The sequence below is a fragment of the Sphingomonas faeni genome (assembly GCF_030817315.1).
GTDB lineage: Bacteria > Pseudomonadota > Alphaproteobacteria > Sphingomonadales > Sphingomonadaceae > Sphingomonas > Sphingomonas faeni_C.
The window spans coordinates 3133066-3189821 of the sequence record NZ_JAUSZF010000001.1 but is presented as its reverse complement, the minus strand read 5'-3'; the positions used below and the strand labels follow the sequence as shown (position 1 = coordinate 3189821).

The 56756-nt window shown below is 65.9% G+C and carries 49 protein-coding genes, 2 tRNA genes and 3 pseudogenes (2 of these 54 only partly in view); 17 read left to right on the top strand and 37 right to left on the bottom strand.

Annotation, left to right across the window (positions count from 1 at the left end; translation table 11 throughout):
* The 3 genes from QFZ54_RS14960 to QFZ54_RS14950 all read left to right on the top strand — a co-directional run.
* Positions 1-1337 carry the 3' portion of a TonB-dependent receptor gene (locus QFZ54_RS14960; protein ID WP_307089491.1) on the top strand. 640 nt of this gene lie to the left of the window's left edge, so the window shows 1337 of its 1977 coding nt (coding positions 641-1977); the start codon falls outside the window, past its left edge; it ends in the stop codon at positions 1335-1337.
* A 432-nt stretch (positions 1338-1769) separates the two neighbouring features.
* Positions 1770-2996: an exonuclease SbcCD subunit D C-terminal domain-containing protein gene (locus tag QFZ54_RS14955; protein ID WP_307088364.1), complete on the top strand. Its 1227-nt coding sequence runs from the start codon at positions 1770-1772 to the stop codon at positions 2994-2996.
* Positions 2996-6700 carry an AAA family ATPase gene (locus tag QFZ54_RS14950; protein WP_307088362.1) on the top strand — a complete coding sequence of 1235 codons (3705 nt, stop codon included), beginning with the start codon at positions 2996-2998 and terminating at the stop codon, positions 6698-6700. The genes QFZ54_RS14955 and QFZ54_RS14950 overlap by 1 nt, the downstream gene beginning before the upstream one ends.
* Before the next feature lie 143 nt (positions 6701-6843).
* Here the strand turns inward: QFZ54_RS14950 and QFZ54_RS14945 are convergent, their stop codons facing one another.
* From QFZ54_RS14945 to QFZ54_RS14915, 8 genes and pseudogenes are all read right to left on the bottom strand, one after another.
* Positions 6844-8121 (bottom strand): ThiF family adenylyltransferase, encoded by a 1278-nt coding sequence (locus QFZ54_RS14945; protein WP_307088360.1) that lies wholly within the window; start codon positions 8119-8121, stop codon positions 6844-6846.
* On the bottom strand, positions 8036-9214 hold the full coding sequence (locus QFZ54_RS14940) for a hypothetical protein (protein WP_307088358.1): 1179 nt from the start codon (positions 9212-9214) through the stop codon (positions 8036-8038). The genes QFZ54_RS14945 and QFZ54_RS14940 overlap by 86 nt, the downstream gene beginning before the upstream one ends.
* Positions 9215-9593: 379 nt before the next feature.
* Positions 9594-9977, bottom strand: a pseudogene (locus QFZ54_RS20425) (TniQ family protein); the annotation flags it as partial.
* Positions 9974-10924 carry an AAA family ATPase gene (locus QFZ54_RS14935; RefSeq protein WP_307088357.1) on the bottom strand — a complete coding sequence of 317 codons (951 nt, stop codon included), beginning with the start codon at positions 10922-10924 and terminating at the stop codon, positions 9974-9976. The gene QFZ54_RS14935 and the pseudogene QFZ54_RS20425, both read right to left, overlap by 4 nt.
* Complete coding sequence (locus tag QFZ54_RS14930) at positions 10921-13110, bottom strand: integrase catalytic domain-containing protein (RefSeq protein ID WP_307088355.1); 2190 nt, start codon at positions 13108-13110, stop codon at positions 10921-10923. The genes QFZ54_RS14935 and QFZ54_RS14930 overlap by 4 nt, the downstream gene beginning before the upstream one ends.
* Positions 13111-13297: 187 nt before the next feature.
* A complete protein-coding gene (locus QFZ54_RS14925) occupies positions 13298-14092 on the bottom strand; it encodes a hypothetical protein (RefSeq protein WP_307088352.1) in 795 nt (264 codons plus the stop codon).
* Positions 14093-14199: 107 nt separating this feature from the next.
* A complete protein-coding gene (locus QFZ54_RS14920) occupies positions 14200-14514 on the bottom strand; it encodes a hypothetical protein (protein WP_307088350.1) in 315 nt (104 codons plus the stop codon).
* The gene (locus QFZ54_RS14915; RefSeq protein WP_307088349.1) at positions 14511-14741 is read right to left on the bottom strand and encodes a hypothetical protein; all 231 of its coding nucleotides are present in this window, start codon (positions 14739-14741) and stop codon (positions 14511-14513) included. The genes QFZ54_RS14920 and QFZ54_RS14915 overlap by 4 nt, the downstream gene beginning before the upstream one ends.
* Before the next feature lie 519 nt (positions 14742-15260).
* Here QFZ54_RS14915 and QFZ54_RS14910 point away from each other — a divergent pair.
* Entirely contained in the window at positions 15261-16391 is a 1131-nt protein-coding gene (locus QFZ54_RS14910; RefSeq protein ID WP_307088347.1) for a hypothetical protein, read from the top strand.
* On the opposite strand, the gene QFZ54_RS14905 is transcribed toward QFZ54_RS14910, so the two are convergent.
* The gene (locus QFZ54_RS14905) at positions 16372-17424 is read right to left on the bottom strand and encodes a hypothetical protein (RefSeq protein WP_307088345.1); all 1053 of its coding nucleotides are present in this window, start codon (positions 17422-17424) and stop codon (positions 16372-16374) included. The genes QFZ54_RS14910 and QFZ54_RS14905 overlap by 20 nt on opposite strands.
* A 486-nt stretch (positions 17425-17910) precedes the next feature.
* On the opposite strand from QFZ54_RS14905, the gene QFZ54_RS14900 reads away from it, so the two are divergent.
* From QFZ54_RS14900 to QFZ54_RS14890, 3 genes are all read left to right on the top strand, one after another.
* Entirely contained in the window at positions 17911-19551 is a 1641-nt protein-coding gene (locus QFZ54_RS14900) for a hypothetical protein (RefSeq protein WP_307088343.1), read from the top strand.
* Between the two features lie 168 nt (positions 19552-19719).
* On the top strand, positions 19720-20946 hold the full coding sequence (locus QFZ54_RS14895) for a PDDEXK-like family protein (RefSeq protein WP_307088341.1): 1227 nt from the start codon (positions 19720-19722) through the stop codon (positions 20944-20946).
* A 757-nt stretch (positions 20947-21703) separates the two neighbouring features.
* Complete coding sequence (locus QFZ54_RS14890) at positions 21704-21991, top strand: hypothetical protein (RefSeq protein ID WP_307088339.1); 288 nt, start codon at positions 21704-21706, stop codon at positions 21989-21991.
* A gap of 451 nt (positions 21992-22442) precedes the next feature.
* On the opposite strand, the gene QFZ54_RS14885 is transcribed toward QFZ54_RS14890, so the two are convergent.
* The 9 genes from QFZ54_RS14885 to QFZ54_RS14845 form a co-directional block, all read right to left on the bottom strand.
* The gene (locus tag QFZ54_RS14885) at positions 22443-23072 is read right to left on the bottom strand and encodes a hypothetical protein (protein WP_307088337.1); all 630 of its coding nucleotides are present in this window, start codon (positions 23070-23072) and stop codon (positions 22443-22445) included.
* Positions 23073-23381: 309 nt separating this feature from the next.
* A complete protein-coding gene (locus QFZ54_RS14880) occupies positions 23382-23834 on the bottom strand; it encodes a hypothetical protein (protein WP_307088336.1) in 453 nt (150 codons plus the stop codon).
* Positions 23835-24082: 248 nt separating this feature from the next.
* Positions 24083-25060 (bottom strand): hypothetical protein, encoded by a 978-nt coding sequence (locus QFZ54_RS14875; RefSeq protein ID WP_307088334.1) that lies wholly within the window; start codon positions 25058-25060, stop codon positions 24083-24085.
* 87 nt (positions 25061-25147) lie between these two features.
* Positions 25148-25954, bottom strand: a complete 807-nt coding sequence (locus QFZ54_RS14870) for a hypothetical protein (protein ID WP_307088332.1) — start codon at positions 25952-25954, stop codon at positions 25148-25150.
* Positions 25955-26070: 116 nt separating this feature from the next.
* On the bottom strand, positions 26071-27312 hold the full coding sequence (locus tag QFZ54_RS14865; RefSeq protein ID WP_307088330.1) for a ThiF family adenylyltransferase: 1242 nt from the start codon (positions 27310-27312) through the stop codon (positions 26071-26073).
* A complete protein-coding gene (locus tag QFZ54_RS14860; RefSeq protein WP_307088328.1) occupies positions 27272-27562 on the bottom strand; it encodes a multiubiquitin domain-containing protein in 291 nt (96 codons plus the stop codon). The genes QFZ54_RS14865 and QFZ54_RS14860 overlap by 41 nt, the downstream gene beginning before the upstream one ends.
* A 116-nt stretch (positions 27563-27678) precedes the next feature.
* Complete coding sequence (locus QFZ54_RS14855) at positions 27679-28596, bottom strand: hypothetical protein (RefSeq protein ID WP_307088326.1); 918 nt, start codon at positions 28594-28596, stop codon at positions 27679-27681.
* Entirely contained in the window at positions 28593-29330 is a 738-nt protein-coding gene (locus QFZ54_RS14850; RefSeq protein ID WP_307088324.1) for a hypothetical protein, read from the bottom strand. Before QFZ54_RS14850 ends, QFZ54_RS14855 begins: the two co-directional genes overlap by 4 nt.
* Positions 29331-29450: 120 nt before the next feature.
* Positions 29451-29524, bottom strand: a tRNA-Gln gene (locus tag QFZ54_RS14845).
* Positions 29525-29709: 185 nt separating this feature from the next.
* Here QFZ54_RS14845 and QFZ54_RS14840 point away from each other — a divergent pair.
* Both QFZ54_RS14840 and QFZ54_RS14835 read left to right on the top strand, forming a co-directional pair.
* A complete protein-coding gene (locus tag QFZ54_RS14840) occupies positions 29710-30753 on the top strand; it encodes a Ppx/GppA phosphatase family protein (protein WP_307088322.1) in 1044 nt (347 codons plus the stop codon).
* Positions 30750-31421 (top strand): RlmE family RNA methyltransferase, encoded by a 672-nt coding sequence (locus QFZ54_RS14835; RefSeq protein ID WP_056487962.1) that lies wholly within the window; start codon positions 30750-30752, stop codon positions 31419-31421. Before QFZ54_RS14840 ends, QFZ54_RS14835 begins: the two co-directional genes overlap by 4 nt.
* 550 nt (positions 31422-31971) lie before the next feature.
* Here QFZ54_RS14835 and rpoZ read toward each other — a convergent pair.
* Positions 31972-32316, bottom strand: coding sequence for a DNA-directed RNA polymerase subunit omega (gene rpoZ / locus QFZ54_RS14830; RefSeq protein ID WP_055882033.1), 345 nt, complete (start codon positions 32314-32316; stop codon positions 31972-31974).
* 129 nt (positions 32317-32445) lie between these two features.
* Between rpoZ and QFZ54_RS14825 the strand changes: the two genes are divergently transcribed.
* The gene (locus QFZ54_RS14825) at positions 32446-33606 is read left to right on the top strand and encodes a phospholipase D-like domain-containing protein (RefSeq protein ID WP_307088317.1); all 1161 of its coding nucleotides are present in this window, start codon (positions 32446-32448) and stop codon (positions 33604-33606) included.
* Between the two features lie 288 nt (positions 33607-33894).
* On the opposite strand, the gene QFZ54_RS14820 is transcribed toward QFZ54_RS14825, so the two are convergent.
* Positions 33895-34509, bottom strand: a complete 615-nt coding sequence (locus tag QFZ54_RS14820) for a class I SAM-dependent methyltransferase (protein WP_307088315.1) — start codon at positions 34507-34509, stop codon at positions 33895-33897.
* A gap of 192 nt (positions 34510-34701) precedes the next feature.
* On the opposite strand from QFZ54_RS14820, the gene QFZ54_RS14815 reads away from it, so the two are divergent.
* Both QFZ54_RS14815 and QFZ54_RS14810 read left to right on the top strand, forming a co-directional pair.
* The gene (locus QFZ54_RS14815) at positions 34702-35049 is read left to right on the top strand and encodes an antibiotic biosynthesis monooxygenase (protein WP_307088314.1); all 348 of its coding nucleotides are present in this window, start codon (positions 34702-34704) and stop codon (positions 35047-35049) included.
* 59 nt (positions 35050-35108) lie between these two features.
* Complete coding sequence (locus tag QFZ54_RS14810; protein ID WP_307089489.1) at positions 35109-36368, top strand: MFS transporter; 1260 nt, start codon at positions 35109-35111, stop codon at positions 36366-36368.
* A gap of 25 nt (positions 36369-36393) precedes the next feature.
* Here the strand turns inward: QFZ54_RS14810 and QFZ54_RS14805 are convergent, their stop codons facing one another.
* The 3 genes from QFZ54_RS14805 to ubiA are packed head-to-tail and all read right to left on the bottom strand — an operon-like array spanning position 36394 to position 39499.
* Entirely contained in the window at positions 36394-37158 is a 765-nt protein-coding gene (locus QFZ54_RS14805; protein WP_307088313.1) for a 3'(2'),5'-bisphosphate nucleotidase CysQ, read from the bottom strand.
* A 43-nt stretch (positions 37159-37201) separates the two neighbouring features.
* The gene (locus tag QFZ54_RS14800) at positions 37202-38548 is read right to left on the bottom strand and encodes a TldD/PmbA family protein (protein ID WP_307088312.1); all 1347 of its coding nucleotides are present in this window, start codon (positions 38546-38548) and stop codon (positions 37202-37204) included.
* Between the two features lie 9 nt (positions 38549-38557).
* A complete protein-coding gene (gene ubiA, locus QFZ54_RS14795) occupies positions 38558-39499 on the bottom strand; it encodes a 4-hydroxybenzoate octaprenyltransferase (RefSeq protein WP_307088310.1) in 942 nt (313 codons plus the stop codon).
* 83 nt (positions 39500-39582) lie between these two features.
* Between ubiA and QFZ54_RS14790 the strand changes: the two genes are divergently transcribed.
* The 3 genes from QFZ54_RS14790 to QFZ54_RS14780 all read left to right on the top strand — a co-directional run bounded on the left by QFZ54_RS14790 (position 39583) and on the right by QFZ54_RS14780 (position 42332).
* Positions 39583-39744 (top strand): hypothetical protein, encoded by a 162-nt coding sequence (locus QFZ54_RS14790; RefSeq protein WP_307088307.1) that lies wholly within the window; start codon positions 39583-39585, stop codon positions 39742-39744.
* A 364-nt stretch (positions 39745-40108) separates the two neighbouring features.
* Complete coding sequence (locus QFZ54_RS14785; protein ID WP_307088306.1) at positions 40109-40894, top strand: 16S rRNA (uracil(1498)-N(3))-methyltransferase; 786 nt, start codon at positions 40109-40111, stop codon at positions 40892-40894.
* A 64-nt stretch (positions 40895-40958) separates the two neighbouring features.
* Positions 40959-42332 (top strand): glutamate--cysteine ligase, encoded by a 1374-nt coding sequence (locus QFZ54_RS14780; protein WP_307088304.1) that lies wholly within the window; start codon positions 40959-40961, stop codon positions 42330-42332.
* Positions 42333-42476: 144 nt separating this feature from the next.
* Here the strand turns inward: QFZ54_RS14780 and QFZ54_RS14775 are convergent.
* Positions 42477-43771, bottom strand: a pseudogene (locus tag QFZ54_RS14775) (methyltransferase family protein).
* 520 nt (positions 43772-44291) lie between these two features.
* A tRNA-Ser gene (locus tag QFZ54_RS14770) sits at positions 44292-44382 on the bottom strand.
* Between the two features lie 88 nt (positions 44383-44470).
* On the opposite strand from QFZ54_RS14770, the gene QFZ54_RS14765 reads away from it, so the two are divergent.
* A complete protein-coding gene (locus QFZ54_RS14765; protein ID WP_307088302.1) occupies positions 44471-45328 on the top strand; it encodes a peptidylprolyl isomerase in 858 nt (285 codons plus the stop codon).
* Here QFZ54_RS14765 and QFZ54_RS14760 read toward each other — a convergent pair.
* The 12 genes and pseudogenes from QFZ54_RS14760 to QFZ54_RS14705 form a co-directional block, all read right to left on the bottom strand.
* On the bottom strand, positions 45325-46179 hold the full coding sequence (locus tag QFZ54_RS14760; protein ID WP_307088300.1) for a pirin family protein: 855 nt from the start codon (positions 46177-46179) through the stop codon (positions 45325-45327). The genes QFZ54_RS14765 and QFZ54_RS14760 overlap by 4 nt on opposite strands.
* 1 nt (position 46180) lies before the next feature.
* On the bottom strand, positions 46181-46753 hold the full coding sequence (locus QFZ54_RS14755; protein ID WP_307088298.1) for an NADPH-dependent FMN reductase: 573 nt from the start codon (positions 46751-46753) through the stop codon (positions 46181-46183).
* 11 nt (positions 46754-46764) lie between these two features.
* On the bottom strand, positions 46765-47559 hold the full coding sequence (locus tag QFZ54_RS14750; RefSeq protein ID WP_307088296.1) for a DODA-type extradiol aromatic ring-opening family dioxygenase: 795 nt from the start codon (positions 47557-47559) through the stop codon (positions 46765-46767).
* 76 nt (positions 47560-47635) lie between these two features.
* Complete coding sequence (locus QFZ54_RS14745) at positions 47636-48349, bottom strand: spore photoproduct lyase family protein (protein WP_307088294.1); 714 nt, start codon at positions 48347-48349, stop codon at positions 47636-47638.
* On the bottom strand, positions 48261-48704 hold the full coding sequence (locus QFZ54_RS14740; RefSeq protein ID WP_307088292.1) for a spore photoproduct lyase family protein: 444 nt from the start codon (positions 48702-48704) through the stop codon (positions 48261-48263). The genes QFZ54_RS14745 and QFZ54_RS14740 overlap by 89 nt, the downstream gene beginning before the upstream one ends.
* A gap of 36 nt (positions 48705-48740) precedes the next feature.
* On the bottom strand, positions 48741-49274 hold the full coding sequence (locus tag QFZ54_RS14735; protein ID WP_307088290.1) for a response regulator transcription factor: 534 nt from the start codon (positions 49272-49274) through the stop codon (positions 48741-48743).
* Between the two features lie 10 nt (positions 49275-49284).
* Complete coding sequence (locus QFZ54_RS14730) at positions 49285-50598, bottom strand: ATP-binding protein (protein WP_373458536.1); 1314 nt, start codon at positions 50596-50598, stop codon at positions 49285-49287.
* Positions 50595-51317: an SURF1 family protein gene (locus tag QFZ54_RS14725; RefSeq protein WP_307088288.1), complete on the bottom strand. Its 723-nt coding sequence runs from the start codon at positions 51315-51317 to the stop codon at positions 50595-50597. Before QFZ54_RS14725 ends, QFZ54_RS14730 begins: the two co-directional genes overlap by 4 nt.
* On the bottom strand, positions 51317-51700 hold the full coding sequence (gene cyoD, locus QFZ54_RS14720) for a cytochrome o ubiquinol oxidase subunit IV (RefSeq protein ID WP_307088286.1): 384 nt from the start codon (positions 51698-51700) through the stop codon (positions 51317-51319). Before cyoD ends, QFZ54_RS14725 begins: the two co-directional genes overlap by 1 nt.
* Positions 51697-52323, bottom strand: coding sequence for a cytochrome o ubiquinol oxidase subunit III (gene cyoC / locus QFZ54_RS14715; RefSeq protein ID WP_307088285.1), 627 nt, complete (start codon positions 52321-52323; stop codon positions 51697-51699). Before cyoC ends, cyoD begins: the two co-directional genes overlap by 4 nt.
* Positions 52324-52327: 4 nt before the next feature.
* Positions 52328-54328: a cytochrome o ubiquinol oxidase subunit I gene (gene cyoB / locus QFZ54_RS14710; RefSeq protein WP_307088283.1), complete on the bottom strand. Its 2001-nt coding sequence runs from the start codon at positions 54326-54328 to the stop codon at positions 52328-52330.
* Between the two features lie 9 nt (positions 54329-54337).
* A pseudogene (locus QFZ54_RS14705) lies at positions 54338-55529 on the bottom strand (COX aromatic rich motif-containing protein).
* A 234-nt stretch (positions 55530-55763) separates the two neighbouring features.
* Here QFZ54_RS14705 and QFZ54_RS14700 point away from each other — a divergent pair.
* Positions 55764-56756, top strand: the 5' portion of a protein-coding gene (locus tag QFZ54_RS14700) for an MFS transporter (RefSeq protein WP_307088281.1). It continues 339 nt past the right edge of the window; 993 of the gene's 1332 nt are visible here — the first part of the coding sequence; its start codon is at positions 55764-55766; its stop codon lies off the right edge, out of view.

Sequence of the window (56756 nt, the reverse complement as noted above, 5' to 3'; positions counted from 1 at the left end):
ACGGTCAGCCCTATTACTTCACCAACCTGCGTGACGTGTACGGCCAGTTCCGCGCGGAATACGACCTGTCGGACGATGCGATGGTCTACGCAGCATTCGGCGCGCGCGACGGAGCGGAGGACGGCTTCTACAGCACGCTGTCGCTGCTTAATGCGACGACCGGCGCAGCGTCGGTATCCGGCTCGCGCATCCCCCGCACCGACAACAACGAAGCAGCGCAGGCAGGCGTGCGGGTGAAGCTTGCCGCAGGTGGCATCACGAACGAATTCAACGTCGGCGGTTCAATGAACTGGCTGACCAACCGCAACGCGTTCGAGTTCTACGCCATCTCGTCGGGCACCACCAACATCTACGCGCCCGTCGTGGTACCCCAGCCCAGCCGCGTCACCTCGCAAGGCGGAAATCTGGCCGATCCCTTCCCGATATCGCGGACCCGCCTGACGAGCGTCTTCGCCTCGGACACGATCGGCGTATGGGAGGACCGCATCCTGCTCACCGGCGGCCTGCGGCTGCAGCAGATCGTCGTGAAGGCCTATTCGAACGTTACCGCGCTGCAGACTGGCGAGTATCGCAAGGATGCGATCACACCGGTCGTCGGTCTGGTCGTCAAGCCGATCGACCATGTCTCGCTCTATGCCAATCGTATCGAGGCGCTGGTCCAGGGTGCGACCGCCCCTGCGATCAGCGGGGGCCTGAACATCGTGAACTTGGGCGAGGTGCTGCCGCCGTTCCGGTCGACGCAGTACGAGGTCGGCGGCAAGCTCACACTCAACGCTGTGACCGCCACCCTTTCGCTCTTCACCACCGAACGGGCGACGGCGATCGCCACGGCGCTGCCCGCACCGCCCGCGAACGCCGCACGGTTCGAGGCCTCCGGGCTTCAGCGCAACAAGGGTATCGAACTGAGCATCCAGGCGGAGCCGGTCGACGGCCTGCGGATCATTGCCGGCGGGTCGGTGATCGATGCCAGGCTTCGGCGTCAGACCAACGGGCTCAACGAGGGACGTAAGGTCGCCGGTGTGCCGGACTACCTGATCAACGGCAACGTGGAATGGGATCTGCCGTTCGTGCCCGCCCTCACCGTGACCGGTCGCGTCGTGCATACCGGGCAGCAGCCGGCCAACGCGGCTAACACGCTGTCGCTGCCGAGTTGGACGCGCGTCGATCTCGGCGCCCGATACGTCGCGGTGGTGGGTGACCGGCCGCTGACCCTGCGCTTCGGCGTCGATAACGTCGCGAACAAGCGATATTGGGCGACCGCCTTCGACAGCTCGCGCCCCGACCTGCTTCAGGGCGCCCCGCGGACCTTCAAGCTGTCGGCTTCGATCGATCTTTAGGCTTGCTTGCCCGTGGTCGGTTGCGCGGAATGTTCGGCTCCAAAGGTCGGTGGTCCTTTTCACCGTTTCGCCGGACCGGGGGAGACCGGACTACCGGACCTGACGCGATGACCGCGGTGATACCGTGCGATTTCCGTCTCGCTTCGGATGTCGAACAACGCCGCGATAAATTTTGGATTTCTTTATTTCCAGAAATGTTGTAATTAATCGGTGTCCGTCCATATTCCGATTGTCCGTCACATGAAACGGCGGGTGGAAGCCTCAACGCCGCGGAGGTAGAGAACCGGTGAACGAGTCGGGACTGCTCAACGAGGGGGCTCCCCTCCGGTCAGCCAAATCGGTTGCGGATCGCCTTGTCAGGCATCGCTGCCCAGCCCGCGTCGACGCATTCCCGCCCACCATGCCATGGTACGCCAGATCGGATTTAGCGCGATGACCGATGTCCTACGTCCGTACCGCGTCCTGCACACCTCGGACTGGCACATGGGCCACGAGTTGTTCGGCCATGTCCGCGACGTCGAGCACGACATGTTCCTGGACTGGCTGCTCGACCGGTTGAAGACGGAGGACGCAGATCTCCTTCTGGTGACGGGCGACATATACGACGTCGCCAACCCGCCCATCGCCGTGATGGCCCGCTTCTACCGCTTCCTGCGCGACGCCACGACCGCTTGTCCGCAACTCACGGTAGTCATCATCGGCGGGAACCACGACAGCGCGGCGCGCATCAACCTTCCCTCGGCATTGCTCGGTCCGGGACGGGTCCATCTGGTCGGCTCGCTACCGAGGAAGGATGGCGCCACGGATTGCGATCGGCTTCTGCTGCCGCTTCCCGGAAGAGGCGGCGCGACCGCTGCCTGGCTTGCAGCCGTGCCCTATTGCCGGCCCGGGGATCTGGCGTCGCGCGGCTTGGAAGGCCTTTACGCCGAGGTCCTCGACGCGGGGAAGGAGCGTTCCGGGGCGTTGCCGCTGATCCTAACCGGTCACCTGCACGTGTGGGGCGGCGACGTGTCGGAGCAGTCCGAACGCAGGATAGCCGTAGGCGGCGAGGAGGCGGAGGCCGCGGCCCTCTTCGACGACCGTGCCGCATATGTGGCGCTCGGCCATCTTCACCGTCCTCAGGACATTCCGGGAGCGACGCCGATCCGCTACGCCGGATCGCCCTTTCCGCTTTCGGCGACGGAGCGGCTGTACCGTCATTCGGTGACCGTCGTGGACCTGGTCGACGGCGGCGCTCGGATCCGTGACGAACCGATCCCCCGCCCCGCGCCGTTCCTGGCCGTTCCCGATAGCGGACCGATGCCTTTGGCCGATGTCGAGAACGCGATCGCGGCGCTGGACCTCGATGCGGACATCGCGCGCGGACTCCAGCCGTTCGTCGAGATCTCCGTGCTCGTTGATGGACCGGAGCCTCATCTCCAGACGAGGGTTCTGGCCGCGCTGAGCGGCAAGCCGGTCCGTTTGACCCGCATAGTGCGCGTGCAGGCCAACGAGCCCGACGGCCGGGCGATCGACGCCCGCCAGGCTGATCTTTCGGAGCTGAAGCCGGAGGCGGTATTCGCCGAATTGTTCGAGCGGGAGCACGGAGGCGAGCCGCCCGCGGCCTTGATGCACGCCTTCCTGTCCCTGATGATCGACGTGCAGGGGGCTCGGGACTGATGCGGGTACTAGCCATCCGAGGGCGCAACCTGGCGAGCCTGGCCGGTGATTTCGAGGTCGACTTCGAAGCGCCGCCGCTCGCCGACGCCGGAATATTCGCGATCACCGGGCCGACGGGAGCCGGAAAGTCGACCCTGCTGGATGCCATGTGCCTCGCCCTCTTCGACGCCGTGCCCAGACTAGGCGCCGCATCGCGCGGCAGGATCGAGACCGACCAGGGCGACGAGCTCTCCGCAACCGATCCGAGGACCATCCTCCGGCACGGCGAAGGCGAAGGGTTCGCCGAGATCGACTTCGTCGGCCGCGACGCGCGTCGCTACCGTGCGAGGTGGTCGGTGCAGCGCGCTCGCCAGAAGGCGGGCGCGAAGATGCAGAAGAGTTCGCATGCTCTTTCGAGGATCGACGCCGACGAGCGATTGGGAGGTACGAAGACCGAGACATTGGTTGCGATACAGGACCTCATCGGCCTGTCGGCCGATCAGTTCCGCCGTGCGGTCCTTCTCGCGCAGGGCGACTTCGAGGCGTTCATCAAGGCCAACGACAACGATCGCGCGGTCCTTCTGGAGCGGCTCACCGGTTCGCGGATCTACACGGACCTCGGCCGGGCGGCCTACGAAAAGGCCGCCGGGTTGCGGTTGATCCAGCAGGGCCTTTCGGATCGTCTTCAGGCGCAGAACGGCTTGGACGAGGTAGCCCGCGCCGACGCCGAGGCGCGACGGGACGCGGCGATTGCCCAGGAGCGGCTCGCAGCCGCGGCGCTGGCGTCGCTCGAACTCGATGCGAAGTGGGAAGCGGATCGACACACGCTCACGACGCGTCTCGGCGCCTGCGAGACGGAGGTCGAGCGGACGGCCACGGCCTTCGCACAAGCCGGTCCTGCCCGGGACGCCCTGCGACGTCTGAAGCTCGCCTTCGCGCTCGCTCCGGACTGGACATCGGTGGTCGCGGCGAAGCGGACCGTCGAGGAGGACCGTTCGGAGGTCGTCCGACGGGCGGCCGACGCCGGCGAAGCCGTATTGGCCGTGGAGGCCGCCGAGGAGGAGGCACGGCTGTCCAACGTGGCCTCCGCAGCCTTGGCGGAACGGGCGACGATCCTCAAACCGCTGATCGACGAGGCGCGCACCACCGATAGAAGGCTCGCCGAGACCACGGCGGCGCTCGCCGAACTAGCGGAACAGCGTGCCGCACGCGCAGCCGGCCTGAAAGACTGCAGAACCGTCGAGAACGACGCGTTCGCCGCATTGCGGTCGGCGATTGCGGCACGAGGCGTTCACGGTGAATGGCTGGCCGCGAATGCGGCCGTGGGGTGGATCGAGACCAGGGAGGACGACCTTGCGCGTCACCTCGCGGAGCATGCGACCGTGGCGCTGGGCCTGGAGAGGCTCGAGGCCGATCGCATCGCCGCGCAGCGCGAACTTGAGACGGCCGACGCGGAATCCGAGAAGACCAGGCTCAGCTTGGCGGACGCCGTTGCCGGCCACGCTGCGGACCAGGCTGCGCTGGCGGCCGCCGAGGCCGCCGTGCCTCCAGACCAGATGCGCATCGCGCTGATGGCCAGACGGGACGCGATCACCGCCGTCGAGCCGCTTTTGGTCGACTGGCGCAGCAAGGTCGTGCGGACGTCGGACATCGAAGGGACGCTAGAACGTCTGCGAAGCGACCGATCCGCAGCGGTCGTCGAACTGCAGGGCCTTTTGGCCGCTCGCGCCGCCGCCGCCGCCGCCCTACCCGCCATACGGGTCCGCTTGGAGGAAGCGCGGATCGCCGGCGCATTCGCCGAAGCAGCTGCAGGCGATGCGGCGTTGCGTCTGCGCGAACTGCTAGTCGCTGGCGACCCGTGTCCGGTATGCGGGGCCACCGAGCATCGGGCCACCGAGATCGAGGCGCTCCTGGGGGAGCAGTTGAAGGGACAGCGGGCGCGAATAGCCGCGTTGGAGGCGGAAATGGTCGCGGCGACGTCCGAGGAGGTGCGTCTCGGTTCGGAGATCCGGAGCCTGACGCGGCAGAGCGAGACGCGGGATGCCGAAGTGGCTCGGCTGGAGGTGAGGCGCGGGGAACAGGTCTACATCCGCGAGAAGGCGCTGTCCTCGCTCCGCGTCTCCGCCGAGGCCGCTGGGTTCGATGCGGAAGATCCGCTCATCAGCTCGCTCCTCGCCTCCGAACTGGCCTCTATCGACGCCGAACGGCGGTCGATGGACGCAGCCGTCGAAGAATGCCGGGTCGCGCGATCGAAGGAGTCTGTCGCCCGGAAGCTCAAGGACGACACGAGGACGACCTTCGACCTGGCAGGGGACGTTCGACGCGAGGCGACGGCCCGCGCGGCTGGTGTCGCGGCGTCCATCACCCGGCAACGCGATGCGATGGACCGGCTCGCCCGTTTCCTGGACGCGGCATTCGTCGGTCCGGTCGATTGGCGATCGCTCGATGACCCGGTGGGATGGCTTGCAGGCCGGTGCGCGGCGTGGCGCCGTCGTACGGCGGAACATGCCGAAGCGTCGGCTGCCATTCCCATGCTCGAAGGCGCGTTGGCAGCCGCGAGAACCGATGCAGCTGCGGCGGCCGCGCTCGCGGAGGCGATCGAGGAGGAAGCGTCCAAGCTCGGGTCGAACATGGGCTCTCTAGCTGATGCCCGGCGGGCTATGCTGGACGCGAGATCTGTTCTGGAGGTCGAGACCGAACTTGACGCCGCGGCGTCCGCGCAAGGCCGCAGGCTCGAGGAATCCGCCAGGAGCGTGGTGCGGACCCGACTGCTCCTCTCGACGTCCAAGGCGCGCAGGGAAGGTGCCGTTGCGTCGCTAGCCAAGGCGGAAGAGAACCATCGACGGCTCGAGGCTTCGTTTGCCGACGCCTTGAGAGAACGATCCTTGGACGTAGACGCCGTATCCGCCGCCGCGGCCGGGGGCGCGGAGGTGATCGAGCTGGAGGAGAAGTGGCTTTCGGATATCGCCTCCGCGGTCCGGGACGCGCAGACGGCTCTCCTTCAGCGCCGTTCCGATCTGGAGATCCACGATGCGTCCGAAAAGCCCCGGATCGCCGACGACGATCTGATGGATGCGTTGGGTTCCGCTCGCATTGCGGTGGCTGACGCACGGGCGGCGCTCGACGACGCGCTGTTCGTCCTGCGACGGGACGACGAGGTGCGCGTCGAAACAGCCGGATTGCGCGCGGACCTGGAGCGCGAGCGCGAAGCGTCGCGCGTCTGGCTCGCTCTCAGCGACCTCATCGGCGACAAGGACGGGCGGACGTTCCGTCGTTTCGCGCAGGGCCTCACCCTCGACCGGTTGCTAGACCACGCGAACGAGCGACTGCGGGAACTGAAGCCCCGATATGCGCTCGAGCGCGGCGGCGGTGGCGACATGCTTATACAGGTAGTCGATTACGACATGGCCGGCGAGGTTCGCGGGGTGCACAACCTCTCGGGCGGCGAACGCTTCCTGATAAGCTTGGCTCTGGCGCTGGGCTTGGCGGAGATGTCCACCGGAAGGGGACTGAGAATCGAGAGTCTCTTCATCGACGAGGGATTCGGTGCGCTGGACACGTCCAGCCTCGGGCAGGCCATCGCTGTCCTCGAGCACCTTCACGCGACGGGGCGCCGGGTCGGCGTGATAAGCCATGTCGAGGAAGTGAAGGAGCGCATCCCCGTCAAGATAGAGGTCGTGCCCGTCGCGCGAGGGAGGAGCGTGCTCGCCATCTCTACGAACTGAACGGGACGCGGGTGGCGTGCCGATCGCAATGCGGACGTCCTATTCTTCCCCGATTCCGAGGCCTGCGAGCTGCCAATACTGAATGGTGCCGACGGTAACGTCTTCGCAGGGCTCTCCGCGCAACCGCCTCGTCGTTCCGGTTCTCAGGATGGGCCGCACCGGGTTCCCGCGGCGCCATCGCTGTCCGTGTTGAGGACCTGGTTGCCGTCCACGCTATACACGGCGTGGTGTTCACCGAGCGGATCGGCGTAGAAGCCGTAGAGCTTCTTCCAGCGGATGACCGCTAGCGCAGCGTTCAGCGCATTCAGTTCGGCGACCTGCAGATTGCAGGCATCGTCGTCTCCCCTACTGTCCGTCGGGAACGGGATGCGGTTCATGTCCCGGACGTGTGATCGCATCGCTGGAGTGCTGGTCGTGATCCTGACCGTTCCGGAGACGCCGGTTGGCGTCAGGCGCAGTTTCATCCCCAGATCGACGAAGCGCTTTCCGGTTCGTTCGAGATGTTCGATGACCGGACGCTTCGCCGCGGTACCGTCAATGCATAGGAATGCGAAGTCCACCTGATCCAGCATCGCGAGGGATGCGACCAACAATCCGCTCCGATGCGGCACGACGCCGCGATGCACGCGCGAATAGAGCGCTGCGTAGTGATCGACTCTGGCGGGCGCAGCTCCGATCTCGGCGAACGACGCCGCGCCCGGTGAGAGGAAGGCGTCGTGCTGGTGGAGCGTCTCGTCATCGAACAGATGGATTCGGGCGACCGGGGTCTTCGCTACGAGGTCCAGGACGTAGGCACCGGTCCCGCCGAGACCGACGATGGCGACGCTGCTGCCTTCGAGTTTCCCACTGAATGCGCCGATGCCGGTTCTCTGGCTCGCGGTGTCCGCGTAATCGAACGGGCCCTGTGGATTCTCGGTCACGACTACCCGCCGGCGGCCGCGCGCCGTGACGGTCGGATCCAGTGAGATGGCGTGCCTGCAGATCAGGCCCACGTAGCTGCTGACCAACTGGTGGTAGTCCTCGAACCCGCCGTCGTCGGGCTTCGCATGGAGAAGGTGGTTGGCGACGAGCCCGCCTCCGAAATCGCGCCGGAGCGGCGACGTGATGGGATCGTCGATCGGAACGCCGCGGTCGTCGCACGGTACGGCTCCGACCCAGAACACGTCGCGCCCGGTCGGTCGTGCGGTGGTGCCTTCGACCATGTCCAGCGGAACGATGAGGGTACCGCGCTCGATACGGCCTGGGCCGGACACGAAAGGGATGCCCGTCACGACGAGGCGCCCGCGGGCGACGGAGAGCGAGTATCCCTCGTCGCGCAGACGCCGGAGATCGGGATTACGGCCTGTCGATGCGCGTGACAATGAACGTCTCCTCTGCTGCCGGGGTGTAGTGCTGGTGGCTCGAGCGGCTACCAGCGGCATGCGCTTCTCCCGAACGAAGGACGCCGCACGAACGCAACGTCTCCTCCGCCTTGCCGCGATCGAACAGACCACCGGGAATGGACGGCACGCACCGTCTCTGGAGCAGGCGCGCCACCGCCAGGGAGGTTCCCCCAAAGCGTGCGGCAGCCTCGGCGGGACTGATGGCGGTCGACGCAAGGGTTTCTACGGCGGCGACCGGGACCGTGCGGTCGCTACCTGTCCTCACGGGCCATTCCGAAAGGATGCAGGCTCCGTGGCGAGGATGGAGCCCGAGCGCTTCCAACGCCTCCTTCTTGGACATCATGTCGGAGACGATGCCGACGCTGGCGGGGGTGGCCGCGCGGTGCTCGCATAGTCTTACGACTGCGTCTGGACGAACGGAGATCCGATCGGCCAGGGCTACGGGTGCGGAGGCGACGAAAGCCTGCAACCGTCCATCTGCGATGGCTTCGAGGACGGGCGCCCAGGGTTTCAGTCCGGGTATGCCGACCATCGCCCGGCGCAGCGGAACCGAACCCTCCGGCCGGGTAGGCGTCGACCGCGCGAGGACTGCTGACCGGAGACGTTCGACGGATACCGAACCGACCCGCCGTTCGCGTTCCAGGAAGGCGAGCGCGGGCTCTTCGATCGCTTCGAGCCGCCCCGCCCAGACGAGTTCCTCCACGCCGCGGTAGGTGATCCCCAGCTCGATGGCGGCCTTTCCCAAGGATGACGTCGATCGCAGCAGAGTTCCAAGCCTTTCGAGATCGGCCTTGCAGATGAGCGGCAGCGGTCTGTCGTCGTGGATGGCAAAGATCGTCTTGACGAACAGGCCCCGTCTCAGTCCGGTCAATTCGCGGATCCGCAGGCCGGAGAGAACGGCAGCGGCCTTGATGTCCAGCCCGTGGTCGGACCGATACAGATCAGCGCGAAGGCGTGCGACGACTTCCCTGACCGGGGCAGCGACCGACGGACTGTCGGCCAACGCCAGGAAGGCCTCGGTCGCGCCCTTGTTCCCGTCCCCGTGCCGACCGGTCCGCGTCGCCAGCCTGGTTCCCGCAAGTTCCGCGAACACGTTGGGCCAGCCCTCCAGCATCGTCCAGGCGGCGGCCATCGCCTCCGTGACGGACTTCGCGGACGCGTCGTCCGCGAACAGGCGTCGGTTGCTCCTCTGCCGTATGCTCGGGTCGTGCACCCCTGCCAAGGCGCAGCCCAATGTCGAGCAGATCTCCAGCCGACAGGTCTCGCAGACATCCGGGCAGACGTCCGGAGCTTTCGGAGCGGCGGCGCTGATCCGGATGCATGAGCCCGATCATGAGGTGGAGCGCAGACCGGAGTTCCTCGGGTACGACGGGGGCCGCCGCCCGGCTCAGGGGCTCGACGCAGCGGTCGCAGAGTTCGATGCCCATGGCGTGATGCCAGCGCTGGACCGTACGGCATTCCGGATCCGGACACGTGTCCAGCAGCATCTCCCAGCTCTCGTCGCAGAACGGGAAGGGCCGAAGCCCCCAGAGCGCGCGATGATGGGGTGACGCCGTGAGGGAGGTCGGGGAGAAGCGACGCCGGCTGTTGGCGAAGTGGCGGTGATCCAGGTCCAGGCCGAAGAAGCGGCGGTTGCGCCCACCCGGGGCGACGGGAGAAGACCGGAGGACGAGCTCCTCGTGGTCGAAACCCATGCTTTCCGCCACCGCTAGCAGCTGAGCGGACGTCGCCAGCCCTATCGCAGGTCGGTGGGCCCACCTCACGCCGGCGGCTGCGGTGATCACGAGCGTATTGGGGAGGCCCTCGACGGCGGCCCTGCGGGCGATGAAACCGTCGAGGGATTCGCCCGGAAGGGGAGACGCGCCGAGGTCGACGTTGCCATCGGTACGGGTCAATTCGACTTCTCCTCGAACGGGTTGTCCTCGATGAACCGGCGCGTGCCGGCATAGGCTGCGACCCCCTCGGCGAGATCGGCGACCGTCATGGCCGTATCGCCTCGACGCACAGCCGTGGCAGACGCGATCCTGATGATCTTCATGATCCGGCGCAGGCGGCCGTCCGACGCAATGCAGAGGTTTTCAGCCACGGTTGGATGATCGAGACCTGACGTTTCGTCGAGGATGCCCGCGTCGACGATGGCGGCGTCCAGGGCTCCCATGAAACCACAGAAGAGCGTCTGATCGTGAACCCACTCCATGGGCTCCAGGTCGATCTGGTCGTCCAGCCGCTCCATCAGACCCTTTGCCGACCTGAGCACGGATCCGGCCGCCTCCGACCCGATGATGGCGATGGGGGCGATCCCTTCGTCGACGATACGCTCCTGGATCATGTCGGCGATCGGTCCGCTCATGGTCGGCCGGCGGGCCGCCCGGTTGAACTCGTCGATGAGGGCCAACTGGACCCCGGCGTTCAACATGCCTTGGATCGCCCTGTCCCATCGGACCGATTCCTTGCCAGACCCGGGCTTGGGCTTTCCCAACGCACGCAGGATCTGCGTGGGGACGGCGTCCGTGGTGCCTGCGACGCTCAGCTTGACGTGCAGGACGGGTATGATGTCCGGTCGAACGTCCGCCGCACCGTTGACCTCTTCGCACAGGGTCTCGATCGCGCAGGTCTTTCCGGTGCCGAACGGAGCGACGAGGATGGCTCCGCCGCAGACCGCGCCGGCACGGCGGCCGATGCCCGCGCGGCGCACGTCGTCGAGCATGTCGATGGCGTTGCGCTGCGGAGCATGCTCCAGGCGTATCCGGTCGAAGCGTCGCCTCCCCTCGGCGATGCGCTCCCGGACGTCGACGATCGACGACAGCTCGACGGGAGGGGTCCCGCCTTCGACCCCGCTCACTGGTCGTCTCCCATGAGGCTGGCGCCTCGGCGGCGGCGCACCGGCGGAGCGGCCGTGCCGTCCTGATGGGACGACTCCGAACCGGCATCGCGGCGATCCTGCCTGTCTGACGCCGGTCCGTGACGGCGTCCGCCGATCTGCGGCCTTGGCGACAGGATCTCGCTGTCGAGGGACGTAAGCGCAACGCGGTCGTGGGAGATGAATTCCCCGACGGTCACAGTCGAGCGCTCGGTGTGCAGGTGGACGATATTCCCCGTGATCTGACGCAGCCTGGGAATCTCGTAGAGCTTGGCGACGGCATTGCGTTCCTTGGCCTCGTCCTTCGGCCTGACCTTGCGGATGGCCTGGATCCGCCGCGAGCGGGCGAGCGCCCGCTCCGCCGACGTGTTGAACGCCAACTTCTGGGCGGTGGCGAAATCGCGGATCATTTCATGCAGGTACAAAGGCATGCCGTCCGCATAGTCCTCATCGTCGCAGACGAGTTCCACGTAGGTACGCCGGACGCGGTTCCAGACATAGATGCGTGAGATGTCCATGGGATCGTACCGGAAGTCCACGGTCGCGGTCGCGTCGTCGCGCCGCTTGCGCCTGCATTCGCTGGGACGAAGATCGCTCAGCAGATCGGGCACACGGGCCACGTGATGGTAGCGGAGGCAGCCGAAGGCCCGGATGCCCGACGGAGAGAGTTGAGCGTCCACGTGGATCGCCATCGTATCCAGCCGAAAGGAATCCAAATCGGCGAAGTTGTCGATGCCGCGGCGGTTCGCGTCGATCTCGAACAAGAGGGCTGGCTGCCGTCCGCCGATGCCGTCGTGCGGATTGACGTTGTACTCTGCGACCGCGTGGTTCGCGATCCCTTCCAGCTCGTCCATGGTCGCCCAAGCGTCCTTTTCGGGTTTGTCATCGAGGCGCTTCGCCTCATTTAAGAGCATCACGCGTCCCGGCATGTTTTCGCAGATGAGACGGGGGACCGTGCCCATCGGGCGTTCGCCTATTGCGCGATACCTCGGCCGCCCCACCGGACAGTACCGGACGCCGAAACCCGCGGCGCGCGCCGCCGCCTCCATCGTGTGGCTTCGGAACTCGGTGGCGTTGTCGACGATGACCTCGTGCGGCTTTCCGCGGATCTGAGCTAGGATGGGGTAGCGGGTCGCCAAATCGGCCGGGGGCCTCTTCGGCAGCGCCATCCGTCGCAGAATCTCACCGACGGTCCATGCCGACGGATCTACAAACGTGATGAGGTACGCGACGACCGCTCTGGTCGCCACGTCGATGGCCAGCGTCAGCCACGGTCTGCCCAGTACGATTTCACGCGTCTCGTCGCGGACGTGGACGTCGAGACGCGTATGGTCGATTATGACCCTCTGCATCGCGAAGCTGGCCGTCAGCGGACGCCCGCCGCCCATCCAGTCCTGCTCGAGGGCTTTGGTGCCCCGCTTCACGGCATCGGACTCGGCCCGTTCCAGCGCGTTGCACCGGCGTCGGATCGTCTCCTCGGAAGCGATCATGTACGGGGCGTCCGGCCGGGCGTAGTGCTGGTGGGCCCCCTCGTTGATCAGCGTCATCTCGGCGACGTAGTTCGAGTAGGTATCCTTGACGCGGGCCTTCGTCACCCAGTGGTCGTAGGCGTGCTTCTGTGCCACCTCCGCCGGAACGCCCGCGCCATACGGTCCTCGGGGAACGCGTCCGTTCATGCGGATCATCTGGCGCGCGTGGCGCCGGCCCGCCTTGCCGCGCTTCGCGCGCCACCTCCGGAGCGTGTGCGGATTGTCGTAAGGGCCCCACTTCGCGATCTGCGCCTCCCCCCAGCTAGCCGCCATGAACTGGTCAATCGCCTTCGATCCGTTCAGGACGCCTGCGGCGTCCAGCATCTCGAGCTGCGCCAGCCTCTTGGGCGCCGCGGGATCGATCTCCGCCGCCTGGTCCAACGTCCATTGGGCGGCGTCGTTGAAGCGCCGCGTCGGGTCGGACGAGGGCTTCGACCTGATCTTGACGCGCCCCTCATCGAGCAGGCGATCGAACTGCACGTCGTCGATCAGCTGGACCGTCCCGTCGGCCTGGGGAGCCACGAACGGCGCTCCGGTAAGCGCGTTGGTCAGCTGCAGACGCCCCATGAGATGCCCTCCGTAGGCATGGACGGCGCCGTCGATCTCGACGATCAGGTTCTCGAGGTTGTTCTTGGCCATTGGACTTCTCCTTGGTTGGGAATGATGCGGAGGCCGGCCCTGACGCCGCGGCTTCAGTCGGTTGCGAGGTCTGGTCGCCCGGATCGGACGCCCCGCTCCGACGAGTCCTGCGACTCCGAGTTCTGCGTTCCACGGATGCGGGAATGGATGTTTGCGAGCCGGTCGGGGCTCGTCTGACGTCGTCGCCTCAGGCGTTCCCGGGCGTCGCCCGACGGGAGGAACGTGACGCGGCACGGGTCTTCTTGCGGAGACCGACGATGCGCACCGGGGTCGTGTCGCGGACCGGCCCGGTCAGATCAATGACTACGCGACGCCGCGCGACGAGCGCCTGGACGGTGGCACGCCCTTGGACCTGGGAAGTTGGTTCGATCGCCGCGGCGAGTTCACCGTAGGTCGAGGTCTCGTTGGCTGCGGCGTAGCGCTCGAAGCGTTTGCCGGGGGCGAGCTCGATGCTGCGGAAGCGGCGCGACGCGAAGTCCTCGACGTTGCGACGGTGCTGGCGGCTTGCGAAGATCTCGCTTCTCAGGACGATCCGGAAATCGATGTCGCATCGGCGCAGGATCTCGCGGACGTAGGCGAGTTTGAGACGATACGCCTGGTTCTCGAGATCCTTCTCGTCACGCTTGATCTCGATTGCACGGCGTCTTCCATCGGGTCCGACGGTCTCCACGTCGACCGTGTAGTGAACCATGGCGCCGTCGAGCGGGAACTCGACGCGGAGACATTCGGTGCCCACGTGAACGACGTCGTGATCGAGGTCCGCGGCCGTGATGTATTCGAGCTGCGCCTCTCCTTCCCAGTGCAGCAGGCGGCGGGCCTTGTAGGAGGGGTGCCAGCCGTTCTCATGGGTGAGCCCTCCACTGAAGGTTCGCAGCGGCCCTCCGTCCTCCTCGCGGATCAGGGTCGCCATCGCTTGCGCGTTCTCGATCGCTTCCCGGTTCAGGTCCGCGATGGGAAGGATGCGCGCGCGGGTCGGCGCCATCGCCGGATCGTAGAGGGCGTCCAGCTTGGTACCCCTCACCGCGATCTGCGATACTGGGATCCTGATCCGCCCGGGCTTCGCGTCGGCGGCCGCTTCCGGCTCCGACTTCACGACTGTCGCCCCCAGGACTGGCCGGGTCTGGGACCGCGGCGTCGGACCGTTCGGCCGAGGCGCCCCTGCTCCATGGCCCTCGCCAAGCTCTTGACTACGACCATCGGGGTACGCCCCGCCTTCTCGGTGGACCTGCCGCCCTTGATCGCGAAGGCGTGACCTCCGGTCGCCGTCCTGCCCAGGTAGATCGAGTCCGATCCGTCCAGGACGACGACGGAGCCGATGGCGACCCCGTCCTCACGGTCGGTGACGACCGTGAGGATCGGAATGTACGACGGCGCGGTCGCGACCGGCACGCGCACGCCGCTCATGCGCGGGTCAGCTTGTAGACGCAGCCGCTCGCGGCTTCCGACGCGCTCACGACGGTTTTGCCGAAGCGCAGGGTCTCACCCGGCACCATGCCGCGCAGCACGTCGTAGAAGCGCTCCGGGTTCGCCTGCGGCGCCGCACGCCAGCGCATGCGCCGGATGCGACGCCGGTTCGACGGACGCGGGGTGTGGACGGTGGTGACGGCGTGGGTCTTCCTGTTGGTCTTCATCACGGCTCGTTCTCCTGAATGTCTGGTATCGTTCACTTCGACTGACGGGGGGGAAGCCGCGCTCTGGTGCGGCTTGGCCGACGAACACGGTCCCACGTGCCGCGACGGTCTCGCGCGGCGGGGTCGTGCCAGCTGGCGACCACCTCGTCCGGTGGAGATATCCCTGCGGCGCTGCTTAAGCCGAACCGTATGGCGGAGATGGCTGGGTCCACGGCTCCGGCGAGGCCGGACCGTACGACCCAGACGGCCGCCCACGTGCTTAGAGGGTTCGACACCTCGCCGCTCACCCGGTCGGATGACGCCTCCTCCCCATCCGGTTGGACGACGCGCTGGCCCGCGCTGCCCTCCTTCGCATTCCACTTGCCTGGCGTCCTATCCATGCTAACATACCTTTCCGTTTTATATGTTCAGGATGTTCCTCACTGCCGAATGGTTGGCACCTGGTTAGGTTCCGTAAAATCTGTGCTTAATGTTTTTAATTTTCCTCGTGATTGAAATGAAAGATCGAAGGCTGTCTGAATGAACAGAAGCAAAGCGCTCACCGGCGGCGCTGATGAGATGCTCCAGTGGGCGTTTGGAGGTTCCCTGCCGGTCGAGGAGCTGGAAGCGTGGTTGGCGGCGAGCCCGGTTCGACGGGACGCGATCCTAAGGCGCCTGGGTGCCATTAAGGCGTGGACGGAACTGCCGCGCGGCGACCCGGAGGGCATCAAGGAGCGTCTCTGTGAGGACACCGGCTTGGCGCAGGGGGCGCTTCGCAACATCGTCCAGAGCTGGAAAAGGGCGGAAGCGGCTGTCTCCGAGAATGGAAGGGACGGCCGGTCGCTGTCACTGCTGCGTCTTCGGACCGAGCCGCATGCCCGTCCGGTCTGGGGAGCCAAGCAGGAAGCGCACGAGGTCGTGAAGACCATCGTACGCGGCATCGAGGGGGGTACGTCCCCGGATTCTGGGGTCGCGGTCGACGCGGTCGTCACTTCGGTCTTGCGCGATCCGCGCTTCAAGAAGGTCGACCTGGCTCAGAACGCAGTTCGCCGGATCGTGCACGAACTCCGTGCCGCCCCGCCCGCTCAACTGATTCTGGGTCGTCACATCACCTTCGACGAGGTCTCGCTGGCGCTGCGCGACGACCATGGCCGCGGTTGGCGCTGCACCATTGTCCTGGATGTTGGAAGCCGTTTGGCGCTCGGTGCCGCCGTGGTGACCGACTCACCCGGACCGCGGACGCTAGCCGTCGCAGCGCGAACGGCGGCGCGCTACCTTGACGCTACTCCTCTTCCCGGCATCGCGGCGGCGGAGGAGGAGACCACAGTCACCGTCGCGATAACGGATCAGGGTGTGATGGAGATGTTGCGCGTGTTCTCGCGGCAGGCGGGTTGGATGCAGCAGGAGGACAGTCCGGGTCGGCTGGTGCGCGCGGCCCTCGGCCCTTCTCTCGGCAGGGTGCGCATGGTGACCGGCGAAGGCGCCTCTTCCCTCGATCCCGACGACTTTCCGGTCGTGAACAGGAAGCAGGTGATCGCCCTGCTCTCCCGCGCCATGTCACGTCACAACGATAGCCTGATCGGCGACGGGCCTGAGAACGAGGCGACCACGGAAACCCGCAAGAAACTCTCGGTACTCCTGCGCAACGCCGCTAGGACCTTGTGGCAGTAGCTTCGAACGCATCCCGGAGACGCTCGATCATATTCACATCGCCAGGCGCGGCTGGGACCGGCTCAGCGTCCAGCGGTGGATGCGAAGCATTATGTTCGGCGACCGCCGCGGCGATCACGGCTTCGACTTCGCCTTCCGAGAGCGGCGATGCCGTTCGCGCGTTGAGCACGGGCTGGAGCTTCCAGTTCCGGCGTTGCTGGAATTCGCCCACACGCACGTCGCCGAGGCGTCCGCCCAACACTGCGTATACGCTGTCGTGAGGGGCGGGCGTGCCGCTGAGCCAAGTCACGCCGTCCAAGCCGGCGGCGCGCGCCGCGACCATCAGCCGGTCGCGTTCGAAACCGGGCGGCAAGGAGACCCGTATGTCTCGCTGCACGGCGACGACGGGATACTTGACGGTCTCCATGAGGACGGCGGCGACTTCAGGCGGGCGCGACGGCGAGCCGACCCCATAGGCGAGCACCCTGCGGGTGCTCGCCTGTATCGAGAGCACCAGCAGCGCCGGCTCCATGACCCCGTCGTTATGCAATACCGGAACGTCGGTCAGGGCGCGGCCGATCAGAACGGCCCGACCGTCGAGATCGGACGATGGAGCCCGACGTCGCGCCTCGTCCAGACGAGGTCGCAAGCCTTGCATGGTCGGAGGCTTCAGGCCCGCCTCCTCGCAGCGATGCCGTACGGCGTCGAGTATGACCGTGAGGCGGCCGAACGCCCCCTTCTCCTCGATCACATCGGCGATGATCTCTTCGATTGCGGGGTCCAGCCTGCGGAGTTGATGCTCGTGGAAGAGCCTCATGCGTTTTTTCGCACCCGGCATCGCGCTTGCACGGCCGTGCTCCATCCACGCGCGAACGAGCACGAGGAACTGGTTGTACCCGATGCCCAGCGATTTCGCATGCCGCTCCCCCTCGGCCTTGGTGGGACGACTGAGGGATATGAACGCCTTCACCACTTCGATCCTGCGAAGCGTCTCCGCCCTTTTGACCGGATGCACTCCGGTCAAGTCGACTTCCTTGCTCATCTTGGCTTTCATCCTGCGTCGTTTTGACGCTGCAAAACTCATCCTGCAGTCCTCATGCAGATGGTGGTCTTGGACCGCCGCAGCCAATACTTTCGAGGATCAGCCTTGTGCTTGGATCCGGAAGGGAATCCTCCCCTCCCTCTATCTCAGCCTAGATATGCCGGGGGCTACCGAAGCCGGACCGTTCGCGCTCCTGCGTCGGTGCGACAGCGAACCCGCGAGGCCGATCTCCCAACGCCGGAACCGTCGTGACCCAGGTCTCCCTGCAATAGAGGCGCCGTATGGCCCCCTCCCTCGATGCGACGGCCGCCGACGTGTGCGGACGACTTCACATGGGTCCATCCCGAGCGGAGTCCGGCTTCCCGGTCCTGTCCGTGTATGGATTGCGATCGCTGACGAGTCCCGATGGCGAGTGTAGCGGTATCGGGAACGTAGTCGAAACCGGTCGTCTATCGGAGGGCACCGGTGTATTCCACCAGCGAAGCTCGGGGGGAACGCGTGGTCGACGAACAGCATGCCGCAGCAAATGCGGAAATCTACGAAGTTCTGGCCGCGTGCCGAAATGACGAGCTCGCCCCGCTAGTGAATGCGCTTGCGGCGTCCCCGGCGAGTTTCCTGAAGATCAGCCGCTCCTTCGAGATGCACAATCCCGATCACGTCCAGTATGCGGATCGCATTGGCGACGAGATCTACCGACTGGGGGTCTTGGCGCTTTCGACGAAGGACGCCGGGCGGCCGTCCTACGACTTCATGATCAGTGGCCTGTGCAGGAAGATAGGAGTGCCCACGACGGCGGACACAGATCGGAACGAGGCCGGTCTGCTGAACATGTTCGCGGTCCAACACTTGGGCTCGTTACGTCCCGAGGATCGCCAACCCGTGGTCGACGCCGCGTGCCTTGCTGCATCCGCCGCGACGGCTGGCATCCTTAGTTCCGATGCATGGCCACCGTTCGCGGCAGCCCTGCTTCAAACGGCCCATCTCCGTCGTAAGCTCGTGGCCGAGGGACGGATGCCCGACGGGTCGGACGGTGGCCCGCCAGCGGTCCTCGCGGATCCGGAAGCCGGCTCCGACCTCTATGCGCCATTGGTCCTGCAGACCGAGGACGGCGCGCCGGTCCTCTCGGTCGCACGCCTACCGGAAGCGCGAACGGCGGGCTGGCCGGTTAACGGCGGGGGCGACGTGCTTGGTGCGCTCGCCCCGATTCTTAAGGCGTTGCAGCCCCTCGTCGCCGCCGAACAGATCCTGAAGGACGGCAATTTCGTCCGCGTTGGCATCGAAGGAGGCGCCGCGGCGCTCTCCTACAGCAAGAAGGCCGGCGCGCTGGTCGGATCGGCACAGGGCCACAAGGGCCAGATCCCCTTCTTCGCGGTTGCGGCAGGAACCATCGCCTGGCCGGCTGCGCTGCTCATGCTGACTACGGCGATGATCGAACAGCAGAAGATGGAAGCCATCGAACGGGGCCTCGACGAGATCAAGCTGTCGCTGAGGGATGTGTCGCGGTTCCAGAAGGACGAGCGCAGAGCGACTTTGACCGGCTCAATCCGCTACTTCGGGCAGGTCGCCCGACCGGTGCTCTCCGGCGAGCTTTCGACCGAGGTGCTTCACGAGATCGAGCGGCACGAAGCCGAACTGGTGCGCGTGCAGGACCATCTCGCGGGAGATCTGCAGACGCAGCTCGACGAACTCGGCGCACTGAAGAAGGGAGGATGGACGTCCTCGAAGTACGTCAAGGCGATCGAGGAGCAGATGACGGTCATCGTCCGGTCGTTCGACGAGATGTACACGTGCATCCGCGCACGTGCGTGCGGTTATCAACTGCTCGCCGCCTACCCGGGACGGGAGTTGGGCAAGGAGGCGCGCTTCGAGGACATCGGGATGGCTGCCGAACGTTACTCGCCTACCGGCGAGGTGACCGTCGCGCTCGATCGGATGTTGCGCGGGAAGCTCGAGGGCATCTCCTCCTACGAAACCAAGGCGTTAATCTTAGGTACGGAGAACGCCTTGTTCGACACGGTCGGGATCGCGAGTTCTGAGATCCTTGCCGGTCTGGCGGACGCGCGATCAGAGCGCCTCGCGCCTGTCTGGGTCGACTTCCGCCTCGAGAACGGCCAGCCCGCTGACGTCCGTCTTGGCTGATTCTCCAGCCGGGTCGTTCGTCATGACGGAATGCATGGCGGGCGAACGCAGATCCGCCGAGGTCTCGGTTCCCTTCGCGAGGCATGACAGTGGCCCCATGGGGATGCATCGTCGTACGAGCAGGATCGGGATCGACGTGGATCAAGCGATGTTTCTGAGAGGATCGGCGTGATCGATGACGGCATCAGTGCGCTGCTGGACGACGACGGCTTCTGGGAGATCCAGAAGCGGATGTCCCGGTTCAACCTGTTCGAGGCGATGGGCGCCGTCCACGGAGAACTCCGCCACTCGAACTTCCTCGCCTATCTCCTGTCCCCCAGCCGGCCGCACGGCCTCGGGCCGCGTGCGCTGCAGCTGATCCTTAGGCAGGTGCTCGACGCGATGCCGCCCGGATCCCGGCCCGTGAGCATACTGGAACTGCTCGTCGGCGACCTCGACGACGCGATCGTCCACAGGGAGCGCGACAGCATCGACCTGCTGATAGAGATCGACGCCCTGGACCTGGTCGTCGTGATCGAGAACAAGGTCCACGCGAAGGCGGGTGACGGGCAGCTCCGGCGGTACCGCGAACTCGTCGACGTCCAATATGCGAGCCGGCGGAAACTCTTCGTCTTCCTCACCCCGGACGGTCATGCGCCGGATGACGAGGCCTACCACGCCCTGAGCTACATCCAGCTGGCCGACACGTTGCAGACGCTCGCGAGTTCCGAAGCGGGGCCCGACGCGACCCAGCTCATCATTCAACACTATGTCGACATGCTCAGGAGGAACATCGTGGAGGACGAGAAGCTCAGGGGCTTGGCCGCCAAGCTGTACGAACGGCACACCGAAGCGCTCGACTTCATCTTCGCCAGCAGGCCGCGCACGGCCGGCCTGGTCGACGTCGTCGGCCAGGAGGTCAGGGCGTGCGGAGGCTTGTCGATGGACTCCGAAGGCGGATCGCTGATGCGGTTCTCCGTGGACCGGTGGGACGCATGCGACATCTTCAGGATCGATCCGAAGGAGTGGTCTAAGACCGGCCGCGGGCTGCTCTTCGAGGTCAAGAGCTACGCCGCCAAGCCGGGGCGTCTCAACATATCGCTCATCATAGGGCCCGGCGATCAGGCCTATCGCAAGGCGCTCCACGAGGCGGCCAGGGCGCGTCCCGGTCAGTTCACCGGTCTGACTAAGTCCATCGGCGCGAAATGGGTCACGATCTTCAGCCGGGACCTTCTCACGGCCGAACGCGCAGCGAGCATGTCCGCCGAAGCGCAGACGGGAAATCTCCGTCTCGCATGGTCCGATTTCCAAGCGACAACGCTGATCGGACTGATCGAAGCGGTCCTCGAGATGGATGCGGCGATAAAGCGCGGCCGTCCCTCCGAACTGCATGCTTCGCCCGCAGACCGCGGCTAGCCTAGGAGGTTCTTTCCGGGGCTAGCGACCGACCGGCTTGACGCGGGCGGTCGGGCAACAGGGGTTCGGTGAACCGCCTACATAGCTTCGACGGCGTCCGTTATCGGCGATGGCGGCGCAATTCTAGACGGTGGCGACATCCTCGAGGGATGAGCGCCTCCCGCTTGATGCAAAAAACAGTGCTGGGATGCGAAATCTACCCGGGACGGTTGGGTTTGCGCGCATATCGACGCGGCGTGGAAGATGGCACTGAACCATTAGAGCTTTTGAAGGCCAAGTTGCAGGAAAGCCTCGAGCTCGCCGATCGGCTATCCCTCTCCATCGTCGCCGCTTGGATATCGAGTGCGATGGCGGCCCTATCCGACATGGATGAGGAAGACCCGCGCCCTGGGGCGGGGAACGGACCCTAGACGAAGTGGTTTCCATACATGCTCTAAGCGTCCTGCCCTTCCGGGGGGAACGGCGGTGACGGCTCGCAATGCCCTGTAGATCTCGCGATCGGCAGGGCATTTTCGTGATCGCGGAACCGACCTGGATCCGCGCAGGTACTGTCGTCAAGGGGCGAGCACCCTACCCTTAGGCCCCACCGGCTAAAGTATTCACGTGCGCTTCGCCGCGGAGCGTCGATCATCCGCTTCCGCCCCGGCAGACCAGGTTGGAGGCACGCCTGCAGACACCTCGAACGAAACGGCATCGTTGCAATCACGTAGGGGCCTGACTAGCTCCGTCGGACGCTGCAGGTATGAGGAGTCCCGAGTTGGCCGGCATCACCATCAGGATCTACACTCGCGAGAAGGACGGCACCCTCGTCGACTACGAGCAGGACTTCGATGTCGAGACGTTCGCGGGCCAGATCCCGATGATCGGCGACATGATCGTCAACCCGGGCGTGCTGCAGGGAGTGGACCGTCACGATCCCTCCAACCGGGAGCTCTGGACCGTAGTGGGACGCGTGTTCAATCCGCGGGATCTGAACGACTACGTGGCGCTGGTGGTCGAGGAACGTGCGCCCGATCCCCGCGAGCACAGCGTCGTCGCGGGCTGACATCGTCGAGGCTGAACGCAGCGAACCCGCCCTGATCGCCGGACGAAGGATGGGATCAGCCTGCGAAGCCTTCGTCGGGAGCGGGCGGCTCGGCTGACGGGTCATGGGATCCCGCCGTTCCGAACGTACCGACGGGGTGACGACCTGTACGTCGTAGCTCGACCGTCGGCGTGAATCGACGGCGGTAGCACGCTCACCCCCCGCCCCATCGTGGACGAGGTCGGCGATATGGACCGCCGGAGTCCTTCCGATCTTTCGGCAGGATCCTCCGACCTCCCGCAACCTCCCGCCGAGCAGTTGAACGCCGAGGTGCATCGGGGGCAGGAGCGGCGGGGTCTCGGGTAGCGGAGATCTGTGCGGCCCTAGAGTTTTCCTCGTGAAAGCACGAAGATCGGGGCGGCCGGGTATTGCGCCCGCCCCGCCGTTTCCCACGGCGTCCTGCGGTGGCTGTTCAGATGGCGGTGGCCCGGGGGAGCTTGAGCGCGATGAACGCGTCCCTGTGCTCGAAGAGCGACCTTCCGAACGCGTGCATTCGGTCGATCGTCGTCGCCTCGACAGCCAGGTCGCCATATCGGTGGTTGCGCAGGAGAACTCCGGTCTCCGCGGCGATCGCGACGAGCAGCGGAGCGGCGGCGCCCCTGGCGTAGAAGCCGATCACAGGCGCGACCTCGCTGTGACGGCCGCCGAACGCTCCGGCGTTGCAGCTCATGATCGGCACGCACCGCGCGGCGGACAGGGCGGCGACCGTGCCGGCTACGCCCAGATCGAGTTGGCGGAGGCTCGAGACCAGTCGGGGCGCGCCGATGAAACGGGCCCGGTCACCCTCGTCCGTCATGACCGACAGCGCGGTCATCGCATCGGCTTCCACGGCGAGCATCTCCCCTGCCGCCTGCCAGGAGAACGAACGCAGATCGCGGTACATGTGGTTGACGACCCACTTCTTACCGTTCGCGGCCTGATCGTTGGACGGCCAGCGCAAGGCCTGCACACGCACGACGCTCGGTTCCGAGACCTCATAGACCTTCGCCGCGACGACCTCGGGCGAACCGCGCCGGCCGTCATCTTCTTCAACGAACTTCATTTCCTATCTCCCATCTGATGTGTCTTTTCGCTCCCGGGCGAACCCTTCCCACGTTGCTCGCCGATCGACGGCGCGGCGGCGAGCCTCCGCACCGCCCTCCCCTCGCTGCGATGGTCTTCAGATCCCGGGCTCCGCCCCGACCGAAGACGGTGGGACGAACGACGCCTCTTCGGCCTGCCGAGCCGTATGGAGTTCGACCATTCTCATGGTGATGCCCTTCGGTACCGGCGCGGCCTGCCGACGGCCCGTCCGACGGGTGCCCGACTTCCCGTACGCCGCCGGCTGCACCGACACGGCCCAGGCCGACCTTTAGGAGCGGTCGCCCGCTCGCGGGTCGCGATCCGGGAGCCGGCCGCCTGGCGCTTCGATCTCGTACGGCTTGAGCGCCATGACGAAGGCCTCCACATTCTGCCTGCTGATGCGGCGGAAGTCGGACGGGGTGGATGCCGGATCGGCCGCGAGCAGGTCCAGGGCGTGCTGCCGCGCCTCGTCCACCACGGTTCCGCACCCTTTACTGGAGATCTGAGTAGCGGCTTCGTAGAGCGCCTCGGCCACATGGAGCGGTAGGGACGCCGCCAGCGACCGAAACGACTGCAGACTGGCCAGCGGACCAACGCCGGCCGGGGATCCGATCGCCGGATCCGCGACGCGGATCTCCCGCGTCGGACGTCCCCCGCGCGCCTTCGGGTGCCGGTCGGGGGTGGGCCGATCGTGGAGGGCCGTGTGCGTCTCCAGGCCGATGTCGTTGAGGAGTTTGTTCATGTCGCATTGTCCTTCGAGGACCAGCTGACGTTGGCTGGCGACTAGGACATGCGCGCGATCAGGCGGGCTAATGAGGACGGTACCGGCTTTAATTGACGTCCAAACGTCCCGATTGCGTACCGATCAGCGGATTGGCGCCCGGTTCCGTCCGGGTGCACCCATCACGGCCTGCACCGACGCGATTCCGGAATGCAGAATGGGGGTTCTCGGCTCGAACGCGCCTGGCGGGGGCAGTGATATCCCGAGGATCAGCGCAGTTCAGTCGGCGCCTTGGGCTTCGGGCCCGGTATTTCGTAACGCTTGCGGAGAACGACGTCGATCATCGCCTTCGCCAGTCTCCAATACCTTTTGCGCTGTCGCTCGCTGAACTCGCAGGCGAAGTCCTTCTCGAGCGCGTCAAACAAGATGTCCTTAGAGCTTGTACGAGGATCGCTCACGGTGAGAAGATGCGCGAGGCGGGTCACGATCCGGGCTTCCGCAGGTAGATGATCATCGATCGGCCGATGCAATTGGCCGACATCGCTAAGATCGAGAGCAGAAGCGTACGTTTCACGGGCAACCGCCTGCAGCGCTACCTCCAGACCTTCTTCTTTAACGTATATCGGGTGTTCGGCCTTCAGGCTCTGGTCGAACGCCCATGCCTCGTTGTCCATGTAGATTGCGCAGGCCGCGGCCCGCCGCACCGCCATCTCGAACTCAAGCTCCCAGAGAGCGTTATCCAGACGCTTCGGTTTGCCGCCGCCAAGTCCACGATAGTACGTCTTTATCCGCCCTTCGAAAGCTGCTTGCGCGAAGGCGGGTGCGATTTTTGCCCAGACCCGTCTCGCGCCGATCCCCCATTCCCAGTCGTCTCCCCCGACGATACCGACGCTTTCCCACTCGTCACGCGTTACCGAGGACGCGGATGAGATCGGAACGGCGAGGTACTCCGCATCGGCAACCAGTGCCGGCGCGCTGCGGGCATGCACCGAGTGGTGAGGCATTCCGTCCTCGTCGAACGCCAGTTCCGCCGGTACCCAGTCGCCACGCGGTCTTAGTCCCGCGCATTTTAGGAAGTAGCGCCCGTCGTCGGACTCGGGCCAGACGTCGACCGAGTGTCGCGCCAGCCTTTCCAAGGCTGTAGCCAAGGGGATGTATCCCTTCGTCACGACGCTGCGTTCCTGCGCGGCCCCATGCTTCGACCAATCGAGCGCAGCCATCCAGTCCAGTTCGCGGTCGTCGATCACGCATCCTCCGGGTCCGTCGCCTATCCACGATGACTTAGAACGGGATGTCGATGTTGAGAAGCGGTTCGCGCCACTGGGAACAAGTGTTCACGTGATATCGGCGACGCCGGCGGGGGGCAGGTCATCGGCCGCGACATGCGCAAGTCCGAAGATCGAGGCGACGATCCTCTCGTCGATGTCGCAGCCGGCGATCGCGTTGCACGCCTCCCTGATGTGGCGCGGCCACGGCGTGCGCAGTATCACGCCGTCCTGGCTCGGCTGCACGGGGCCGATGAGGGTGTGCTCGTCTTCGACCTCGATTACGGGTTGTCCGCGGTACGTGGACGGTGGACGTAGACGCCCTTCGGCATCGAACATCTCGCTGGCGGGATCACGCTCCCCCACGACCGGTCGTTCGTCGAACTCGCCGAGGATCGACGTCTCGCCGGGAGCGATCTCGATCCGGGTCGCATCGATCCGCAGTACGCAGAGATGGGACGGCTCGGAACCTTCGGGCAGCTTGTAGACCCAGCATGCTTCTGCCGAGATCGGAAGTTGATCGTACATGTAGGGGTTCAGCGTCTCGAACGCCTGCGGCGGCGTCGCCCCCGGTATCGCGGTGCCGTCCTGATCGTACCATGTGCAGTCATGCTCGCCCCAGACCACGCACAGGTCCCTCTCGTCGCGCTTCGCGCGCGCGGCCGCGTATTCGGCGACCGCGGACCTGCCCCGGTCGGTCAGGTTGCCCGTCACGTCCAGCATTCGCGGTCCGACCAGGACATGGGGCCCTTGTGGTTTGTCCTCGTCGAGCGGGACGTTCGAGACCGTGATGTTCCAGAACGTCGGACGACGGGTACCGCGCGTGACCAGATGCGGATACATCCGCGACCGGGCCGTCTCGTACATTGATTTCATGCCTTGCTCTCCAATCGCGGATCAGCGCCCCCTCCATTCTCCCTTCCTGTGCGGCCGTCGCCCGCCGCCACCCCGGACATCCGGTTCGACGGCGCCCGGTTTGCCCGCCCCTGCGGTCATTGCCTCCCCGTCGCGCTCGCGTCGGACGCAGGGCGATCGACCTCGTCGGCGTTCAGCAGCTGGTTGCCGTCGATGCTGAAGAGACAGTGGTGCTCGGAGGCGCCAGCCGCGTAGAACCCTCGCAACCGCTTCCATTTGATGACCGCCAACGCCGCGTTCAAAGCGTTCAGGTCGGCGACCTGCACGTTGGTTTCGTAGGCGTCGGGAGCTCCACCCGCCGCGAACGGTATGCGGTGTCCGTCCCGGACGTGCGACCGCATCGAGTCGGTGCTGGTGGTGACCCTGACCGAGCCCAGGATCCCCGCCTCCGTCACTTCCAGCCCCATGCCTAGGTCGACGAACGCCGTGCCGTTTCGCTCCAACCGTTCGATGACGGGTCGCTTGGACACGCCGTCGTCGATACAGATGAAGGCGAAGTCGACGTGGTCCAGAAGACGCAGATGGACGCCCTCGAGCTTCACCTTGTGGGGAACGATGCCTCTGTGCATCCGGGAATAGACCGACGCGAAGTGGTCGACCTTGGCACGTCGGGCGCCGATCTCCGCCAGCGTGGCGGCACCGGGCGCCCTGAAGGCGTTGTGCTGCAGGAACACGTCGCCGTCGAAGAGGTGTATGTGCGAGACGGGCGTCTTGGCGACCAGATCGAGCACGTAGGAACCCGACCCGCCAAGGCCGACGATCCCGATCCGTCCGCCCTCGAGCCTCGACGTGAGGGCGCCGACGCCCGCACGCGACGTCGCGGTATCAACGTAGTTGAACGGGGTCAGCGGGTTCTCGGCCTTGACGGTCCGTCGTCTTACTCGTGCCGTCGCCATTGGATCCAGTGCCGAGGCGTGGCCCGAGATGAGGGCCACGTACGCGACGACGAGCTCGTGATAGTCCGAGAACTCACGGCCGACCGGCATGTTGCAGAGATGGTGATCGGACGACAGGCTGTTTCCCAGGTCGTGGACGAGCGGCATCGTGATGAGGCTCGAGAGCGCAACGCCGTACTGGTCGCAGGGGGCGCCGCCGGACCAGAAGGCGTCGTGCCTGGTGGGGGCCGCGGTGCGGTCGCCCACCATGTCGATGGGCACCATCAGCCTTCCTTTCGAGACCTTCCGGTCCGCATCGGCGAAGGGGATGTCGCTCACGACGAGGTGCCCTGCGACGAGGGATACGGCGTATCCCTCGTCGCGAAGCCGCTGGACGTCCGGGCTAGGACTTGTCGGTGCGAGTGACAATGAACTCCTCTCCATCGATGAGCGGGATCCGCTGGTAGTGGCTGAGGATTCCTTCCGCCGCGGTTGCGGGTCCTCGACGGTAGGTCACGCTCATTGACCGCGAATGGGTCGGCTCCTCGCCTCCGAAAGCGAGCCGGACGACCTGGTCGAAACCGACGTCCTCCGACCTTACGACGCACTTGCGCCCGTTCACGACGATCGCGCGGCAGTCGGATCCCGCATTCTTCCCGCCGCTCGGGTCTTCCTCCTGGTTTCCTACGGTCACCAGACTTCTGCCTTCTGTCATACTAGTCATCCTCGTTCTGTAGTTGTCGGTCAGCGCGATTGGCGCGGACGGGGGCGAGCGGGCTCGCGCGCGGACCGGCGGATCGGACGTTCGCTTCATCGACGGGCGCGGTCGTATTCGACGACGGCATCGAGGACGATGCGGTGGAGCTCCATCACCGACGGGAAGCTGTGGCTTCGGACGTAGTCGACGATGAAGCTGAGTACGGGTTCCAGCCCTCCTCGACTGAGCTGAAGGTCGGCGATCACCTCGTTGAACAGGCTGAGCCCGAGAAGCGCCGCGCCGTACCGGTCCGGTTTCGCCAACTCCACGACATCTAGGTCGGCCGGAAATGATGGAGGGAGGTTGTCGCCATCCTCGGTCTGGACGATCCAGCTTATGTTGCTCAAGTCGATGACGGCTTCGAGCGCTTCATCCACCCAGCGGGCGCTGCTCTGGCTGGCGATCATGGACGCCACGTTCTCGGCAGTCTCGGGAGCGGATTCGTCCACACCAGTCACGAGCACCAGGGGGTTTGCACATCCTGAGGACGCCATCGCCAACACGACCCTCGAAGGCATGGGAATGTCGGGACCTCCCATGCCGTATGACGACCACGTCGCCTCGGAAGCGCTGCTCACGTCGAGTTTGAGGAATGGGACTCCCGCAGCCCTCGCCACGGTCCGGCAGATATGTGTTCTTCCCAAGCCCCGTCTCCCGGACAGCGCGATGGGACGCATCTTGAACCACTGGGCGCCTTGCAGGGATTGATCCCGGCATGCAGCGGCCACCAGGCTCGTGACTTCCGGCAGCCAGTTCAGCCTCAGCTGCATCGGCAGTCCGGTTGGCTCCAACCGGTCGCCACCCTTCAGGTCCAGAGGGCGATCGAGGCCGAGAGGCATGGGACAGCTGGAGTAGCCCTGCGCCACGATCGCACAGGGACTCGTCTCGGGAACGTCGATCCGTGACCCTACGGACGAGCCGGACGTCGTCGACTGATGGATCGGATGCAAGTTCGCCGACGCGAGGTTCATGCCTCGTCCCCCCGCCAGAATCGCAACGGGCGTCTTCCTCCGGAACCGAGACCGGCCTTCCTCACAGCCTGCTCGGTGAGGAGCATTTTGTGGAGGAGAAGCTTTTCCAAGTCGGCTTTGGAGTTCTTCTCGAGGAACTCGGCGACATCGGCGAGGAGATGGTGCTGGTGTACCCACCAGTCGTAAAACCTGTCGCGCTCCCAGTTTTCTCGGAACAGCATCGTCCAGAACGGCGAGACGTCGTGACCCCGGTGTAGGGCGATGCCGAACATTCCATTTGATTCGATCCAGCGGGTGTCGATGGCTGTAGCCATCTGTGCAGCCCGGTCGGCTTCCTCTTGCGCTGCGTGTTCGGCTTCTTGCCGCTCCAGCTGTCGAAGCTGGATGCCTTCCTCTATGAGTTCGAGCAGCGCATCAGCAGAGCTCATCTCCGCCTGGCATGCCCAGAACTCCAGTTCCTGGGGATGCTCGATGAGCCAGTCGTATCGGACTGCGGCCTCGTCGACCGTTGCGAACTTGGCGAACCAGACCGGCTTCTCGGCGATGCATTGGTCGCCCCACATCAGCCGCATGGCGAGCGAGACGATCGGTTCAGGAACGGGCGCGAGAACCGCGGCCACGACTAGCGTCGGACGTCTCGTCTCGTCGCCCGTCAGGCTGAGGAACCAGCCTATGCGTTCGTTTTGGTCATCGCGGATAACCGCTTGAGTCGGTGACGGTGGCTCGAGCTGCACGACTTACTCTCCGCTTTCGAAAGCCGAGAAGTGTGCGCGAATACCTTGCTGGAGAAGCCGCTAGAGAGGTGCAATCTTGTGCGCCCGCGGAGCAATCATACTGCAAAGGGATAGAAGCGCTGGATGCCCCGTGAGGATTCGAACCTCAATAGGCGGTATCAGAAACCGCAGTCTTACCATTAGACGACGGGGCATCAGCGAGGGCGGGCTCTACGGGGGCGGTTTATCGCTGTCAACGCCAAGATGTTGCCGATGTGCCACTTGGCTTGCGTAATCGCGCCGCCGCGCTACATTCACCGCCAAGCACCGGGCGGGTATTTTCCCGCGGCGGCAGACATAGATAGCGAGTTTTACGGCGATGGGGGATGTTTCCGCCCGAATGCCGTTCCGGCAGGGTAGTCCTGCCCGTCCGGCGACGACCCGGCCCTCCCGTGGGCGGTGGGCCGATGCGCAGGCGTTTGCCGCGCTCGATCTCGGCACCAACAATTGCAGATTGCTGATCGCGCGGCCGCAAGCCGGCGGGTTCGCGGTGATCGACGCGTTCTCGCGTATCGTCCGGTTGGGCGAGGGTCTGGCCTCGACCGGCAAGCTGAGCGACGCGGCGATCGAGCGGACGATCGCCGCCTTGCGCGTGTGTTCGGACAAGCTTCAGCGACGCAACGTCACGCTGGCGCGATCGGTCGCGACGGAGGCCTGTCGGCAGGCGTCGAACGGACCGGACTTCATCGCGCGCGCATTGGCCGAGACGGGCATCCACCTCGACATCATTTCCGCCGAGGAAGAGGCGCGGCTGGCGGTGCTCGGCTGCCATGCGCTGATCGAGCCGGGGGAGGATCCCGCGCTGGTGTTCGATATCGGCGGCGGATCGACCGAGCTGGTGCTGATCGATACCTCGACGCCTGTTCCGACCGTGCTCGACTGGCATTCGGCGCCGTGGGGCGTGGTGTCGCTGACCGAGCATGCCGGCGGCGGCGAGGGTGAGGACGGTCGGCGCGCTGCCTATGCGAAGATGCGACAGGTCGTCGCGGACAGCTTCGCGGGGTTCGCCAGTCGCCTCCCCCGGCATATCGAGCGGCCCCGGCTGCTCGGCACCAGCGGCACGGTGACGACGCTCGGCAGCGTGCATCTCGGGCTCAGCCATTACGACCGGTCGGTGGTCGATGGGCTGATCGTGCCGGCCTCGGCGATGCGTAAGATCAGCGCCGACCTTTCCCATATGTCGATCACGGAGCGCGCCAAGCTGCCGTGCATCGGCAACGAGCGCGCCGACCTGGTGGTCGCGGGCTGTGCGATTTTGGAGACGATCATGGATTTGTGGCCCGCCGAGCGGCTCGGCATCGCCGACCGCGGTATTCGCGAAGGCATACTGCGCGGACTGATGGGTTCGCCCAAGCCCGGCAAAGCCACGGGAGCGACGGCATGAGCCGCGGCGGCTCCGGCGGGCATGTCCGCGTGCTCACCGCGCGCAAGCGGACCGCGCAGTCGACGCGCTGGCTCGAGCGGCAGCTGAACGATCCGTATGTGAAGCGTGCCAAGGCCGACGGGTACCGTAGCCGCGCCGCCTACAAGCTGATCGAGCTGGACGAGCGGTTCGAGCTGATCCGGGGATCGAAGCGCGTCGTCGATCTGGGCCTCGCGCCGGGCGGCTGGGCGCAGGTGATCCGGCGGCGCATCCCTAAGGCAACGGTCGTAGGCATCGACCTGCTCCCGGTCGATCCGATCGAGGGCGTGACGATCTTCGAAATGGATTTCCTCGACGATGCCGCACCCGGCAAGCTGATCGAAGCCTTGGGCGGCGCACCGGATCTGGTGCTGTCGGACATGGCGGCGAACACCGTCGGGCATCCGCAGACCGATGCCTTGCGGACGATGGCGCTGGTCGAGACGGCGCTGCACTTTGCGTGCGAGGTGCTGGAGCCGGGCGGCACGTTCGTGTCGAAGGTCTTCGCGGGCGGTGCGGACTCCGAACTGGTCGCGGAGATGAAGCGGAACTTCAAGACGGTGAAGCATGCCAAGCCGCCGGCTAGCCGCAAGGGGTCGGTCGAGTGGTTCGTCGTGGCGCAGGGGTTTAAGGGTCGGTCAGCGGATTAGCCTGGCTAATCCGCTGACCGACCCCGGCCAGCGTTGCGCAGCAACGACTGACGACGCGGCTTTGCCGTGGCGCCCTGCCTTAGGGTGGTCGCAAGCGATGCGGCCGGAATGAAGCATAAGCATGTTTCCCCGCGAAGGCGGGGATCCAGACTGGGCTCCCGCCTTCGCGGGAGAACATGGGCGAGGCTCGCCAGATGTGATGCGTCGATCAACGACCCACGTCTTCGTCATGCCCGCGCAGGCGGGGATCTATATTCTCGGACGGTCGCGATCCTACGATAAGCTGGCCAATATGGGTTCCCGCCTCCGCGGGAATGACGGCTTTGGGGTGGACCGACTTAACCCGTGCCCTCACCCTTCCCACGGCAAGCGCCGCGGGCCCCTTCCCTCTCCCCTTCAGGGAGAGGGTATAAAGAAAAAGCCCGCGGACTTTGGTCCACGGGCTCTCTCTGTTTCGCGCGCCGCGGCAAAGCCGCGTCGTCGGTCGGGCGATGCCCGCCGGCCGGGGTTTCGGCCGAGCCGCGGATTAGCTTTCGCTAATCCTGCTGCCTCAACCCTCGTAATCCGCCCCAAGATTCTGGTTCCGCGGCGGCGCAGCAGCGGTAAGACGCAGTGCTTCGGCCGAAGCTGCCAGGCTGCCGACGGCGTCGACCTCGTCGTCGTCGTCGACGCGAACCTTCTGCAGGCCCTGGATGACCTGTTCCTTGAGATGCGCCGGCTTGACGTTCTCGTCGGCGATCTCGCGCAGCGCGACGACCGGGTTCTTGTCGCGGTCGCGATCGAGCGTCAGTTCTGCACCGCCCGAAATCTGGCGCGCACGCTGGGCCGCGAACAACACCAGGTCGAACCGGTTGGGGATCTTGTCGACACAATCCTCGACGGTAACGCGCGCCATGCGGCTTCCTTCGTAACAACGATAGAATGAGAATGCGTTGCCTACGGGGGGTGGCCTGCAAAGTCAAGAAATGCGCGGATGCCGCCCCCCGGGTTGCCACTCGCGCGCCCGGTGTCCATCAGGCGCACCATGGAAGATCCCGCGGAACAGCCGACTTTCGCCGTCGACGGCAACCAGATGACGCTGCTCGATACCGGCCCCCGGCGCATCGACGCCGTGCTCGCGCTGATCGACGGTGCCGAGCGGACGTTGCGCATACTCTATTACATCTACGCCGACGACGAGTCCGGAAAGCGCGTGAATGCCGCGCTCCTCGCCGCTGCCGAACGCGGGGTCGAGGTCGCGCTGATCGTCGACGGCTTCGGTAGCGACGACGCCTCCCAGGCCTTTTTCGAACCGCTAGAGACCGCGGGTATCTCGGTATGCCGCTTCTCCGCCCGGTTCGGTCGCCGCTATCTGCTGCGCAACCACCAGAAGCTCGCGCTTGCCGACGAGACGCGGATCATCATCGGCGGGTTCAACATCGAGGACGATTATTTCGGGACGGCGGCCGAACAGGCGTGGCGCGATCTGGGGTTGCTGGTGGAGGGACCGGCAGCGGGACGCCTGGCAGGGTATTTCGATGCGCTGAAGGACTGGATCCACGAGCCCAAGGGCAAGCTGCGCCGGCTCAACGCGGCGCTGTCGCACTGGAGCGAGACGAAGGGCGCGACGCGGTGGCTGATCGGCGGACCGACGCGGAAACTGTCGCCCTGGGCACGCGCGGTGCGGGACGACATGCGCGCCGGACGACGGATCGACATCATCGCCGGCTATTTCACGCCCAGCCCCACGCTGCTGCGGCGGCTCGACAAAGCCGGGCGCCGGCAGGCGGACGTGCGGATCGTCACCGCGAGCAAATCGGACAACAACGCCACGATCGCCGCCGCGCGGTTCACCTATGCCGGTCTGTTGCGCAAAGGCGTGCGGCTGTTCGAATACCAGCCGACCAAGCTGCACACGAAGCTCTACGTGATCGACGATGCGGTGCACATCGGCTCGGCGAACTTCGACATGCGCAGCCTGTTCATCAACCTCGAACTGATGCTGCGGATCGAGGATGCGGCGTTCGCGGCGCACGTCCGTGGCTACATCGACGGCGAAGTCGCGAAATCGACCGAAGTGACAAAGGAACTGTACCAGGCGAACACCGGCTGGGTGCAACGCATCAAGCAGCTCGGAGCGTATTTCGTGGTCGCGGTGGTGGACCCGAGCTTGTCGCGCGGACTGAACTTCGGGATCGACGAGTAGGGACGTCGAGCGAGGCGTGCCACACTGAGACCAACACTCCCGTCATCCTGACGAAAGTCAGGACCCAGGATAACGGAAGCTGCCGCTTTGGGCTCTGGGTCCTGACTTTCTTCAGGATGACGGAGGGGTGTTGGGCGAGCTTTGAGTCTACCCGACGTAACGCAACACCAGCGCCGACGGCAAAGCCGCCGTCGGACGGGTTCGGCTCTCTAGCCGACCCGCCGGCCGGGCCTGACGCTGCGCTGCGCTATCGCTTTGCGCATCGGCGCGGGCGTGGCCGCGCCTGCCTCAGTCCTTCCACGCCCAATACAGCTGGGCCGGCGGGACGTTCCACCACTCCATGTCGTGATCGATCGACACGAAATGCGGCGTCAGGAAGTCCTTCACCTTGGGCGAGAACTGATAGACCAGGAACGCGCCGCCGGTCCGCAGCACCGAATGCGTGGCGCTTGCGATCGCCGGACCGACGCCGGGGGGCAGCGTCGAGAAAGGAAGCCCGGACAACACGTAGTCCGCCTTTTCGAAACCGTGAACCGCAACGATCGTCTCGACCTCGTCCGCCGACCCCAGCACCGCGAAGAAACGCGGGTCGGTGATCGTGTGGCGCAGATACTGGATGAACTCGGGGTTGGTATCGATCACCACCAGCTTGGCATCGGGTGCCATGCGGTCGAGAATCGGGCGGCAGAAGGTGCCGACGCCCGGACCGTATTCGACGAACAGCTTGCAGTTCGCCCAGTCCACAGGACCGAGCATCTTGCGAATCAGCTTGTCCGACGACGGCACGATCGAGCCGACCATGACCGGGTGTTTCAGGAACCCTGAAAAGAACATCTGCCACGGGGACGGCACGCCTGCGGGTCGGCTGCGTGCACGCCGGGTGGCGGTGGTCGAACTGGGCATCGCGTTCCTTACGGTCAGGGGTCCCGCACGCTGGCGAGGCTTTGGCCCTCCCGTCGCACGAATTCCGAACGCGTTTCAAGGCCCGCGGGTTGCATCGGGCGACGAACCGAAGCGGAAGTCGTTCTGCGCCAAGCGGTTCACCCGCTTTGGCTCCCGCTTTGCCAAGCGTACCGCATCGCTTAAGAACCGGTCATGAACGACGATCGTACAGGACGGATTGCGGTTATTTTCGTGTCGATCCGTAACGACGCGAACCCGATCGGTTACGGCCGGGCGGCGGCGGCGATGGACGCGCTCGCCGCGCAGCAGCCGGGCTATCGCGGTGTCGACAGCGCGCGCGAGGCGGGCGGTGACAGCGCGCGCGAGGCGTGCGGTATGGGGATCACTATAAGCTACTGGGCGGACGACGCCGCGGCGATCGCATGGCGCGACCATCCCGAGCACACCGCGATTCGCGACCACGGACGATCGCTCTGGTACGACAGCTATTCGGTGAACGTCTCGCGGATCGAGCGTGCCTATGATTGGACTCGACCGTGATCGGCCCGGCGACCGGGACCACGACCGAAGGCCCCAAAATCGACCGCCGCTTCGCGCTGATGTTCCTCGTCATGCTGACGATCGCGGCGGGGAATACCGCGTTGCAGTCGGTGCTGCCCGCGCTCGGTCGCTCGCTCGGCGTCGCCGACAGCGCGGTCGCGGCGGCGTTCTCGGTCTCGGCCCTGCTATGGGTGATCGCCGCGCCGTTCTGGGCCAACCGGTCGGACAAGCACGGCCGGCGGGCGATGATTCTGCTCGGGGTCGGCGGGTTCAGCGTATCGCTGACCCTGTGCGGCGTGTTCCTGCTCGCGGGGATCAACGCCTGGATCGGCGGCACGACCGCGTTCCTGTGCTTCATCGGCGGACGGCTGATCTACGGTGCGTTCGGCGCCGCGGCCCCGCCCGCGGTCCAGGCGCTGGTCGCCGGCGAGACGACTCGCGAGGAACGGACCAAGGCGCTGACGCTGCTCGCCTCGGCATTTGGGCTCGGCACGATATTGGGGCCGGCGATCGCGCCGTATTTGATCCTCGGCTCGATCGGCGGGGTCGAGATCGGGCTGGCGGGCCCGGCGTTCCTGTTCGCGGTGTTCGGCGTGGCGGTGTGGATCACGGTCCGGCGGATGCTGCCCGACGACAAGATCGTCGCCCCGCACGAGACGCACGGCGCAAGTTCGGCCTACCCCTCGATCGGCGGCGCGCCGACCGGCGCTTCGGTCGCCGCCGCCACCGGCTCCCATGTCGAGCATGTCGGCTATACCGATCCGCGCATCCGTGCCTGGATGATCGCCGGGCTGGTGATGGGCCATGCTCAGGCGATGACGGGCCAGGCGATCGGCTTCCTCGTGATCGACCGCCTCCACCTCGCCCCCGCGCTCGCGCTGGAGCCGACCGGCATCGTCCTGATGATGGGCGCGGGCGCGGCGTTGCTCGCACAATGGGGCATCATTCCGCGGCTGAACATGACCCCGCGGCAACTCGTGCTGACCGGGCTGGTGCTGGCCGCCGCCGGCACCGCGCTGACGGGAATCGCGACGTCGCTCTATACGATCGCGACCGCCTACGCGCTGGCGAGCCTCGGCTTCGGATTCACCCGACCAGGGTTCACCGCGGGATCGTCGCTGGCGGTCGGGGCCAACGCGCAAGGCTCGGTCGCGGGCAAGGTGACGTCGATCAACGGCGCGAGCTTCGTCCTCGGCCCGTCGATCGGGGTCGGCTTGTACGAAGCGCAGCACTCGCTGCCGTATCTGGTCGCGGGTGCCGCGTGCGCAGTGATGATCGCCTATGCCTGGGTAGCCCTGAAGGACGCAAAAGACGCCTAGGCTCGGCGGTGCGAGAGATCCGGCCTTACGCCAGCAACCCCCGCGCCCGGTCGGCCAAGCGGTCCACCGCTGCCGCGTGTATCGCCGGCGTAGACGTCAGCACCCCGAACGCCTGCGGCCGTGGCTTGTTGAACACCAATGGCGCGCCCAGCGCATCGCTCACCGCCGCCCCCGCTTCGCTCGCGACCAGCACCGCGGCGGCGATGTCCCATTCATTGCCCCAGCGAAGCGTCGCGACGAGGTCGGCCTCGTCGGCGGCGACCATCGCGATGCGCAGCGCGATGGAATTGGGTTTGTGGACCATCACGAGGTCGCGGTCCGCCTTGGGAAGCGCGTCCACAGGCGTGCGGCTACCGGCGAAGTCGGTGCGGTCGCCGGCCTGGAGCGGCACGCCGTTGCGCGTCGCGCCCTGCCCCGCCACCGCGTGCCAGCGTTCGTCGCGCGACGGGGCTTCGAGGATGCCGATCACCGGGCGCCCGCGGTCGACCAGCGCGACCGAAACGCACCAGCCGGGCCGCGCGCGGATATAGTCGCGCGTACCGTCGATCGGGTCGACCACCCAAAGCAGGTCGTGCGCGAGGCGGTCGGCATTGTCGGCGGTTTCCTCGGACAGCCAGCCAGCTTCGGGCAGCAGCGCCGACAGCCTGGCCTTGAGCATCCGGTCGATCGCGATATCGAGTTCGCAGACCGGGCTGCCGGGGGTCTTCTCCCAGCGCTGGAAATCGGTGTCGAACCGGTCGAGCGCCATCGCCCCGGCCTCCGCGGCGATCCCCGCGACGGCGTCCGCCATCGCCCGCAGCCACTCAGGCGACCGCTCGGGTCCGCTAGACGGATCAGCCACTCGCCACCGTCATCCCCTCGACGCGCAACGTCGGCACGTTGACGCCGTAGCGGAATTCGAGGTCGTTGGCGGGCGTCATCGCAAGGAACATGTCCTTGACGTTGCCGGCGATCGTGAACTCCGCGACCGGCGTGGTGATCTGGCCGTTCTCGATTCTGAAGCCCGCCGCGCCACGGCTGTAGTCGCCGGTCACGCCGTTCGCGCCGCCGCCCATCAACTCGGTGACGTAGACGCCCGATTCGATGTCGGCGATCAGCGTTTCGAGCGGAATATGGCCCGGTTCCATGAACACGTTGCTGGTCGCCACGCCGGGTCCGCCGCCGACACCGCGCGCGGCGTGGCCGGTCGGTTCCAGGCCAAGCTGACGCGCCGATGCGGAGTCGAGCAGCCAGCGTTCGAGCATCCCGTCCTCGATGATGTCGCTCGGCGAGACCGGCAGGCCTTCGCCATCAAACGGGCGCGAGCGCAGGCCGTGCGGGCGGTGCGGATCGTCGCGGATGGTGATGCCGTGCGCGAACACTTGGCTGCCGAGTGAATCGAGCAGGAAGCTGGTCTTCCGCGTGATCGCCTGGCCCGAGATCGCGCCCAGCATGTGGCCGACCAGCGATCCGCCGACGCGGCGGTCGTAGACGATCGTCGTCGCGCCGCTGACGAGGCGGCCGGGATTGAGCCGGGCGACCGCCTGTTCGCCAGCACGTCGGCCGATCGCGTCTGGCGCTTCGAGATGCGCGCGGAGACGGGCACTGCTGTGCGCGTAATCGCGTTGCATGCCGCCGCCCTCGCCTGCCAAGACGCTGGCCGAGACGCCGTAGCCAGTCGCGGCATAGGCGCCGGCGAAACCGTGGCTGGTGGCGAGCGCCCAGACGCTGCGCGAGGCGCTCGCCCCGCCGCCTTCGCTGTTCGACACGCCGGGGACCGCACGCGCGGCATCTTCGGCTTCGAGGGCTGCGTCGCGCAACTGTTCGGGGCTAACCTCGCCGCCGTCGTCTAGGCCGAGCATGGGAATGATGCCGTGGAGCAGGCGATCGGCGGGGGCTAGGCCAGCCCAGGGATCCTCCGGTGCCTCGCGCGCCATCGCCACCGCTCGTTCGACGAGCGCGTCCATCGCGGCGGTCGACAAGTCGGAGGTCGAGACGCTGGCGGAACGCTGGCCGACGAACACGCGCAGGCCCAGATCCTCGCTTTCAGAGCGGCCGATATCCTCGAGCTTGCCGAGGCGGATCGACACGTCGAGCGAGGCGTCGGCGGCAAACACTGCATCCGCGGCGTCGGCGCCCGCCGCCTTCGCGCGCTGGACGATGTCGTGGGCGCGGTCGCGGGCTTGGTCTGGGGTCAGCATATCAGCGACTTAAGGATGGAGGGACGTGCCGACAACCACGCAGGCGAGGAACATGAGCAGTCCGGCGAACCGGTTCGATCGGAAGCGGGCGAGTGCGGCGGTGCCCGCGCCCTCGTGCGTGTCGGGTTTGAGCGTGACGACCTGCCACGCGAGATGGACCGCGACGGGGACGAGCGCGGCGATCGCCAGCGGGTCGGGCCGGACTTGCCAGAAGGCGGCGGCCCAGAGCGCGATCGCGGCGATGTAAAAGACACCGACGCCGGCCCTAACATGGCTGCCCATGCGGAGCGCGGACGAGCGGATGCCGATCATTGCATCGTCCTCGCGGTCCTGCAGCGCATAGATCGTGTCGTAGCCGATCACCCATGCGATCGAGCCGGCGTAGAGCAGCCACATCGGCGTATCGAGCGCGCCGGCGATGTCGCTCCAGCCGACCAGCAACGCCCAGGAGAAGACGATGCCAAGCCACGCCTGCGGCCACCAAGTGATGCGCTTCATGAAGGGGTAGGCGGCGACGGGGGCGAGGCTGGCGAGCGCGACGATCGCGGCGAAGGGGGTGAGTTGGAGGAGGACCACGAGCCCGATCAGGCAGAGCGCGACGAGCCAGATCCAGGCGAGCTTGATCGAGACGAGCCCGCTGGGGATCGGGCGAGCGCGGGTGCGAGCGACCTGCGCGTCGAGGTCGCGGTCAACGATGTCGTTGAACACGCACCCTGCCCCGCGCATCGCGATACTGCCGAGGAGGAGCAAGAGGATCAGGTCCCAGCGTTCCACCGCGCCGCCGGCGAGCGCGACGCCCCAGGCGCCGGGCCAGAACAACAGCCACCAGCCGATCGGGCGGTCGACGCGGGCTAGGAGCGCCAGGCCGCGGAGGGTTGGCGGGAGGCGACCGACCAACCCTCGGTGTTCGCTGTCGGGGACGATTTCCGCGTGGCTCGGCTTGGTCTGCATGGCGGGGGCGTAGGAAGACGGGGTTTGGCGCGCAAGCCTTTGCCGGCTAGGGTCGAGGGAGTGTCGCGTTCGGATCCCCTCGCATGATCGGCCTTTCGGTCGCCGTCGGCCGCTTCGTCGAGGCGCTGTTCTGGGGGATCTTCCGGGTCGCGGGCGCGGTAGCTGGGGTGTTGATCCTCGGCGTCGTGGTCTTGACGGTGACGTGGCTGGTAGCGCGAAAGATGTGGGCACGGCGAAAGCGTTGATCTGACGATGTGAGCGCAGGGAAGCGCGGACCTTCCCCCCTCCCTGAAAGGGAGGGGTCGGGGGTGGGTCGGCCGCTTGGCGAACGTGTCGGCAGTTACAGGCCAACCCACCCCCAACCCCTCCCTTCCAGGGAGGGGAGCATAGAAGGGCGCAAATCCTCCCCGGCACGGGGAGGGGGACCGTTCGCCATAGGCGAAGGGTGGAGGGGGATCACCACGCGCGTAACCCCGGCGGTAAAAGGCTCACGGCTTCAGCGCTTTCAACGCCCGGGGCAAAACGCAAGCGTGACGCGCGCGAAAGCCCCTCTCCACCAGCTGCGCTGGTCCCCCTCCCCGTTCCGGGGAGGATTTGCTAGGACGTCCCATGCCCGCAACTCCCGCATGGCCGCCGCAATCCACGCCGCGCCTCTTCATCGACACGCCGCTCGCACCCGGCCCGCTCCACGTCGACGGCCCGGCCGCGCATTATCTCGCAGGCGTGATGCGGCTGAAGATCGGCGATCCCGTAAAGCTGTTCGACGACCGCACTGGCGAATGGCTCGGCGTCGCGTCGAGCGTCGGCAAGCGCGATCTGGTGCTCGACGTCACCGAACTACTGCGACCCCGCGAGGACGTGCCCGATCTGTGGCTGTGCGCCGCGCCGCTCAAGAAGGGCCGCGTCGACTGGATGGCGGAGAAGGCGTGCGAACTCGGCGTCGCGCGGCTGCAGCCCGTCGTCACGCGGCGGACGATCGTCGACAAGCCCAATACCGATCGCCTGCGGACGCAGATGATCGAGGCGGCCGAGCAATGCGGGCGCACCGCGCTCCCCGAGGTTACCGAACCGGTGAAGCTCGCCGCCCTGCTCCGCGACTGGCCCGCCGATCGCGCGCTGTTCTTCGCGGACGAGACCGGCGGCGTGCCAGCGCTGGAGGCGATGCGGTCGCGACCCGGTCCGGCCGCGATCCTCATCGGACCCGAGGGTGGCTTCGATGCGGACGAACGCGAGGCGATCCGCGCGCATCCGAACGCGGTCGGCATCGGCCTCGGGCCACGCATCCTGCGGGCGGAAACCGCGGCGGGTGCCGCCGTCGCGTTATGGATGGCGGCCGCCGGTGACTGGAGCGCCGATTGGAGCGCCGATTGGAGCGCCGATCGGGCGGGTGCATGACATTGATACCGATTGGTCCGAATCCCCTCTAGCACCCTCGTTCATCGGCGCGTAAGGCGCGGCGATGACGACGAATCCAGCCCCGCTCAAGACCAGCCCGACGATCGAGTCGCGCGACCAGTTGATCGCCAGCTTCGCGGGCGGCGAGAAGCCGAAGGACGCGTGGCGGATTGGCACCGAGCACGAGAAGTTCGTCTATGCGAACGGCGATCACCACGCGCCGTCGTATGACGAGCCCAGCGGCATCCGCGCGCTGCTCGGCGAGCTGGAGCAATATGGCTGGAAGCCGGTCATGGAAGGCGGCAACGCCATCGCCATGTCGGGTCCCGACGGCAGCATCAGCCTGGAGCCCGCGGGCCAGTTCGAACTCTCCGGCGCGCCGCTCGACAGCCTGCACGAGACCTGCGCCGAGACCGGCCGTCATCTGGAGCAAGTGAAGGCCGCGGGCGAGAAGCTCGGCATCGGCTTCCTCGGGCTCGGCATGTGGCCGGACAAGACGCGTGCCGAACTGCCAACGATGCCGAAGGGGCGCTACGCGATCATGCTGCGGCACATGCCGCACGTCGGCAGCATGGGCCTCGACATGATGCTGCGGACCTGCACGATCCAGGTGAACCTGGATTACGCATCCGAGGCGGACATGGTGAAGAAATTCCGCGTCGGGCTCGCGCTCCAGCCGCTCGCGACCGCGCTGTTTGCGAACTCGCCGTTCACCGAAGGCAAGCCGAACGGCATGCTGTCGTATCGCAGCCATATCTGGTCCGACACCGATCCGCACCGCACCGGCATGCTGCCGTTCGTGTTCGAGGACGGCTTCGGGTACGAGCGCTACGCCGAGTACGCGCTCGATGTGCCGATGTACTTCGTCTACCGCGAGGGCAAGTATATCGACGCCGCCGGGCTGTCGTTCCGCGACTTCCTAAGGGGCGAACTCAGCGTCCTGCCGGGCGAAAAGCCGACGCTCGACGATTGGACCGATCATCTGTCGACCGCTTTCCCCGAGGTGCGGCTGAAGACCTTCCTCGAGATGCGCGGTGCCGATGGCGGGCCGTGGAACCGGATTTGCGCGCTGCCGGCCTTGTGGGTCGGGTTGCTGTACGACCAGGGTGCGCTCGATGCGGCATGGGACCTCGTCAAGGACTGGACCATCGACGAGCGCCAGTCGCTCCGCGATGCGGTCCCGAAGCTGGCTCTCGACGCGCCGATCGCGGGCGGCGGCAAGCTGCGCGATATCGCAGGCCAGGTACTCGACATCGCCGGCGCCGGCCTGTCGGCACGCGCGCGCTTCAACCGGGCGGGCGACAACGAGAGCGGCTTCCTCGACCCGCTGCGCGAGATCGTCCGCAGCGGCAAGGTGCCCGCCGAAGTGCTGCTCGATCGCTACAATGGCATCTGGGGTGGCGACGTCTCGAAGGTCTACGACGAAGCCAGCTTCTAACTCCTCCGGTCGGCGAAGGAGAGCCGAGATATAGTTTCCCGTCATCCTGACGATCTTGCCGTCATCCTGACGAAAGTCAGGATCCAGAGCCAAACAGCGCCCCGCCCGTAACCCTGGACCCTGACTTTCGTCAGGGTGACGGGGTTACGCGTGGCCTGCCTGAAGCGTCCCCCGCAGCCTCGTAAACAACCGCGGCACGAACCCGTTGCGCGTCATCCACGCGAAATACGCACGGTAATCCGGATCGAGCTTCAGATGCCGCTCCTCGGTCTTCGCGCGCCAGTAATAAACGCCGCTGACCGCCGCCAACAGCAACGTCGCCCGCACCGCGTCGACCAGGCTGCCAAGCGTCAGCACCGGGATCGTCGAGATCCACCAGAACAGATTCTTCGAAAGATACGCCGGGTGCCGCGACACCGCATACGGCCCATGCGTCAGGATCCCGCGGTTGGTCAGGTTCGAGAAACGGAACCCGAACGCCATCGTCGCCCACGCATAGATCGCGGTCAGCCCGACCAGCACCGTCCCGATCAGCGCAAGCAGGACCGGATGCCCCTGGAACCAGTATGCCCAGTCCGACGTACCGGGGTGATAATCGAGCGGCCCACCCGTATTCATCAGGATGAACGGCGGATAGCACATCAGCGCAGGCATCCACGCCGCCGCGTACGGATTGGCGCTGCGGATATGCGAATCGAGCGGCCGGAACGTCAGCAGATAGCCGACCGTCGCGAACGCCACGTCGATCAGGAGCATCAGCGTCACCAGCCAGCCCGACAGCGCCACCGGATCGCGGAGAACGATCGAGACGTCGCCGCGAACGAAATCGCCGAACCCCGGCGGCACGATCGCGAGCATGAAGGCGAGGAAGAACGTCTTCACGCCCCATGCGCGGAGGTGACCGTAGATCGCCTCGCGGTCGACGCCCGCCTGCCCGGTCAGCCAGGCGCCAAGATGCCACGCACCGTCGCGCGGCTCGACCAGATAGCGGTCGATCCACAGCACATAGGGTATCGGGGCGACGAACAGGATCGGCGCGGCGTTGGTGAAGCACTAGATCGCAAACGCGAAATTGCCCTGCCAATAAAAGCGCCCGGTGTCATAGATGACCGCGATCGCCGTCCAGGTCGCCCATAGTCCGGCAAGCTTCGTCAGGCTCAGGTCCAGCGTCTCGCGCAACGGCTTTCGCGCAGACCAGTCGATCCCGGTGCTGGGGCTGCGGTGGACCTTGTCGATCAGCAACGACCAGGCGACCATCGGCAGCCCGCAGGCCCCGACGTTCACAGCGCCGAATACGGCCCGTCCATGCCGAAATGCCGCGCAAACCCGATCCATGCGAGCACGCCGATCAGCCCCGACAGACCCGCACCATGGCTGACCGCGGATCGCGGACGAGGGTCGGCTTCGGCCCGATGGGCAAGCTGGGCGGCGTCATCCATGCGGGCGGTCATTAACGCGGATCGGTAAGCAAGCCATGAAGCATGTTTTCGAGGCCGGCCCCTTCCAGGGGGTGCCCCACTGGGATCGGCCCCACCGCGAACGGCCCACCGGGAACGGCAAGATGTGACAACACAGATCATAGTCGAGGCAAGCAACATCGTCCGCGAACTTGCCGGCAAATCGCCGACTACCGATGTTCCATTTCGAGACCCGCATGACCGCGAATTTAATCGCGGGCGCCACATCTGCCGTTACATTGCGACCCGGGGGGATCGCGATGTTCAAGAGACTCATCGAACGTGCCAAATGCATGATCGGCGTACACCGACGGTCTCGCAGACACACGGAATTCAAGGGCCGGGGCGGGGATACGAGCATCTGCCGCCACTGCAGCCGACCGATGCGGAGCACCCCGGCAGGCTGGATCATCGACAAATCGCGCTGATCGTGATCGGCGCGGGAAAAGGTCAGCGCACCGCAACGATCGCGCCGAGCCGGATTGATCCATCGGTGAATGGGTGGCGGAGCGGGAGGGATTCGAACCCTCGATACGCTTTTGACGTATACTCACTTTCCAGGCGAGCGCCTTCGACCACTCGGCCACCGCTCCGCATTGCTCTGGAAGGGGGTCTGCTAGTGCGGGTTGCGCGCGTGCGCAAGCGATTGCGTGCGGGGAGGTGCTCGGGCAGTCTGCGGCGATGCTGAATCTTCTTATCGCTACCGCGCTCGCGCAAGCCGTTCCGGTCGCCGCCACGCTGCCCTCCGATCCGATCCCGACGGATTGGGTCGCAATTCCGGACGACGAACTGCTCGTGTTCACGCTGGCCAATAGGCACCGGTTCACCGTGCGGCTCGCGCCCAAATATGCGCCCGTGCACATCGCCAACATCCGCAAGCTCGCCGCCGCCCATTGGTGGGATCTCGGGACCAGCGTCTACCGGCTACAGGACAACTACGTCGCGCAATGGGGCGATGCGACCGAGAAGAAACCGTTGGCCGCAGGCGTCGTCGCCAATCCGCCGGCGGAATATTCGCATGCCGGGCCGACCACAGTGGCACGGCTGTCGCAGCGCGATCCCTATGCCGAATGGGCGGGGTATAGCCGCGACGGGTGGCCACTGGCGGGCAATGGCGCGACCGAGTGGCTGCCGCATTGCTACGGCATGGTCGGCGTCGCGCGCGATCTGGCGCCGAGCACGGGCAGCGGTGCGGAACTCTACACCGTGATCGGCCATTCGCCGCGCGCGCTGGACCGCAATATCGCGGTGGTGGGCCGGGTGATCGACGGTATCGAGTGGCTGTCGTCGCTGCCGCGGGGAACGGGCGATCTGGGGTTCTACAAGACCGACGGGGAGCGTAGCCCGATCGTGTCTGCCCGTCTCGCAAGTGAGTTGCCTGCCGCCCAGCGACCGCGCTTCGAATATCGCGCTGCGGACAATGCCCGGTTCATCGCCTGGATCGCCTCGCGCGAGAACCGGGCGGGGCCGTTCTTCACGGTGCCGGCGGGCGGCGCCGACATCTGTGCCGCGCTGCCCCCGGTGCGCAAGGCGCGCTAACGAACGACCGGCGGCTTGCCGAACAGGCCGGCATTATAATCCTCGATCGCGCGGACGATTTCCTCGCGGGTGTTCATCACGAAGGGGCCGTGGGACATGACGGGTTGGCCGATCGGGTCGGCATGGCCGTACAAGATCGTGGCAGGTGCTTCGGTCTTAACGGTGATCGTGTCGCCGTCCACCGCGAACGTGGCGAGGTGCTGCGGCTTGATCGGCGTGCCGTTGGCCGATGGCGAACCGGCGACGACGTAGAAGAAGACCGCGCGACCACTTGGCGCCGGCAGGTCGACCTTTGCGCCGGCTTCGAGTTCGACGGTCATCATCGCGACATCGGTCAGCGACTCGATCGGGCCGCGCACGCCTCCGAAGCCGCCCGAGATCAGGTTGACGACACCGCCATCGACCGGGATCGCAGGAATGTCCTCTCGTTGAAGGCCGGTATAAGCGGGCTTGGTCATCTTGAGGCGGCCCGGAAGATTGACCCAGAGTTGCAAGATTTCCAGCGGGCCGCCGTCGCGCTTGAACGACGCTGGCGAGATTTCCGCGTGGATCAGGCCCGAGCCGGCGGTCATCCACTGGACGCCGCCCGCGCGGATCACGCTTTCGTGGCCGCCGCTGTCGAGATGCGCCATCTCGCCCTTCAGGATGAAGCTGACGGTTTCGAACCCGCGATGCGGATGCGGGCCGAACGGGAGGCCGCTGTTGCCGGGGCAATAGGTCTGCGGGCCATGATGGTTGAGGAACAGGAACGGATCGACCTGCGGCAGGCCCGGCCCCGGCAGCGGGCGCCGGGTGACCAGATCGGCGATGTCGTCGCGCTGGGCCGGATACTGGTTGAGGACCTGCCGCATGTCAGGATGCCTCGCGGTCGGCCGCAGTGGGGCGGGCGATGTCGGCGAGCAGGTCGTCTATTCCGCCGACCAGGAAGTCGAGCGTACGCTGGTCGGTGAGGCGGCCGTCCGCGATCTTCTCGTGCACCGCGCCGACGACAGCTTGGGGGCGCAGCACGGTCCGGGCACCGATCGAGGCCAGCGTCTCGTTGAGTTGCGCATGCGCGCGCGCGCCGCCGACCGCGCCCGGCGAGGAGGTCAGCGTGAAGACCGGCTTGCCCGTCAGCGTCGCCTTGCCGTGCGGGCGCGAGGCCCAGTCGAGCGCGTTCTTCAGGACGCCCGAGATGCCGTGGTTGTATTCGGGAGCTGCGATGACGATCCCGTCGGCCGCGCCGATCGCCGCGCGCAGGGCCGCGACGGCTTCGGGGGGCGTGTCGGTGTCGGCATCCTGATCGTAGAGCGGCACGTCGTTCAGCGCGAAGATCGTGAGCGCGGCCTTGTCGGCGACCGCTTCGCCGAGCGTGGTCAGGATCGCGGTATTGTACGAGCCGCGGCGCAGGCTGCCGGAGATCGCGAGCAGGACGGGAAGGGGCATGGACATTCCTTTTAGGTGAAGCGGTAGCCGGAGATCGCGGTTTGCAGCACGCGTTCGCTATACTCTTGCGTGCCGGGTTGGTCCGAGGCACCGGCGGCGACCATCAGCGGCAGGAGATGCTCCTCGCGGGGGTGCGAGAGGCGACCGGCGGGGGCTTCGGCCCAGTCGGCTAGCGCTGCGGTTCGAGCGGTCGATTCGGACTCCACGGCCCCGGTGAGCCACTGGTCGAACGCTTCGGACGGTGTGGTGAAGCGCGGGTCGCCGTACCCGCGCATATTGTGGAAGCTCATGCCCGAACCGACGATCAGCACACCCTCGTCGCGGAGCGGGGCCAGCGCGCGGCCCGCGGCAGCGTGGAGCGCCGGGTCGAGATCGCGATCGACGGACATCTCGACGACCGGGATGTCGGCGTCGGGAAACGCGACCTTCATGGGCACGAAGACGCCGTGGTCGAGGCCCCGCGTCGGGTCGACTGTGGCGATTAGCCCGAAGCCGCGCATAAGGTCGGCAGAGCGGGCGGCCAGCACAGGGTCTCCGGGCGCGTCGTAGCGAAGCTCGTAGGTATGCGCCGGGAACCCGCCATAGTCGTAGACCAGCGGCGGCTTGGCGGAGCCGGTAAAGGCGAAGCCGTGCGTTTCCCAATGGCCCGATACGACGAGGATCGCCTTTGGCTTGGCGGCGAGCGACGCCGGGATCGATTTGAGGAAGTCCGCCATGCCGGTCCAGTTACCCGCAGGATCGTCCATGAAGAAACACGGTCCGCCCCCGTGCGGGATGAAGAACGTTGGCTGGCGGGTGTCGGTCATGGTCCGAACCTAGGCAGCGGCGGCGGCGATCGGAAGGCCGTGAATGGCAACGCTGCGTTGCTGGACGCGCGCACCGTCACGTCCAGTAGAGTATCCTAGCCCCAGGGAGCTTGGCCGCGATCCCGTCCTGAAAGAAACTGCGAAGCGCGCGCATCGTATCGGCGTCGTAGACGTATTTCACCGAGCCGAACTTGGTGCGCTTCTCGGTACGATTTGCCATGCTGAGGTCGAGCGACGAGCCGGGATACCAGGTCTCGAGCACCGCCTTCGATCCCGGCGTATAACGGTGGGTGATCAGTTCGATCGTCACGTCCGGCACGTCGGCGAGCACCCTGCCCGCCTCCGCCAGTAATTCGCCATACGCCTCCCGCCAACCTTCGGCGGCGATGATCGGGGCGACCGTCAGGCCGATCTTGTAGCCCGCGTCCGCCATTTTCCGCAGCGCCGCCAACCGCGCGGCAACCGGGCTCGTACCGCCTTCGAAGCGCGCATACGCGGCGGGGTTGATCGAGGCGCGCATCCGCGTGCGGCCGCGGTGGTCTAGCGACAGCAATGGCTCGACCGTGTCGAACTTCGTGGTGAAGCGGAGCTGCACGTCGGCCTCCCACGCACCGAAATGCGCGATCAGCGCGGACAGCGATCCAGTGACGTGCTCGATGCCGAGCGGGTCGGTGTAGCAGGACGCCTCGAACGTCGTGCCCTCATGCGCGCGGGCGGTCGAGCGCGACGTGACGGTGCCCTGGCCGAGATGCGCGGGGGAGTTCGGCGAGGATCTCGGGGAGGTTCGCATAGACGCGCGTGATCGGTGGCCCTTTCAGCGAGCCGGCGAGGTAGCAATAGCCGCAATGCGCGGGGCAGCCCTCGGCGAGGTCGATCCGCCAGTCGGCGCTGGGGGCGATCGGCTGAAGCTTGCGCTTCGAGGGCGGCGCGACGACGAGCGCCAGCGTTGCCTTGGCTTCGGCATAGGCGCGGCGGGAGTCGTCGGGGAGATCGAGCTTGAGGCGGTCGCTCGGTAGCGTCGTGACGGGCACGCCGAGTGCAGTAGCCCGCGCGGCGATCTCGGCGCCGTGATCCCAGGTCAGCGCGGACGGTGTCGCGAGCAGTCGCTTCGGCTGCCAGAGTCGTGAGGATTGTGGCGCTGGCATCGAACGACAACGCGCGCCTTCGCCCAAGCGTTGCCGTTATTTGACGGGGCGTTTCTCCAGCTTCCGCGCGAGTGTGCGGCGGTGCATGCCGAGACGGCGCGCGGTTTCCGATATGTTGAAGTCGGTTTCGGCGAGCGTGGTGTGGATCCGCTCCCATTCGAGCGTCTTGATCGAGGTCGGACGCTCGGAGAGTTCGGTGTCGACGACTCCGTCGGTGCGATCAAACGCAGCTTCGATGTCGTCGGTGTTGGAGGGTTTGACGAGATAGTGCGACGCGCCGAGCTTGATCGCCTCGACCGCGGTGGCGATGCTCGCGAAGCCCGTGAGGACGACGACGATGATGTCGGGATCATGCGCGTGGAGCGTCTGAACGCAGACGAGGCCGGACGCGCCGCCGAGCTTCAGGTCGACGACGGCGTAGCGCGGCGTGCGCTCCGCCAGTTGTTCGACGAGTTCCTCGTGGCTGGCGGCCTGCATCACGTCATAGCCGCGGCGTTCGAACGAGCGGCGAAGGGTGCGGGCGAACGTCTCGTCGTCTTCGACGATCGCGAGCAGGGCGGGTTCGCTCATGCCGTAGTCCTCATGAGAGCGCGATCGCCGAGAGAGGCATGCTGATCGTGACTTCCGCGCCGCCATCGTCGCAGTTCACGACGGACACGCCGCCGCCAAGCTTGCGCATGACGTTGACCGCGAGGAACAGGCCGAGGCCGTGACCCGGTTCGCGCTTGCTCGACTGGTAGGGTTTGCCGAAGCTGGCGAGGCGTTCCTTGCTGAAGCCCGGCCCGCGATCGCGGACGATCAGCGCGAGGTTGCCGTCGTTGCGTTCGCCGCGAAACGCGACCCAGTGCGGCGAGGCTTCGGCGGCATTGTCGAGCACGTTGGCGATCACCTGTTTGAGTGCAGGGTCGGACACGACCTGCGGATCGTCGCCGACTCGGGTGGTATAGTCGAAATCGACCGACGGGTGCACCGCACGCCATTCGTCGACGATCGCGTCGAGGAACTGGTGCAGCGGCATGATCTCGGGCGCCTCGCCGCGCGCTTCGCCGGCCGACAGCAATATGCCGGTGACGATCGCCTTGCAGCGCTGCACCTCGGACTGCATCTCGACGATTTCGGCCTGCAGGTCGGCGTCCTGCGCGAGCGTCGGCATGCGGCGCCAGTCGGCGAGGATCACCGCGATCGACGCGAGCGGCGTGCCCAGTTCGTGCGCGGCCCCGGACGCCAATAGTCCCATGCGGACGATGTGATCCTCCTCCGCGGCCTGCTGGCGCAGGTCGGCCAGACGCGTGTCACGAGCGCGCAGATTGCCGGTGATGCGGGTCATGAACAGCATCAGCAGCGTCGCGATCAGCATGAAGCAGAGCAGCGAGCCGATCGTATAGAGCAGGAAATACTCGCCGCTGTAATCGGGGGGCAGGATCAGCGGGTGGTAATACACCGTCAGCACGCCGAAACAGGCGGCGGTGACGGCGACGATCGCCCAGCTCGACCAGCGATCGAGCAACACCGCGCCGAGCACGACGTGGAGCAGGTAGAGCGAGATGAACGGGTTGGTCGCGCCACCCGCCAGATAGAGCTGCGTGGTAAGCAGGCCGACGTCGAACAGCAGCGCGAGCAGCAGCTGGACGTTGGCGCCTTTGCGCCATCCATAGAGCGGCATGCTCGCCAGGTTGAGCGCGACCGCGGCGGCCAGTGCGGCCATCATCGGGACGAGCGGCAGGTCGAAGCCGAGGGCGAAGCGCGCGAACACGATCGTCACGAGCTGGCCCGCGACCGCGATCCAGCGCAGCGTCACGAGCTGTCGCATGTTGGCGTTGCCGGTCGCGTCGGTCCGCGCAGTGGCGAGCGCAAGCCAGCGTTGCCAGCCCAGGCGTGCGGACGCGGAGGTCATATGTCCACAACCCCGCGCCGCTTGCGCATATCCTGGCGCAAGAACACGACGAACGCGACGATCGTCATCGCAGCGAGCGCGAACCAGGTCAGCATGTAGACGAGGTGGTTGTTCGGAAAGGCGATGATCGTCAGCCCACCGATCGGCGCCGCGGTACCGGACTTGTCCGCATCGACGAAATACGGCGCGACGTTCGACAGACCGCGCGCCTTGGCGATCGCGGCGACATCGCGCGAGTACCATTTCCCCGTCGCGGGGTCGTTGCTGCGAAGGAAGCCGCCGCCGGGCTCGGTGGTGCGGAGATAGCCGGTGATCGCGACCGGGCCGGTCGGCTTGGCATGCGCAACGCGCTGCTCGGGCGAGACATAGCCGCGGTTGACGAGAACGGTGAAGCCTTGGACGGTCCGCAAGGGCGTAACGACCCAATAGCCGCTACCGAGCGCGGTGGCGGCGCGCACCAGCGTCTCACGCGTATTATCCAGGGTGCCGTCGAGGCGGATGCGACGATAAGCATCGGTGTTGGCGGTGATCGCGCCCCAGGACGCAGGGCCAAGTGGCGCGACCGGTGCGGCATGCGCGCGGGCCGCGACCTGTTCGATCAGTTGGAGCTTCCAGGCGCGGCGCTCGACCTGCCAGATGCCGAGCGCCATGAACCCGGCGAACAGCAACAGCGCAACCAGGCCTGCGACATAGACGGCAGGGCCCGGTCGCGTCTGCATCACATGTCTGCCGCGGCCTGCATCGGCATCATGTTGCTGTTCATGTGGTACATCACCCAGATCGACCCGGCGAGCGTGATGACGACGAGGATGATCGTGAAGATCAGTGCCATCATCGTCCAACCGCCCTCCGACTTGCCGCTCATGTGCAGGAAGTAGATCATGTGGACGACGATCTGCGCGACCGCGAACACCATCACGACGAGCGCGGCGGTCGACGGATCCTTGAACGCGTCCGTCATCACGATCCAGAACGGGATCGCGGTCAGTATGACCGAGAGGAAGAACCCCTTGAGATAGCTGCCACGCGTGCCGTGTGCGGCGCCATTGTCGTGGTCGTGATCGGCGTGCGGATTGTTCGCCGGTGCTTGGGGGTCGCTCATCGTAGGGTGCCCATCAGATAGACGAAAGTGAAGACGCCGATCCAGATGACGTCGAGGAAATGCCAGAACATGCTGAGGCACATCAGGCGACGCTTGTTCGCGGCGATCAGGCCGTGCTTCTGGACCTGCACCATCAGCGTGACGAGCCAGATCAGGCCCATCGTGACGTGAAGGCCGTGCGTGCCGACCAGCGTGAAGAACGACGACAGGAACGCGCTGCGGGTCGGGCCCGCACCCTCATGGATGAGGGTCGCGAACTCGTACATCTCGATCGACAGGAAGCACAGGCCGAACAGCCCGGTGAAGATCAGCCACATCTGCATGATGCGCTGGCGCCCTTCCTCCATCGACAGCATCGCGAAGCCGTAGGTGATCGACGAGAAAAGCAGCATCGCGGTGTTCACCGCCACCAGCGGCAGCTCGAAGATCTCCTTCGGGCTGGGACCGCCGGCATAGCTGTTGCCGAGCACGGCATAGGCCGCGAACAGCACCGCGAAGATGAGGCAATCGCTCATCAGGTACATCCAGAAGCCCAGCATCGTGCTGCTGCCTTCCGGATGCTCGTGCTCGTCGAGCTCGTAGAACGACAGGTCGCCGTCGTTGGTCATCGGTTTGGCGGACATCGCGTCAGGCTCCCTGGATCGCGAGCTGGCGGGTGCGCGCGTCCTCGCTGGCGATCACGTCCTCGACCGGGATGTAGAAGTCGCGCTTGTAGTTGAAGGTGTGGAAGATCGTCGTGCCGAAGATGCCGACCAGCGCCAGCCCCGCGAGCCACCAGATGTACCAGATCATCGCGAACCCGAAGGCCACGCTCAGACCCGCCAGCACGACGCCCGTGCCGGTGCCGCTGGGCATGTGGATCGCCTTGAAGCCGGAGACCGGACGGGCATGCTTGCGGTCCTTCATGTCGTACCAGGCGTCCAGGTCGTGGACGATAGGCGTGAACGCGAAGTTATACTCCGGCGGCGGCGACGACGTCGCCCACTCCAGCGTACGGCCACCCCACGGATCGCCACTGAGATCGGCGAGCTTCTCGCGGTTCCGGATGCTGACGAAGATCTGCATCAGGAAGGCACCGATACCGGCTGCAATCAGCGCTGCACCAAAGGCGGCGATGACGAACCAGATCTGCAGGTTCGGATCGTCGAAATAGCGCATCCGGCGGGTGACGCCCATCAGGCCGAGCACGTAGAGCGGCATGAACGCGAAGTAGAAGCCAACGACCCAGCACCAGAACGAGATCGTGCCCCACTTCTTGTCCAGCTTGAAGCCGAACGCCTTCGGGAACCAATAGTTGATCCCTGCGAACATGCCGAACAGCGTGCCGCCGATGATCACGTTATGGAAATGCGCGACCAGGAACAGCGAGTTGTGCAGCACGAAATCGGCGGGCGGCACCGCGAGCAGGACGCCGGTCATGCCGCCGATCGTGAAGGTCACCATGAAGGCAATCGTCCACATCATCGGCAGTTCGAACCGGATCCGGCCCTTGTACATAGTGAACAGCCAGTTGAAGATCTTGGCCCCTGTCGGGATCGAGATGATCATCGTGGTGATGCCGAAGAACGAGTTCACGCTCGCGCCGGAGCCCATCGTGAAGAAGTGGTGCAGCCAGACGAGATAGGCGAGGATCGTGATGACGAGCGTCGCATAGACCATCGAGCTGTAGCCGAAGAGGCGCTTGCCCGAGAAGGTCGAGGTGACCTCCGAGAAGATGCCGAACGCCGGCAGGACCAGGATGTAGACCTCGGGGTGACCCCAGATCCAGATCAGGTTGACGTACATCATCGGGTTGCCGCCGGCGTCGTTCGTGAAGAACGCGGTGCCGATGTAGCGGTCGAGCGACAGCATCGCGAGAACCGCGGTCAGCACCGGGAAGGCAGCGACGATCAGGATGTTGGTGCAGAGCGACGTCCAGGTGAAGATCGGCATCTTCATCATGGTCATGCCGGGCGCGCGCATCTTGACGATGGTCGCGACCAGATTGACGCCGGACAACAATGTCCCGATGCCCGCGATCTGCAACGCCCAGATATAGTAATCGACACCGACGTCCGGCGAATACGCCAGTCCCGAAAGGGGCGGCATCGCGAGCCAGCCGGTCCGCGCGAACTCACCGATGAACAGCGACATCATCACGATCACGGCACCGGCCGTGGTCATCCAGAAGCTGAAATTGTTGAGGAACGGGAACGACACGTCGCGCGCACCGATCTGGAGCGGGACGACATAGTTCATCAGGCCCGTGACCATCGGCATCGCCACGAAGAAGATCATGATCACGCCGTGCGCGGTGAAGACCTGGTCGTAGTGATGCGCGGTCAGATAGCCTTCGCTACCGTTGAACGCCATCGCCTGCTGCGCGCGCATCATGATCGCGTCGGAGAACCCGCGCAGCAACATGACGATCGCGAGGATCATGTACATGATCCCGATCTTCTTGTGGTCCACGCTCGTGAACCATTCTTTCCACAGATAGCCCCAGACCTTGAAATAGGTCAGCGCCGCGACGAGGCCGAGACCACCGATCGCGACCATCGCGAAGGTGGCGACGACGATCGGTTCGTGCAGCGGCAGCGACTCCAGGGTCAGGCGGCCGAAGATAGTCTTCAACAGGGTGTCGTTCATGATGGTTCTCTAGCCGTTCGCGACGGGGCGCGTGCCCGGCTGTGTGAGTGGGGTGAGCATCGTGTGATTGCGGTTCTGCTGCGAGCCGGGCGCGCTATTGGCGCCGTCCTTTTTTATGTCGGCGGGCGCGGTCCAGTGGTTGCCGCTGCCCTTCTCGTCGGCATCCTTCATCAGGGCGCCTTCGACACGCTCGGACGAATCCTGCGGGCCCTTGCCGTTGTTCACGCCGGGCATCGCCATGCCGCTGTGCGAGTCGCCGCCGTGCGCGCCCCCCTTTGCGCCGTGCATCAGCTCGGACATGCAAGGCTTGCCCGGCTGGACGCACTGCTCGACGACCAGCTTGAACATGTCGGGCTGGACCGCATTGTAATAGCGGACCGGAACCTTCTCGCTCGACTTCTCCAGCTGGAGATAGCTCGCACGGTTCAGACCGCCGCCGCGCTGCTTGACCTGGTTGACCCAGGCCTGGAAGCCCGCATCGTCGACGCCGTGGAAGCGGAAGCGCATGCCCGAGAAGCCCGCACCGCTATAGTTGGACGAGAAGCCCTCGTAATTGCCGGGCTTGTTGATGACCGCGTTCAGCGTCGTCTGCATGCCGGGCATCGTGTAGATCATGCCGGCAAGCGCAGGGATGTAGAACGCGTTCATCACCGACGACGAGGTCAGCTGGAAGCGGATCGGCCGATCGACCGGCGCGGCAAGCTCGTTGACCGTGGCGATGCCGTATTCCGGATAGATGAAGAGCCACTTCCAATCGAGCGCGACGACCTGAACCTCGAGCGGCTTGCCCGCACCGTTCGCGCCATTGCCCGCCTGCTGCGTGTCGACCAGGTTGCCGACCGGCACGTTGTTCGCGATAGTCGGCGTATCGGGCTTGATCCGGCCAAGCGGACGGTACGGATCGAGCAGATGCGTGCTCGTCCACGTCAGCGCGCCGAGCGCGATGATGATCAGCAGGGGCGCACCCCAGATCATCAGCTCCAACCCAAACCGAGTGATCCCATTTGGGCTCGTACCGGGCGGCCTTGTTCGACTGGCGATAGTGATAGGCGAAGAACAGCGTCGCGCAGATCACCGGCACGATGATCAGCAGCATCAGCCCGGTGGCGATGAGAACCAGGTCGCGTTGCTGCACCGCGATGTCGCCCGAAGGGGACATCACGACCCAGTCGCAGCCACTGGTAAGCAGCGCCAACGGCATGGCAGTAAGCCATAATTTCAGGCGGGAAAGCGATTTCACGACGGTCATTGCGTCCCCCTACGCCTAGCTTTCGCCGCACTACAGTGGACAATTTGTCCAATGGGCGCTGCACTGCAACATCGGCATGGCTTTATCATTACGCGGGGTAGCATAGATTGCCCCTGCCCGCATCCGTCGGAACAGCGTATCGTCGGGGTATCGTCGGGCTAAGTCCCTGCAAGAGCGAGTTGAAGAATGACTGCAGACACGGTTCCAGAAACGAGCTTCGAGAGCGACGTTCGCGAAATCCACAGCGATGGCGAGCATGTCTCGCCGGGTGTGATCGCGATCGGCGTCGTGATCGGCCGGACGTCGGAATTCTTCGACTTCTTCGTGTACGCGATCGCCTCGGTGCTCGTATTCCCGACGCTGGTCTTCCCGTATGTCGACCGGTTGCAGGGCACGCTCTATTCGTTCGCGGTGTTCGCGCTGGCGTTCATCGCCCGCCCGATCGGCTCGATCATCTTCATCGCGGTCGATCGCGCGTACGGGCGCAGCGTCAAGCTGACGATGTCGCTGTTCCTGCTCGGCACCTCGACCGTCGCGATGGGGTTCATCCCCGGCTATGATTCGGTCGGCAACTGGTCGGTCGCGATCCTCGCGCTGCTGCGCATCGGCCAGGGCATCGCGCTCGGCGGCGCATGGGACGGTCTGGCGTCGCTGCTGTCGCTCAACGCTCCCGAGAAACATCGCGGCTGGTACGCGATGCTGCCACAGCTCGGCGCGCCGTTCGGCTTGCTGGTCGCAAGCGGCCTGTTCGCGTTCTTCGTCGCGGCATTGCCGACCGAGGACTTCTTCGCCTGGGGCTGGCGCTATCCGTTCTTCGTGGCGTTCGCGATCAACGTCGTCGCGCTGTTCGCCCGCCTCCGCCTCGTCGTCACCCCCGAATTCCAGGACATGTACGAGAAGCGCGAGCTTCAGCCGGCGCCGGTCGTGGACACGATCCAGTCGGAGTGGAAGGCGATCTGGCTCGGATCGTTCGTGCCGCTCGCAAGCTTCGCGCTGTTCCACATGGTCACGGTGTTCCCGTTGTCGTGGATCGTGCTGTACACGCGTGAGGCACCGGGTCGCTTCCTGGTCGTCGAGATGGTCGGCGCGGTCATCGGTCTCGGTGCGACCCTGGTATCGGGGCTGCTCGCGGATCGGTTCGGGCGCCGGACGATGCTCGGGACCATCGCCGTCCTGATC

Excerpts from the sequence above, each read along its gene's own strand:
- QFZ54_RS14955 (WP_307088364.1), top strand. The coding sequence starts at position 1,770 with ATGACCGATGTCCTACGTCCGTACCGCGTCCTGCACACCTCGGACTGG.
- QFZ54_RS14950 (WP_307088362.1), top strand. The coding sequence starts at position 2,996 with ATGCGGGTACTAGCCATCCGAGGGCGCAACCTGGCGAGCCTGGCCGGT.
- QFZ54_RS14945 (WP_307088360.1), bottom strand. The coding sequence starts at position 8,121 with ATGCCGCTGGTAGCCGCTCGAGCCACCAGCACTACACCCCGGCAGCAG.
- QFZ54_RS14940 (WP_307088358.1), bottom strand. The coding sequence starts at position 9,214 with ATGGCCGCCGCCTGGACGATGCTGGAGGGCTGGCCCAACGTGTTCGCG.
- QFZ54_RS14930 (WP_307088355.1), bottom strand. The coding sequence starts at position 13,110 with ATGGCCAAGAACAACCTCGAGAACCTGATCGTCGAGATCGACGGCGCC.
- QFZ54_RS14925 (WP_307088352.1), bottom strand. The coding sequence starts at position 14,092 with ATGGCGCCGACCCGCGCGCGCATCCTTCCCATCGCGGACCTGAACCGG.
- QFZ54_RS14920 (WP_307088350.1), bottom strand. The coding sequence starts at position 14,514 with ATGAGCGGCGTGCGCGTGCCGGTCGCGACCGCGCCGTCGTACATTCCG.
- QFZ54_RS14915 (WP_307088349.1), bottom strand. The coding sequence starts at position 14,741 with ATGAAGACCAACAGGAAGACCCACGCCGTCACCACCGTCCACACCCCG.
- QFZ54_RS14910 (WP_307088347.1), top strand. The coding sequence starts at position 15,261 with ATGAACAGAAGCAAAGCGCTCACCGGCGGCGCTGATGAGATGCTCCAG.
- QFZ54_RS14905 (WP_307088345.1), bottom strand. The coding sequence starts at position 17,424 with ATGAAAGCCAAGATGAGCAAGGAAGTCGACTTGACCGGAGTGCATCCG.
- QFZ54_RS14885 (WP_307088337.1), bottom strand. The coding sequence starts at position 23,072 with ATGAAGTTCGTTGAAGAAGATGACGGCCGGCGCGGTTCGCCCGAGGTC.
- QFZ54_RS14880 (WP_307088336.1), bottom strand. The coding sequence starts at position 23,834 with ATGAACAAACTCCTCAACGACATCGGCCTGGAGACGCACACGGCCCTC.
- QFZ54_RS14870 (WP_307088332.1), bottom strand. The coding sequence starts at position 25,954 with ATGAAATCAATGTACGAGACGGCCCGGTCGCGGATGTATCCGCATCTG.
- QFZ54_RS14865 (WP_307088330.1), bottom strand. The coding sequence starts at position 27,312 with ATGGAGAGGAGTTCATTGTCACTCGCACCGACAAGTCCTAGCCCGGAC.
- QFZ54_RS14855 (WP_307088326.1), bottom strand. The coding sequence starts at position 28,596 with ATGAACCTCGCGTCGGCGAACTTGCATCCGATCCATCAGTCGACGACG.
- QFZ54_RS14840 (WP_307088322.1), top strand. The coding sequence starts at position 29,710 with ATGCCGTTCCGGCAGGGTAGTCCTGCCCGTCCGGCGACGACCCGGCCC.
- QFZ54_RS14835 (WP_056487962.1), top strand. The coding sequence starts at position 30,750 with ATGAGCCGCGGCGGCTCCGGCGGGCATGTCCGCGTGCTCACCGCGCGC.
- rpoZ (WP_055882033.1), bottom strand. The coding sequence starts at position 32,316 with ATGGCGCGCGTTACCGTCGAGGATTGTGTCGACAAGATCCCCAACCGG.
- QFZ54_RS14825 (WP_307088317.1), top strand. The coding sequence starts at position 32,446 with ATGGAAGATCCCGCGGAACAGCCGACTTTCGCCGTCGACGGCAACCAG.
- QFZ54_RS14820 (WP_307088315.1), bottom strand. The coding sequence starts at position 34,509 with ATGCCCAGTTCGACCACCGCCACCCGGCGTGCACGCAGCCGACCCGCA.
- QFZ54_RS14815 (WP_307088314.1), top strand. The coding sequence starts at position 34,702 with ATGAACGACGATCGTACAGGACGGATTGCGGTTATTTTCGTGTCGATC.
- QFZ54_RS14810 (WP_307089489.1), top strand. The coding sequence starts at position 35,109 with ATGTTCCTCGTCATGCTGACGATCGCGGCGGGGAATACCGCGTTGCAG.
- QFZ54_RS14805 (WP_307088313.1), bottom strand. The coding sequence starts at position 37,158 with ATGGCGGACGCCGTCGCGGGGATCGCCGCGGAGGCCGGGGCGATGGCG.
- QFZ54_RS14800 (WP_307088312.1), bottom strand. The coding sequence starts at position 38,548 with ATGCTGACCCCAGACCAAGCCCGCGACCGCGCCCACGACATCGTCCAG.
- ubiA (WP_307088310.1), bottom strand. The coding sequence starts at position 39,499 with ATGCAGACCAAGCCGAGCCACGCGGAAATCGTCCCCGACAGCGAACAC.
- QFZ54_RS14790 (WP_307088307.1), top strand. The coding sequence starts at position 39,583 with ATGATCGGCCTTTCGGTCGCCGTCGGCCGCTTCGTCGAGGCGCTGTTC.
- QFZ54_RS14785 (WP_307088306.1), top strand. The coding sequence starts at position 40,109 with ATGCCCGCAACTCCCGCATGGCCGCCGCAATCCACGCCGCGCCTCTTC.
- QFZ54_RS14780 (WP_307088304.1), top strand. The coding sequence starts at position 40,959 with ATGACGACGAATCCAGCCCCGCTCAAGACCAGCCCGACGATCGAGTCG.
- QFZ54_RS14765 (WP_307088302.1), top strand. The coding sequence starts at position 44,471 with ATGCTGAATCTTCTTATCGCTACCGCGCTCGCGCAAGCCGTTCCGGTC.
- QFZ54_RS14760 (WP_307088300.1), bottom strand. The coding sequence starts at position 46,179 with ATGCGGCAGGTCCTCAACCAGTATCCGGCCCAGCGCGACGACATCGCC.
- QFZ54_RS14755 (WP_307088298.1), bottom strand. The coding sequence starts at position 46,753 with ATGCCCCTTCCCGTCCTGCTCGCGATCTCCGGCAGCCTGCGCCGCGGC.
- QFZ54_RS14750 (WP_307088296.1), bottom strand. The coding sequence starts at position 47,559 with ATGACCGACACCCGCCAGCCAACGTTCTTCATCCCGCACGGGGGCGGA.
- QFZ54_RS14745 (WP_307088294.1), bottom strand. The coding sequence starts at position 48,349 with ATGCGAACCTCCCCGAGATCCTCGCCGAACTCCCCCGCGCATCTCGGC.
- QFZ54_RS14740 (WP_307088292.1), bottom strand. The coding sequence starts at position 48,704 with ATGCCAGCGCCACAATCCTCACGACTCTGGCAGCCGAAGCGACTGCTC.
- QFZ54_RS14735 (WP_307088290.1), bottom strand. The coding sequence starts at position 49,274 with ATGAGCGAACCCGCCCTGCTCGCGATCGTCGAAGACGACGAGACGTTC.
- QFZ54_RS14730 (WP_373458536.1), bottom strand. The coding sequence starts at position 50,598 with ATGACCTCCGCGTCCGCACGCCTGGGCTGGCAACGCTGGCTTGCGCTC.
- QFZ54_RS14725 (WP_307088288.1), bottom strand. The coding sequence starts at position 51,317 with ATGCAGACGCGACCGGGCCCTGCCGTCTATGTCGCAGGCCTGGTTGCG.
- cyoD (WP_307088286.1), bottom strand. The coding sequence starts at position 51,700 with ATGAGCGACCCCCAAGCACCGGCGAACAATCCGCACGCCGATCACGAC.
- cyoC (WP_307088285.1), bottom strand. The coding sequence starts at position 52,323 with ATGTCCGCCAAACCGATGACCAACGACGGCGACCTGTCGTTCTACGAG.
- cyoB (WP_307088283.1), bottom strand. The coding sequence starts at position 54,328 with ATGAACGACACCCTGTTGAAGACTATCTTCGGCCGCCTGACCCTGGAG.